Origin of the sequence: Actinomadura sp. B10D3, from assembly GCF_039871695.1 — a bacterium.
Classification (GTDB): domain Bacteria; phylum Actinomycetota; class Actinomycetes; order Streptosporangiales; family Streptosporangiaceae; genus Spirillospora; species Spirillospora madurae.
Genome location: NZ_JBDPLY010000017.1, coordinates 1 through 54,743 on the forward strand (window position 1 = coordinate 1; position 54,743 = coordinate 54,743).

Annotated in this window: 58 protein-coding genes and 1 pseudogene (1 of these 59 running past the window's edge); 32 read left to right on the forward strand and 27 right to left on the reverse strand. The window is 71.0% G+C overall.

The window, feature by feature from the left end; translation table 11 throughout:
* Positions 1-134: 134 nt before the first annotated feature.
* A complete protein-coding gene (locus tag ABGB11_RS24240; RefSeq protein WP_347636241.1) occupies positions 135-1,325 on the reverse strand; it encodes an MFS transporter in 1,191 nt (396 codons plus the stop codon).
* Positions 1,326-1,380: 55 nt separating this feature from the next.
* Between ABGB11_RS24240 and ABGB11_RS24245 the strand changes: the two genes are divergently transcribed.
* The gene (locus tag ABGB11_RS24245) at positions 1,381-2,142 is read left to right on the forward strand and encodes an AraC family transcriptional regulator (protein ID WP_347636242.1); all 762 of its coding nucleotides are present in this window, start codon (positions 1,381-1,383) and stop codon (positions 2,140-2,142) included.
* Positions 2,143-2,182: 40 nt separating this feature from the next.
* On the opposite strand, the gene ABGB11_RS24250 is transcribed toward ABGB11_RS24245, so the two are convergent.
* The 3 genes from ABGB11_RS24250 to ABGB11_RS24260 all read right to left on the reverse strand — a co-directional run bounded on the left by ABGB11_RS24250 (position 2,183) and on the right by ABGB11_RS24260 (position 5,153).
* On the reverse strand, positions 2,183-3,199 hold the full coding sequence (locus ABGB11_RS24250; protein WP_347636244.1) for a TerC family protein: 1,017 nt from the start codon (positions 3,197-3,199) through the stop codon (positions 2,183-2,185).
* 786 nt (positions 3,200-3,985) lie between these two features.
* Entirely contained in the window at positions 3,986-4,348 is a 363-nt protein-coding gene (locus ABGB11_RS24255; protein ID WP_347636245.1) for a DsrE family protein, read from the reverse strand.
* 145 nt (positions 4,349-4,493) lie between these two features.
* On the reverse strand, positions 4,494-5,153 hold the full coding sequence (locus ABGB11_RS24260; protein WP_347636246.1) for a GIDE domain-containing protein: 660 nt from the start codon (positions 5,151-5,153) through the stop codon (positions 4,494-4,496).
* 111 nt (positions 5,154-5,264) lie between these two features.
* Between ABGB11_RS24260 and ABGB11_RS24265 the strand changes: the two genes are divergently transcribed.
* The 4 genes from ABGB11_RS24265 (at position 5,265) to ABGB11_RS24280 (ending at position 8,067) form a co-directional block, all read left to right on the forward strand.
* Positions 5,265-5,750 carry an FABP family protein gene (locus ABGB11_RS24265; protein ID WP_347636248.1) on the forward strand — a complete coding sequence of 162 codons (486 nt, stop codon included), beginning with the start codon at positions 5,265-5,267 and terminating at the stop codon, positions 5,748-5,750.
* 329 nt (positions 5,751-6,079) lie between these two features.
* Positions 6,080-6,496: a transcriptional repressor gene (locus ABGB11_RS24270; RefSeq protein ID WP_347636249.1), complete on the forward strand. Its 417-nt coding sequence runs from the start codon at positions 6,080-6,082 to the stop codon at positions 6,494-6,496.
* 9 nt (positions 6,497-6,505) lie between these two features.
* Entirely contained in the window at positions 6,506-7,489 is a 984-nt protein-coding gene (locus ABGB11_RS24275; RefSeq protein WP_347636251.1) for a folate-binding protein, read from the forward strand.
* Positions 7,490-7,569: 80 nt separating this feature from the next.
* Positions 7,570-8,067, forward strand: a complete 498-nt coding sequence (locus ABGB11_RS24280) for a hypothetical protein (RefSeq protein ID WP_347636252.1) — start codon at positions 7,570-7,572, stop codon at positions 8,065-8,067.
* 37 nt (positions 8,068-8,104) lie between these two features.
* Here ABGB11_RS24280 and dtd read toward each other — a convergent pair whose 3' ends face one another.
* The gene (dtd, locus tag ABGB11_RS24285) at positions 8,105-8,530 is read right to left on the reverse strand and encodes a D-aminoacyl-tRNA deacylase (protein ID WP_347636253.1); all 426 of its coding nucleotides are present in this window, start codon (positions 8,528-8,530) and stop codon (positions 8,105-8,107) included.
* Positions 8,531-8,550: 20 nt separating this feature from the next.
* On the opposite strand from dtd, the gene ABGB11_RS24290 reads away from it, so the two are divergent.
* Both ABGB11_RS24290 and ABGB11_RS24295 read left to right on the forward strand, forming a co-directional pair.
* Entirely contained in the window at positions 8,551-9,378 is an 828-nt protein-coding gene (locus ABGB11_RS24290; RefSeq protein WP_347636255.1) for a 3-keto-5-aminohexanoate cleavage protein, read from the forward strand.
* 154 nt (positions 9,379-9,532) lie between these two features.
* Positions 9,533-10,510, forward strand: a complete 978-nt coding sequence (locus tag ABGB11_RS24295; RefSeq protein WP_347636256.1) for an asparaginase — start codon at positions 9,533-9,535, stop codon at positions 10,508-10,510.
* 170 nt (positions 10,511-10,680) lie between these two features.
* On the opposite strand, the gene ABGB11_RS24300 is transcribed toward ABGB11_RS24295, so the two are convergent.
* The 5 genes from ABGB11_RS24300 to ABGB11_RS24320 form a co-directional block, all read right to left on the reverse strand.
* Positions 10,681-11,070, reverse strand: a complete 390-nt coding sequence (locus tag ABGB11_RS24300) for a hypothetical protein (RefSeq protein WP_347636257.1) — start codon at positions 11,068-11,070, stop codon at positions 10,681-10,683.
* 39 nt (positions 11,071-11,109) lie between these two features.
* Positions 11,110-12,354 carry an MFS transporter gene (locus ABGB11_RS24305; RefSeq protein ID WP_347636259.1) on the reverse strand — a complete coding sequence of 415 codons (1,245 nt, stop codon included), beginning with the start codon at positions 12,352-12,354 and terminating at the stop codon, positions 11,110-11,112.
* On the reverse strand, positions 12,351-13,043 hold the full coding sequence (locus ABGB11_RS24310; protein WP_347636260.1) for an FCD domain-containing protein: 693 nt from the start codon (positions 13,041-13,043) through the stop codon (positions 12,351-12,353). Before ABGB11_RS24310 ends, ABGB11_RS24305 begins: the two co-directional genes overlap by 4 nt.
* 150 nt (positions 13,044-13,193) lie before the next feature.
* Positions 13,194-13,349 (reverse strand): hypothetical protein, encoded by a 156-nt coding sequence (locus ABGB11_RS24315; protein WP_347636261.1) that lies wholly within the window; start codon positions 13,347-13,349, stop codon positions 13,194-13,196.
* 72 nt (positions 13,350-13,421) lie between these two features.
* Positions 13,422-15,170, reverse strand: a complete 1,749-nt coding sequence (locus ABGB11_RS24320; RefSeq protein WP_347636263.1) for a DUF2207 domain-containing protein — start codon at positions 15,168-15,170, stop codon at positions 13,422-13,424.
* A gap of 234 nt (positions 15,171-15,404) precedes the next feature.
* On the opposite strand from ABGB11_RS24320, the gene ABGB11_RS24325 reads away from it, so the two are divergent.
* From ABGB11_RS24325 to ABGB11_RS24350, 6 genes are all read left to right on the forward strand, one after another.
* Positions 15,405-16,286, forward strand: coding sequence for a neutral zinc metallopeptidase (locus ABGB11_RS24325; protein ID WP_347636264.1), 882 nt, complete (start codon positions 15,405-15,407; stop codon positions 16,284-16,286).
* Between the two features lie 70 nt (positions 16,287-16,356).
* Positions 16,357-16,653: a YiaA/YiaB family inner membrane protein gene (locus ABGB11_RS24330; protein ID WP_347636265.1), complete on the forward strand. Its 297-nt coding sequence runs from the start codon at positions 16,357-16,359 to the stop codon at positions 16,651-16,653.
* A 147-nt stretch (positions 16,654-16,800) separates the two neighbouring features.
* Positions 16,801-17,292 (forward strand): helix-turn-helix transcriptional regulator, encoded by a 492-nt coding sequence (locus ABGB11_RS24335; protein WP_347636267.1) that lies wholly within the window; start codon positions 16,801-16,803, stop codon positions 17,290-17,292.
* A complete protein-coding gene (locus ABGB11_RS24340; protein WP_347636268.1) occupies positions 17,289-17,804 on the forward strand; it encodes a hypothetical protein in 516 nt (171 codons plus the stop codon). Before ABGB11_RS24335 ends, ABGB11_RS24340 begins: the two co-directional genes overlap by 4 nt.
* A gap of 194 nt (positions 17,805-17,998) precedes the next feature.
* Complete coding sequence (locus ABGB11_RS24345; protein WP_021594570.1) at positions 17,999-18,364, forward strand: DUF2516 family protein; 366 nt, start codon at positions 17,999-18,001, stop codon at positions 18,362-18,364.
* Between the two features lie 16 nt (positions 18,365-18,380).
* Positions 18,381-19,100, forward strand: a complete 720-nt coding sequence (locus ABGB11_RS24350; RefSeq protein ID WP_347636270.1) for an alanyl-tRNA editing protein — start codon at positions 18,381-18,383, stop codon at positions 19,098-19,100.
* A gap of 78 nt (positions 19,101-19,178) precedes the next feature.
* Here the strand turns inward: ABGB11_RS24350 and ABGB11_RS24355 are convergent, their stop codons facing one another.
* The gene (locus ABGB11_RS24355) at positions 19,179-19,820 is read right to left on the reverse strand and encodes a TetR family transcriptional regulator (RefSeq protein WP_347636272.1); all 642 of its coding nucleotides are present in this window, start codon (positions 19,818-19,820) and stop codon (positions 19,179-19,181) included.
* Positions 19,821-19,891: 71 nt separating this feature from the next.
* Here ABGB11_RS24355 and ABGB11_RS24360 point away from each other — a divergent pair, with 71 nt between their 5' ends.
* From ABGB11_RS24360 to ABGB11_RS24375, 4 genes are all read left to right on the forward strand, one after another.
* Positions 19,892-22,213: an MMPL family transporter gene (locus ABGB11_RS24360; protein WP_347636273.1), complete on the forward strand. Its 2,322-nt coding sequence runs from the start codon at positions 19,892-19,894 to the stop codon at positions 22,211-22,213.
* Between the two features lie 270 nt (positions 22,214-22,483).
* Positions 22,484-23,476, forward strand: coding sequence for a glycoside hydrolase family 11 protein (locus tag ABGB11_RS24365; RefSeq protein ID WP_347636274.1), 993 nt, complete (start codon positions 22,484-22,486; stop codon positions 23,474-23,476).
* 180 nt (positions 23,477-23,656) lie between these two features.
* On the forward strand, positions 23,657-24,703 hold the full coding sequence (locus ABGB11_RS24370) for a hypothetical protein (RefSeq protein ID WP_347636276.1): 1,047 nt from the start codon (positions 23,657-23,659) through the stop codon (positions 24,701-24,703).
* Positions 24,704-24,858: 155 nt separating this feature from the next.
* Entirely contained in the window at positions 24,859-25,764 is a 906-nt protein-coding gene (locus ABGB11_RS24375; protein WP_347636277.1) for a hypothetical protein, read from the forward strand.
* A gap of 42 nt (positions 25,765-25,806) precedes the next feature.
* Here ABGB11_RS24375 and ABGB11_RS24380 read toward each other — a convergent pair whose 3' ends face one another.
* Both ABGB11_RS24380 and ABGB11_RS24385 read right to left on the reverse strand, forming a co-directional pair.
* Positions 25,807-26,130 carry a hypothetical protein gene (locus ABGB11_RS24380; protein ID WP_347636278.1) on the reverse strand — a complete coding sequence of 108 codons (324 nt, stop codon included), beginning with the start codon at positions 26,128-26,130 and terminating at the stop codon, positions 25,807-25,809.
* Between the two features lie 22 nt (positions 26,131-26,152).
* Positions 26,153-26,734, reverse strand: coding sequence for a hypothetical protein (locus ABGB11_RS24385; RefSeq protein WP_347636280.1), 582 nt, complete (start codon positions 26,732-26,734; stop codon positions 26,153-26,155).
* Positions 26,735-26,962: 228 nt separating this feature from the next.
* Here ABGB11_RS24385 and ABGB11_RS24390 point away from each other — a divergent pair, with 228 nt between their 5' ends.
* Together ABGB11_RS24390 and ABGB11_RS24395 are read left to right on the forward strand one after the other, a co-directional pair.
* The gene (locus tag ABGB11_RS24390) at positions 26,963-27,307 is read left to right on the forward strand and encodes a hypothetical protein (protein ID WP_347636281.1); all 345 of its coding nucleotides are present in this window, start codon (positions 26,963-26,965) and stop codon (positions 27,305-27,307) included.
* A gap of 115 nt (positions 27,308-27,422) precedes the next feature.
* Positions 27,423-27,701 carry an ElyC/SanA/YdcF family protein gene (locus tag ABGB11_RS24395; protein WP_347636282.1) on the forward strand — a complete coding sequence of 93 codons (279 nt, stop codon included), beginning with the start codon at positions 27,423-27,425 and terminating at the stop codon, positions 27,699-27,701.
* A gap of 97 nt (positions 27,702-27,798) precedes the next feature.
* On the opposite strand, the gene ABGB11_RS24400 is transcribed toward ABGB11_RS24395, so the two are convergent.
* Both ABGB11_RS24400 and ABGB11_RS24405 read right to left on the reverse strand, forming a co-directional pair.
* On the reverse strand, positions 27,799-29,283 hold the full coding sequence (locus tag ABGB11_RS24400; protein WP_347636284.1) for an alpha/beta fold hydrolase: 1,485 nt from the start codon (positions 29,281-29,283) through the stop codon (positions 27,799-27,801).
* A gap of 171 nt (positions 29,284-29,454) precedes the next feature.
* Positions 29,455-30,084 (reverse strand): LUD domain-containing protein, encoded by a 630-nt coding sequence (locus ABGB11_RS24405; protein ID WP_347636285.1) that lies wholly within the window; start codon positions 30,082-30,084, stop codon positions 29,455-29,457.
* 158 nt (positions 30,085-30,242) lie between these two features.
* On the opposite strand from ABGB11_RS24405, the gene sigJ reads away from it, so the two are divergent.
* Positions 30,243-31,184, forward strand: coding sequence for an RNA polymerase sigma factor SigJ (sigJ, locus tag ABGB11_RS24410; protein ID WP_347636286.1), 942 nt, complete (start codon positions 30,243-30,245; stop codon positions 31,182-31,184).
* Between the two features lie 25 nt (positions 31,185-31,209).
* Here the strand turns inward: sigJ and ABGB11_RS24415 are convergent, their stop codons facing one another.
* Positions 31,210-31,515, reverse strand: coding sequence for a hypothetical protein (locus tag ABGB11_RS24415; protein ID WP_347636288.1), 306 nt, complete (start codon positions 31,513-31,515; stop codon positions 31,210-31,212).
* 71 nt (positions 31,516-31,586) lie between these two features.
* On the opposite strand from ABGB11_RS24415, the gene ABGB11_RS24420 reads away from it, so the two are divergent.
* Positions 31,587-32,084, forward strand: a complete 498-nt coding sequence (locus ABGB11_RS24420; RefSeq protein ID WP_347636289.1) for a GNAT family N-acetyltransferase — start codon at positions 31,587-31,589, stop codon at positions 32,082-32,084.
* 171 nt (positions 32,085-32,255) lie between these two features.
* Here ABGB11_RS24420 and ABGB11_RS24425 read toward each other — a convergent pair whose 3' ends face one another.
* On the reverse strand, positions 32,256-32,915 hold the full coding sequence (locus ABGB11_RS24425; protein ID WP_347636290.1) for a TIGR00730 family Rossman fold protein: 660 nt from the start codon (positions 32,913-32,915) through the stop codon (positions 32,256-32,258).
* Positions 32,916-33,351: 436 nt separating this feature from the next.
* On the opposite strand from ABGB11_RS24425, the gene ABGB11_RS24430 reads away from it, so the two are divergent.
* A complete protein-coding gene (locus ABGB11_RS24430) occupies positions 33,352-33,903 on the forward strand; it encodes an NUDIX domain-containing protein (RefSeq protein WP_347636292.1) in 552 nt (183 codons plus the stop codon).
* Positions 33,904-34,017: 114 nt separating this feature from the next.
* On the opposite strand, the pseudogene ABGB11_RS24435 reads toward ABGB11_RS24430, so the two are convergent.
* A pseudogene (locus ABGB11_RS24435) lies at positions 34,018-34,146 on the reverse strand (IS5/IS1182 family transposase); the annotation flags it as partial.
* A 49-nt stretch (positions 34,147-34,195) separates the two neighbouring features.
* Between ABGB11_RS24435 and ABGB11_RS24440 the strand changes: the two are divergent.
* A complete protein-coding gene (locus ABGB11_RS24440) occupies positions 34,196-34,852 on the forward strand; it encodes an SDR family oxidoreductase (protein WP_347636293.1) in 657 nt (218 codons plus the stop codon).
* A gap of 125 nt (positions 34,853-34,977) precedes the next feature.
* Positions 34,978-35,259, forward strand: coding sequence for a hypothetical protein (locus ABGB11_RS24445; protein WP_347636294.1), 282 nt, complete (start codon positions 34,978-34,980; stop codon positions 35,257-35,259).
* Between the two features lies 1 nt (position 35,260).
* Here the strand turns inward: ABGB11_RS24445 and ABGB11_RS24450 are convergent, their stop codons facing one another.
* On the reverse strand, positions 35,261-36,001 hold the full coding sequence (locus ABGB11_RS24450; protein WP_347636296.1) for an aminotransferase class IV family protein: 741 nt from the start codon (positions 35,999-36,001) through the stop codon (positions 35,261-35,263).
* A gap of 200 nt (positions 36,002-36,201) precedes the next feature.
* On the opposite strand from ABGB11_RS24450, the gene ABGB11_RS24455 reads away from it, so the two are divergent.
* Genes ABGB11_RS24455 through ABGB11_RS24465 form a run of 3 tightly spaced genes read left to right on the forward strand, consistent with a single transcriptional unit; the run spans position 36,202 to position 39,088 of the window.
* Complete coding sequence (locus ABGB11_RS24455) at positions 36,202-37,614, forward strand: hypothetical protein (RefSeq protein ID WP_347636297.1); 1,413 nt, start codon at positions 36,202-36,204, stop codon at positions 37,612-37,614.
* On the forward strand, positions 37,611-38,207 hold the full coding sequence (locus tag ABGB11_RS24460) for a hypothetical protein (protein WP_347636298.1): 597 nt from the start codon (positions 37,611-37,613) through the stop codon (positions 38,205-38,207). The genes ABGB11_RS24455 and ABGB11_RS24460 overlap by 4 nt, the downstream gene beginning before the upstream one ends.
* A complete protein-coding gene (locus ABGB11_RS24465) occupies positions 38,204-39,088 on the forward strand; it encodes a hypothetical protein (RefSeq protein ID WP_347636300.1) in 885 nt (294 codons plus the stop codon). Before ABGB11_RS24460 ends, ABGB11_RS24465 begins: the two co-directional genes overlap by 4 nt.
* Here ABGB11_RS24465 and ABGB11_RS24470 read toward each other — a convergent pair.
* Genes ABGB11_RS24470 through ABGB11_RS24480 form a run of 3 tightly spaced genes read right to left on the reverse strand, consistent with a single transcriptional unit; the run spans position 39,082 to position 42,529 of the window.
* Positions 39,082-40,512 (reverse strand): metallophosphoesterase family protein, encoded by a 1,431-nt coding sequence (locus tag ABGB11_RS24470; RefSeq protein WP_347636301.1) that lies wholly within the window; start codon positions 40,510-40,512, stop codon positions 39,082-39,084. The two genes, ABGB11_RS24465 and ABGB11_RS24470, sit on opposite strands and share 7 nt — an antisense overlap.
* Positions 40,513-40,569: 57 nt before the next feature.
* Positions 40,570-41,289, reverse strand: coding sequence for a glutamine amidotransferase (locus ABGB11_RS24475; protein ID WP_347636302.1), 720 nt, complete (start codon positions 41,287-41,289; stop codon positions 40,570-40,572).
* Entirely contained in the window at positions 41,279-42,529 is a 1,251-nt protein-coding gene (locus ABGB11_RS24480; protein ID WP_347636304.1) for a MurT ligase domain-containing protein, read from the reverse strand. The genes ABGB11_RS24475 and ABGB11_RS24480 overlap by 11 nt, the downstream gene beginning before the upstream one ends.
* A gap of 458 nt (positions 42,530-42,987) precedes the next feature.
* On the opposite strand from ABGB11_RS24480, the gene ABGB11_RS24485 reads away from it, so the two are divergent.
* Both ABGB11_RS24485 and ABGB11_RS24490 read left to right on the forward strand, forming a co-directional pair.
* Positions 42,988-44,415, forward strand: a complete 1,428-nt coding sequence (locus ABGB11_RS24485) for a hypothetical protein (RefSeq protein ID WP_347636305.1) — start codon at positions 42,988-42,990, stop codon at positions 44,413-44,415.
* A 154-nt stretch (positions 44,416-44,569) separates the two neighbouring features.
* A complete protein-coding gene (locus ABGB11_RS24490; RefSeq protein ID WP_347636306.1) occupies positions 44,570-45,313 on the forward strand; it encodes a hypothetical protein in 744 nt (247 codons plus the stop codon).
* Between the two features lies 1 nt (position 45,314).
* Here ABGB11_RS24490 and ABGB11_RS24495 read toward each other — a convergent pair whose 3' ends face one another.
* Complete coding sequence (locus tag ABGB11_RS24495; protein ID WP_347636307.1) at positions 45,315-48,155, reverse strand: ATP-binding protein; 2,841 nt, start codon at positions 48,153-48,155, stop codon at positions 45,315-45,317.
* Between the two features lie 305 nt (positions 48,156-48,460).
* Entirely contained in the window at positions 48,461-49,063 is a 603-nt protein-coding gene (locus tag ABGB11_RS24500) for a hypothetical protein (RefSeq protein WP_347636309.1), read from the reverse strand.
* A 650-nt stretch (positions 49,064-49,713) separates the two neighbouring features.
* On the opposite strand from ABGB11_RS24500, the gene ABGB11_RS24505 reads away from it, so the two are divergent.
* The 3 genes from ABGB11_RS24505 to ABGB11_RS24515 are packed head-to-tail and all read left to right on the forward strand — an operon-like array spanning position 49,714 to position 51,092.
* On the forward strand, positions 49,714-50,196 hold the full coding sequence (locus tag ABGB11_RS24505) for a MarR family transcriptional regulator (protein WP_347636310.1): 483 nt from the start codon (positions 49,714-49,716) through the stop codon (positions 50,194-50,196).
* Positions 50,197-50,238: 42 nt separating this feature from the next.
* A complete protein-coding gene (locus ABGB11_RS24510) occupies positions 50,239-50,601 on the forward strand; it encodes a metalloregulator ArsR/SmtB family transcription factor (RefSeq protein ID WP_347636311.1) in 363 nt (120 codons plus the stop codon).
* Positions 50,598-51,092: an SRPBCC family protein gene (locus ABGB11_RS24515; protein WP_347636313.1), complete on the forward strand. Its 495-nt coding sequence runs from the start codon at positions 50,598-50,600 to the stop codon at positions 51,090-51,092. The genes ABGB11_RS24510 and ABGB11_RS24515 overlap by 4 nt, the downstream gene beginning before the upstream one ends.
* Before the next feature lie 12 nt (positions 51,093-51,104).
* On the opposite strand, the gene ABGB11_RS24520 is transcribed toward ABGB11_RS24515, so the two are convergent.
* From ABGB11_RS24520 to ABGB11_RS24530, 3 genes are all read right to left on the reverse strand, one after another.
* Entirely contained in the window at positions 51,105-53,138 is a 2,034-nt protein-coding gene (locus tag ABGB11_RS24520) for a hypothetical protein (protein WP_347636314.1), read from the reverse strand.
* A gap of 245 nt (positions 53,139-53,383) precedes the next feature.
* Positions 53,384-54,274, reverse strand: a complete 891-nt coding sequence (locus tag ABGB11_RS24525; RefSeq protein ID WP_347636315.1) for a class I SAM-dependent methyltransferase — start codon at positions 54,272-54,274, stop codon at positions 53,384-53,386.
* 59 nt (positions 54,275-54,333) lie between these two features.
* Positions 54,334-54,743, reverse strand: partial view of a class I SAM-dependent methyltransferase gene (locus tag ABGB11_RS24530; RefSeq protein WP_347636317.1) — the final stretch only. It continues 682 nt past the right edge of the window; the window shows 410 of its 1,092 coding nt (coding positions 683-1,092); the start codon falls outside the window, past its right edge; the stop codon is at positions 54,334-54,336.

The following is a 54,743-nucleotide window of genomic DNA, read 5'->3' on the forward strand; positions in this document are numbered from 1 at the left end:
ACCAGGTCATTGACCAGGGCCTGCACTGGTCGATCATCCGCCGCGAGCATCAGGCCCGAGCACGCCGAAGCCACTTCCGGCGACGCCTACACCTCCAAGTCCTACAGATCTAGTGATGTAGTACTAGCCGCTGATCAGCGGCCCGGCGCCACGTCCTCCGCGGCCCGGGGCACGGGCGCGGCGGGCACCGGGACGGCGGGCTCGGGCAGGGTGCGGATCAGCAGCCAGGCCAGGGCGGGCATCGCGATGAGCGGTGCCAGCGCCGTCCGCAGCGACGTCGCGTCCGCGACGCTCCCGAGGATCGGGCTGGCAAGGCCGCCGATGCTGACGGTCAGCCCGAGCGTGACGCCGCTCGCGGTGCCGACCCGGGTGGGCAGGTAGTCCTGGCCGAGGGTGACCTGGAGGGAGAACGGGATGTAGAGCCCGGCCGAGGTCAGGGCGATGAACAGGTAGATCGCCGGGCCGGGGACGAACACGATGCCCGCGACGGCGGCGGCCGTCAGGAGGTACGACCGGCGCACGGCGGTGACCCGGTCCCAGCGGGCGGCCAGGGAGCCGCCGAGGACGGTGCCCACCGCGCCGCCGAGGTACAGCACGAACAGGGCGGCGGTGCCCGCGGCCACGCCTCCTCCCGTGCGCTGCCGCGCGTAGAACGAGATGAACGTGGCCATCCCCATGAACACGACGGATCGGCAGACCACGGCCAGCGACAGCTTGACGAAAGAGCGCCGGTCGTCCACGCCTCGCTTGGCAGAGGAGCCGGAGCCACCGGGCGACGTCCTCTCCAGCGCGCGCAGAACGGGCAGGCACAGGACGCTGCCCGCGAGGGCCGGGACGGCGAGGAACGGCGTGAACCGCAGGTCGTGCGGGGCGATCACGGCGGCGACCAGGAGGGGCGCCAGCGCGAATCCGACGTTGCCGCCGACGGAGAACCAGCTCATCGCGGTGTGGCTCCCCCCGCTGGCCCTGCGGGCGACCCGGGCCGACTCGGGGTGGTACGCGGCGACCCCGACCCCGGAGACCGCCACGAACGCCAGCGTGAGCGCGTAGTCGCCGCTGAGCCCGCTCAGCGCGATCCCGGCCCCGCCGAGGAACGTGCTCAGGGGCAGCAGCCAGGGCATCGGCCACCGGTCGGTGAGCGCGCCGAACAGGGGCTGCGCCACGGACGAGAGCAGCGACGCGGCGAGGACGATCCCGGAGGCGGCGGCGTAGGTGTAGTGGCGCTCGGCGACGAAGAACGGGACGAGCGCCGTCACGGACCCCTGGTAGACGTCCACGCAGGCGTGCCCGGCCGAAAGGAAGAGGACCTGCTTTCGCGATGACACGGCGTTCATGCTTCCGCCGGGGCGGCATGTCGGGCTTCCGATAATCTGCCAATCGATGCAGGAAATCCGCCATCAACCGGCCGCCCCCACCCGCACGCGCTGGCTGGCTCCAGGCGCCGCCATCGACGCCCACCGGCACGACGACCACCACATCGCCTATGCCGGGCGGGGCGTCGTGTCCGTCACCACCGACGCCGGGACGTGGGTGGCGCCCGCCAACCGCGCCATCTGGATCCCCGCCGGCGCCGCCCACGCCCACCAGGCCCACGGCGAGGTCGAACTGCACCTGGTCGGCCTCCCCGCCACCGACAACCCGCTCGGCCTGGACGAGCCGTCCGTGCTCATCGTGAGCCCGCTGCTGCGGGAGCTGATCCTCGCCTACACCCGCGAGCCCGGCCGCCCCGGCGATCCCGCGCGCGCACGGCTTCGCGCGGTGCTGCTCGACCGGTTGCGCACGTCGGCGCAGCAGCCCCTGCATCTGCCCGCTCCGACCGTCCCGCAGCTCACGGCGCTGTGCGGCATCCTGCACGCCGACCCCGCCGACAGGCGCACCCTGGCGGAGCTGGGCCGGGAGGTCGGCGCGAGCGACCGGACGCTGTCCCGGCTCTTCAGAGCCGACCTCGGCATGACGTTCCCGCAGTGGCGCACCCAGCTGCGCCTCCACCACGCGCTGGTCCTGCTCGCCGAGAACACGCCTGTGACCGCCGTGGCCCACCAGTGCGGCTGGTCGTCGGCCAGCGCGTTCATCGACGTCTTCCGGCGGGCCTTCGGGCACACGCCGGGTGCGCACGGGGCCGGTGACGGCACCGGCCCGTGACGGCACCGGCCCGTGACCGTCCGCCCCTGAGCACCGCCCCTCAGCGCTCGGCGGGCTGCTCCTCGCGGGCATCCCTCCGGCGCTTGCGGAGGGCGCCCGGCTTGGCCTTCTCCTCCGGGTGGTGCCGGACGCGGACCAGGCTGGCCCCGGTGGTGACCAGCAGGATCACCAGGATGACGCCGAGCGAGAGCGGCGTCGGGATCTCGGGGACCGACGTCGTGACGTCCTCGTGCAGGAACTGGACGATCAGCTTGACGCCGATGAACGCGAGGATGACCGACAGGCCGATCGACAGGTAGACCAGGCGTTCCAGCAGGCCCTCGATGAGGAAGTAGAGGGCGCGCAGGCCGAGCAGGGCGAACGCGTTCGCGGTGAAGACGAGGAACGGGTCCTTCGTCACGCCGAAGACGGCCGGGATGGAGTCCAGCGCGAAGAGGACGTCGGTGCTGCCGATGGCGATGAACACCAGGAGCAGCGGTGTCATGACGCGCTGCCCGTCCTCGTGGGCGAGCATCCGCCCGCCGTGGAAGTCCTGGCTGACCGGGAGGATCGTGCGCGCCCGGCGGACGAGGAAGGTGTCCTCCACATCGGGCTCCTCGTTGCGGTGCCGGATCAGCTGGATCGCCGTCCAGATGAGGATCAGCCCGAAGAGCAGGAACGTGAAGGAGAACAGGCTGATCGCGGCGGCGCCGACCGCGATGAGGACGGCCCGCAGGGCGAGCGCGGCGGCGATCCCGAACAGCAGCGCCTTCTGCTGGAACTCCTGGGGCACCGCGAACCGCGCCATGATGATCACGAAGACGAAGAGGTTGTCGACCGACAGGCTCTTCTCGACGATCCAGCCGGAGAAGTACTCGGTGCCCGCCGTCGCCCCGCCGAGGACCCACACCGCGAGACCGAACAGCAGCGCGGCGGCGATGTAGAACACCGACCAGAAGGTGGCCTCGCGGATCCCGACCGCGTGCGGCCGCCGGACCGCGACCAGCAGGTCGAAGACGAACAGCATGGTGATCAGCGCGATCGTCGCGACCCAGGCCCATGCGGGTATGTCGACCATCCGGGGGCTCCCACGTCGGAAGGGATGTCGGCTGGTCTATATCCGTTATGGACGCCGTCATCCACACTCAGGCGGATCTGAGTACTCGCGCCGATGCCGCGGCGCCCCGCGGGCGGCGAGGCTGCGGGCATGGAGACCACCCGCCGGCGCCCGCCCGGCCTCACCGCACCGGCGGCCCTCGCCGCCAAGGCGGCGCTCGCCGCCCTCCTCGCCCTCGCCGTCGCCTTCCCCGAATGGGACCGGTTCGCGGACAAGGCCATGGGCGTCCGCGTCGCCGCCTACCCCGCGGCCGTCATGCTCGTCACGCTCGTCTGGGCGCTGCGCGGGCGGGGCCGGCCGTTCCCGTGGGACGTCGACCTCCTCGTCACGCTGCCCTTCCTCGTGGACGTCGCCGGGAACGCCGCCGACCTCTACGACACGGTCGGCTGGTTCGACGACGCCTGCCACTTCGGGAACTGGGCCCTGCTGAGCGCCGCCGCCGGCCTCGTCCTGCGCCGCAAGGGCGGCCTGCCCGCCTGGACGCTGGCCCTGACCTGCGCCGGCCTCGGCGCCGCCGCGGCCATCGTCTGGGAGTTCTTCGAGTTCGGCGTCTTCATCCTCGACACCCCCGAGGCCGTCACGATCTACCGCGACACCATCGGGGACCTCATGCTCGGCCTGGCCGGCTCCGTGGTCGGCGGCCTCGTCGTCGCCGCCCGCACCAGGCCTCTGGCACGTCCGCTCCCCGCGGTGGCGCGGCCGGGCCTCAGCCTGGACACCACGGTCCACCTGTGGCTGCTGCCCGGTTCAGTACACCAGGGCCTGGACGTCGTCGGAGGTGATCTCCTCGACGAAGGTCGGGGCGCCGGCGATGCGGACGCCCGGCAGGACGTCGTCCGGGCCGATCTCGCGGCGGGCCGCGCACTGGGTGCAGAGGGTGACGCGCCCCGCGGAGAGGACGACGGTGAGAAGGTCGTCCAGCGGGGTGGCGTGCGGCAGTGAGAACTCCGCCGCCCGCCCCGGCAGCGCGAACCAGGCCGACTCGCCGGTCAGCCACAGCGAGACCGGCACACCGCTCGCGGCGGCGGCGGCCGCCACCGTGAACGCCTGGTTGCAGCGCTCCGGGGCGTCGGCGCCCGCCGTCACCTTGATCACCAGTGGTCGGGCCATAGTCGCACTCTAGTCCCGGGATACCGCGTAGCATCCTGCGCTGTGGGCGGAATGGTGAACGCGGCGATCCTCGTCGCCGTGCTCGGACTCATGGCGGTGGCCGCCGTGCTCCTCGTGATCCGCCTGAGCCGCCTGAAATAGGCGCTCAGTCGAAATGGTCGAGGGCGACGATCACCGCGGAGGCGAGGACGAGGCACGCGCCGCCGCCGTACCCGATCCCCATGAACACCGCGGCCCGCCGCCCGAACTCGCGGCGCGTCCGCGTGGTGATGCTGTACTGGCCGGTCTTCTCGTCCCTGCCGATCGACCCGCCCGTCGCGGTGCCGAGGATGTACAGCGGACGCCCGGCCGGCAGGATCCACTCCTCGTAGCGGTATTCGGACACCTCCTCGGTCGTCAGGCCCGGCAGGGACCCGCGCTCGGGACGGCGCTCGTCCATCGTCCGGACGGCCCCGTCGACGGCCGCGGTCCCCGGGTCGACGGTGAAGCGCCCCGACTCGTCCTGGAGAGGGAACGGCACCGCCGACTTCTCGTCCATGAAGACCCGCCTGCCGCTCCGGGTCTTCGCCGTGGCGCGGACGCGGTACCAGGCGCACGGCGTCCCGGAGAACGGCGCCGGCTGGACGGCCTGCGCCGTCCCGCTCACCTGGCAGGGCACACCGCCGGGCAGCCCCGCCACCCCCGCGCAGCTCGTCGCGACGGCGCGGCGCAGGCTGCGGAACCGCAGCCGCCACACCCAGCCGGCGGCGAGCAGCACCGCGGCCAGGATCAGCAGGAAGACGATCGCCGGGGAGAGATCGGACACGGTCCAATGATCGGGACCGGGGACGGCGCCCCGACAGGGACGGCGGTCCCCCTCCGGCCGGGCCGGCGGCCGGGACGCGCCGGGCCGCGGGCGCCGCTACGCTCGGTGCCCATGGATCCTGAGCTGCACCCGGACCTTGAGCCCCTGGCGTTCCTCCTCGGCACCTGGGAGGGCGCCGGGGTGGGCGGCTACCCGACGATCGAGTCGTTCAACTTCGGCCAGGAGATCTCCTTCACCCACGTCGGCAAGCCCTTCCTCGTCTACGCGAGCCGGACCTGGATGATCGAGGAGGACGGCACCCTCGGCCGTCCGCTCGCCGTGGAGACGGGGTACTGGCGGCCACAACCCGGCCACCAGGTCGAGGTGACGCTGGCCCACCCGACCGGCATCGTGGAGATCTACGTCGGGAACGTGGCGTTCAACCGGGTGGAGCTGAAGACCGACGTCGTCGCGCGCACGGAGTCGGCCAAGGAGGTCACCGCGGGCCACCGCCTGTACGGGCTGATCGGGGAGGACCTCGGCTGGGCCTACGACATGGCGGCGATGGGCCAGAAGCTCCAGTCGCACGTGTCGGCGCAGCTCAAGAAGGTCTCCTGAACTCCCCGGAAAATGAACGGTCCCCGGACCTTCCCGCCGGGAGGCGGGGCGATGGACAGGACGGGTCCATCGGTCCGGGGACCGGGTAACTGCCTGGGATTCGCCGGTCACCGTCGCGACCGGTTGCCGCCGCCGGGGGCGGCGGCGCCGAGGCGGAACGGCGACTAGCGGACAGCCACCTCGCGAGTCCTAGAATCAACCATTTCTTGGACCACCTCCTTTCGCGCGTACCCCGAACGTATGTGAGCGCCGTGCGGCAGGGCAAGCGAGTTTTCCGACGGCTGAAACGCCCGGCCGGACCAGCGCCGCAGGGTTCTAGACTCGGGTGCATGGTCGAGTCGTGGCAGGACGAGCTGCGGGCGAAGGGGTACCGGGTGACGCCCCAGCGCCAGCTGGTCCTTGAGGCGGTCACCAACCTGGAGCACGGGACTCCCGAGGAGATCTGCACCGAGGTGCAGCGCACGGCCCGCGGCGTCAACATCTCCACCGTGTACCGGACGCTCGAACTCCTGGAGGAGCTCGGCCTCGTCAAGCACGCCCACCTCGGGCACGGCCCGCCGAACTACCACCTCGCCGCGGAGGCCGAGCACATCCACCTCGTCTGCCGCGGCTGCCACACCGTGGAGGACGTCGACCCGCGCGCCGCGTCCGGCCTGGCCGACGTCCTGCGGCGCGACTTCGGCTTCGAGACCGACGTGCACCACCTCACCGTCTACGGGCGGTGCAAGGAGTGCCGCGCCACATAGTCTGGACGCATGGGAAGCCCTCTGCTGCAGTCGCCCGGAGCCGTCGCCGCCGACGCGCCCGACCAGGAGGTCGCCGCGCACTACGGGGACCCCGCGCACGAGCAACGCGCCCTCGAAGAGGGGACGGCGTTCACCGACCGGAGCAACCGCGGCGTCGTCCGCGTTTCCGGGCCGGACCGGCTGAGCTGGCTGCACAGCCTCCTGAGCCAGCACCTGGACGGCCTGAAGCCGTTCGAGCCGACCGAGGCGCTGCTGCTCAGCCCGAACGGGCACATCGAGCACCACCTCTTCCTCGTCGACGACGGCGAGGCCGTGTGGGCGCACGTCGAGCCGGGGACGGCGCCCTCGCTGGTGGAGTTCCTCGACCGGATGCGGTTCATGCTGCGCGTCGAGGTCGCCGACGTGTCGGACGCGTACATGGTGATCACCGGGCCGCCGTCGGCCGAAGCCGGCCCGGCCTGGCCGGACGTGGCGGGCACGACGACGCGGATCGTCCCGCGCGGCTCCTTCCCCGAGGGCCTGCGGCCCGCGGGGATCTGGGCGTACGAGGCGCTGCGCATCGCCGAGCACCGTCCCCGCTTCGGGCTCGACACCGACCACCGGACGATCCCGCACGAGGCGGGGTACGTGGAGACCGCCGTCCATCTGGAGAAGGGCTGCTACCGGGGGCAGGAGACCGTCGCCCGCGTCCACAACCTGGGGCGTCCCCCGCGCCGCCTGGTGTTCCTGCACCTGGACGGCAGCGTCGACCGGCTCCCCGCCCACGGCGACCCGGTCGAGATCCCGGGCGGGCGCGCGGTGGGCTCCGTCGGCTCGGCGGCCCGCCACCACGAGCTCGGCCCGATCGCGCTCGCGCTGGTCAAGCGCAACGTCCCGGTGGACGCCGAGCTGCTCGCGGGCGGCGTCGCGGCGGCCCAGGAGGTCGTCGTCTCCCCGGAGACCGGGGCGAACGCGCAGATCGCCCTCCGCCGCCGGGCGGCGAAACACGGGTAGCAGGCGGCCTCCCGGGCGAATATCGTCTGACATAGACGAATTCTGACCGGCCGGCGCCCAGGGAAGGTGGATTCCTACCGATGGTCCCGAACCTGGGGAAAGAGGAGCCGCAGGCATCCAGGAGAGGGACCCGGCGCCGCCCGGGCCGGGAGTCCGCGCTGGTCTGGTGGGCCCTGTTCGCGGCCGTCTTCGGGGCGGCGTGGTGGTTCCAGTCGTGGCGCGTCGCGCTGCTCGGGCTGCTGGGCTGGTGCCTGTACGAGTTCATGCTGGTCCCGACGATGTGCCGCATCCTGACCCAGCAGGGCGCCGCCTGCACGGAGCGGACGCGGGGGCGGCTGTTCGCCTGCGCCCGTCCCGGCCACCAGCGGCTCCGCAACGACGCGCTGTGGCGCCTCGTGGGCCTCCGCAACCCGTTCCAGAAGCCGCTGCCGGCCGAAGACCCCGAGCGCGACACCGGCGTCGTGGTCGTCTCCCCGGACGTGCGCGGGCGCCTCGTCCCGCAGGACCGGGCCCTCATCCTGCTCGCCGCCGCGGGGACGATCGGGGCACTCGTCGGCATGGTCTACGGGTTCCGGTGACCCGGCCGCTTCGGCCCGGCTCGCGGGCCTGCGGTGGTCAGACGTCCAGGACGAGGGTGATCGGGCCGTCGTTGACGAGCGCGACCTTCATGTCGGCGCCGAACTCGCCCGTCTCGACCTTCGCCCCCAGGTTTCGAAGCTCGTGGACGACCGCGTCCACCAGGGGCTCGGCGACGGGACCGGGTGCGGCGGCCGTCCAGGACGGGCGGCGGCCCTTCCGCGCGTCGCCGTAGAGGGTGAATTGGCTCACGACGAGGAGCGGCGCGTTCACGTCCGAGCACGACTTCTCATCCTGCAGGATGCGCAGCCCCCACAGCTTCGCGGCCAGCCTGCGGGCCTTTTCCGGGCCGTCGTCGTGGGTCACGCCGACCAGGACGAGCAGTCCCGGCCCCTCGATCGCACCGGTGACGCGCCCGTCCACGGACACGCTGGCCTGGCTCACCCTCTGGACTACCGCACGCATGACCATGCATTCTGCCGCCTATGGGAGCAACGACGCTCATCACGGTGGCGCCCACGGGCGCGGAGTCCGCCAAGGCGGACGTTCCGGCCCTGCCCGTCACCCTGGAGGAACTCGTCCAGACGGCCAAGGAGTGCGAGGCCGCCGGGGCGGCCGTGATCCACGTGCACATCCGCGACGACGACGCGCGGCCCACGCTCGACCCGTCCCGGCTGCGGGACACGGTGAGGGCGCTGCGGGAGAGCACGGGGCTGATCGTCCAGCTGTCCACGGGGGGCGCGGTCACCGACCCGTACGAGGACAGGCTTCGCGTGCTGGACGCTGAGCCCGACATGTGCTCGCTCACCTGCGGGACGGTCAACTTCGGCGACGACGTGTTCATGAACCCGTGGCCGTTCATGGTGGAGCTGTACCAGCGCACGCAGGAGCTGGAGGTCGTCCCGGAGTTCGAGCTGTTCGACCTGGGGCACGTGGCGGCGCTGCGGCGGCTGCTGGACAAGTACGGGTCTCCGTACGGCGGGCACGTCCACTGCGACCTGGTGATGGGCGTCCCGGGCGGTATGGCGGGCGACGCGCGGTCGCTGGTGGCGGCCGTCGAGGCGCTGCCGGAGGGGGCGACGTGGTCGGCCACCGGCATCGGGCGGACGTCCCTCCCCGTGCTGTTCGCGGCGTTGTCGGCGGGCGGGCATCTGCGGGTGGGGATGGAGGACACGCTCACGCTGGCGAAGGGGCGTCCGGTGACGGCGAACGTCCAGCTGGTGGAGCGGGCCGCCCAGGCCGCGCACCTGGCGCAGCGGCCGCCGATGCCCGCCGCGGACGCCCGCGCCCTTCTCGGCGTCAAGCGGCACTGATCTTGGGGTTTTCCACAGGTCGTGATTTCTCTCCCGTGGGGTGAGCGGGGTACTTGACGATGGAGGTAGCGGGTCCGCCCCCGGGTGGGTGGGGCCTGCTTTTCGACAGCTCGGTGTTCCGCTGTTCCGGTGCCGGTGTGACGAGGTGGGCCTGATGACGATCAATCCCGTGCTGGTCGAGGTCGAGCGGTCCGGGTTCGTGGAGTCGCGGCACCGCGGGGCCGCGATCGGGATCGACGCCGGCGGGGCGGTCGCCGTCCGCGCCGGCGACCCGGCGGCGCCGGTGTTCCCGCGGTCGGCGAACAAGCCGATGCAGGCGGTCGCGATGCTGCGCTCCGGCCTCGACCTCGACGACGAGCTGCTGGCGCTCGCCGCGGGCAGCCACTCCGGCGAGGACTTCCACATGGAGGGGGTCGAGAAGATCCTCTCCGGCGCCGGGCTCGTCGCCGCCGACCTGCGCTGCCCGGAGAGCTGGCCGCTCGACCCCGCCACCCAGCACGACATCGCCCGCACCGGCCGCGGCCCCTCCCGGCCGCGGATGAACTGCTCGGGCAAGCACGCCGCGATGCTCGCCACGTGCGTCACCGCCGGCTGGCCCACCGATGGCTACCTCGACCCCGGCCACCCGCTGCAGCGCGCCGTCCGCGACGTCGTCGAGGAGATGGCGGGCGAGCCCGTCGCGGCGGTCGGCGTCGACGGCTGCGGCGCGCCCCTGTTCGCCGTGTCGATCGCCGGGGTGGCGCGGGCGTTCCGCGCGCTCGTCCTCGCCGGGCCCGGCACCCCCGAGCGCCGCGTCGCGGACGCGATGCGGACCCATCCGCAGTGGACGTCCGGCACCCGGCGCGAGGAACTGTGGCTCATGGAAGCGGTGCCGGGCCTGCTGGTCAAGTGCGGCGCGGAGGGGGTCGACGCGTTCGCGTTCGGCGACGGCCGGGCCGGCGCCGTCAAGATCGACGACGGGGCGATGCGGGCCCGGACGCCCGTCACGGTGGCGCTGCTGCGGGCGCTCGGCGTCCACGACGGCGCGGACAAGGCCGCCCTGGACGAGCTGTCGATCGTCCAGGTGCGGGGCGGTGACGGCGTCGTCGGCGCGATCCGCCCGGCCCCCGGCGTCTTCGGCCAGCCGTCCTAGAACCGGCAACTCACGGCAGGGGAGCGGAATCGCCTTCCCCGACGGATCGCATCCGGCGGGCACTTCCGGCACGACGCTCTTCTTCGAGCCCGTCGCCGTCACCTTCGACTTCAGCGGGTATGACCATCTTCATCGCACGCCGATGAGGCGCCCGCGGCGCCGAGGACGGTTCAGCGGCCTTCGGGGTTCGAGGTCTTCTTGAGCTCTTCGAACTCCTGTTTGAAGACCGTCTGCTCGTACAGGACGCCGTCCGGCCACGGCTTCTTCGGCTCCCGGCCCGGCTGCGGGTTGTCGCGCCGGAACTCCTCCGGCTGCGTCTCCTTGCTGGGCGGGTAGCTGTGGGAGAACATCCCGGGCGTGTAGGTGTACACGCCGCCCTGCTCCATGCCGCGGTGGTTGTCCTGGTCGTTCCTGCGGTCGGGATGGATCTTCCTGGACGAGGCGGCCCTCAGCATGTACAGCCGGGCGATCGTCAGCACGGCGGCCACCACAACGATGATCCACACCCACCTGAGCGCGACGGTGGGGGATGTGTCGGCCAAGATCCTCTGGGCGAGCACGGCGGTCACCTCCGATGACGCGAACGACCCCTGACGGGGTCAGTTAGGGATGTGTCCGCTAATGTCCAGATTAATCTCCTCGCGGGCCGTGCCCGCGGGCGCGCCGACCGTGCGGAGCCGGCCCGCCGCCATGCCGGGCGCGGCCATGACGGCGCACACCGCGAGCACGGTGACCGTCGGAACGGTCCATCCACCGGTGGCGTCGTGCAGCGCCCCGATGGCGAGCGGGCCGAGCGCCGCGATCACGTACCCGACGCCCTGCGCCATCCCGGAGAGCTGCGCCGCGACCTGGGCGTCGTGCGCGCGGAGCCCGATGAACGACAGCGCGGTCGCGAACCCGAAGCCCCCGCCGATGCCGAGGATCACCGTCCAGCCCCACACCGTCGCGATCGGTGCCCAGGCGATGCCGGCGAAGCCGATCGCCGACAGCACCGCCGTGGCGATCACCAGCGGGCGCTGGTCGCTGGTCCGGCGGGCGATCAGCGGGACACCCAGCGACCCGGCCGCCTGCATCGCCGACGCGAGCGCGAGCACGTACCCGGCGGCCGCCTCGCCCATCCCGCGGTCCTGGCAGATCGTGGGCACCCAGGCCAGCAGGACGTACGCGAGCAGCGACTGCAGCCCCATGAACACCGTGACGTTCCAGGCCAGCCCGGACCGCCACACCAGCGCCGCGACCCCCTGCCGGTGCACCGCGGGCGGCGCCGAGCGGGCCGCGTGCGCCGCCCGCCGCGCCCGCGGCGTCCACAGCAGCCCGGCGAGCGCCGCCGGGATCGCGAGCAGGCCGAGCGGCAGCTTCCAGGTGGCGTCGAAGAGGTCCTCCACGGGGACGGCGAGGCCGGACGCCAGGCACGCGCCGGCCGTGATCGCGACCGTGTAGACCGACGTCACCGTCGTGATCCGGTCCGGATGGTCCCGCTTGATGATCCCCGGCATCGCGATGTTGCCGACGCTGATCGCGATACCGGCGGCGAGGGATCCGGCGAACAGCGCGAACGCGCCGTCCAGCAGCCGCACCACCAGCGCGGTGACGAGCAGCGCCATCGCGGTGACCAGCAGCGTTTCGCCGCGCGGTGCGCGCCGCAGGAACGCCGCGGCCAGCCCGTAGGAGCCGAAGAACGCCAGCGGGAGGGTGGTCAGCGCGCCGGCCGCCGTCCCGGACAGGTGGAACGCGTCGCTGATCTCGGTGAGCAGCGGGCCGACCGCCGCGACCGCCGGCCGCAGGTTGACCGCCACCACGACGATCATGAGGAGGGACCCGGCGAGGGCGCGCCGTCCCGTCACCGTCCGGCCTCCTCGTCGAGCAGGGCCTCCAGGACGGCCAGGGTCGGCTCGACGACGGCCGCGGCGGCCGCCGCGGCCGCCTCCGGGTCGCCCGCGGCGATCGCGTCCAGCACCGCGCGGTGCCGGGCGGGGCCGGCCTCCGGCACCTCGCGGTCCAGCCTGATCATGCGCATCGACTCGTGCAGCCGGTCGATGAAGAACCGCATCGCCTCGATCAGCACCGGGTTCCGGGTCGCCTCCGCCACGCCCAGGTGGAAGCGCGCGTCGGCGGCGCCGAACGCGTCCGGCTCGGTGGCCTCGTCGCGGGCGCGGAGCAGGTCCTCCAGCCGCGCGAGGTCGGCCTCGGTGCGGCGGCGTGCGGCGAGACGGGCGGCCTGGACGTCGTAGGCGAGCTGCACCTCGAAGACGTCCCGCGCGGAGGCGCGCGAGACCCGGCGCAGGAGCGGGCGGGGGTCGGCGCTGCTGCGCACGTACGTCCCGTCGCCGCGGCGCACCTCCAGCACGCCGACGTGCGACAGCGCCCTGATCGCCTCCCGGACGGCCGGGCGGCTCACGCCGAGCTGCGCGGCGAGGTCCGTCTCCGCCGGGATGCGCGCGCCGACCGCCCAGGCGCCGCCGCTGACCTGCTCCTGGAGCTGGTCGAGGACGGCGTCCACCGTCGACCCGCCCGGCACCGGCCTCAAACCCACACAAATCACCCCTGTCAGACGTCAGACATCTTACCGGGCAGGGATGGAACGGTCCGATGAGACCCGTGATGACCGCCGGGAGGGGTCTCGGCGGCCACCACGGGCGTCGGGGCGCCCGCCGGCCCCGCCGGCCCCGCCGGCCTCGGCGGCTCAGCGGGGCCGGCGCCGGCGCGCTTCCCGGGACGTCATCAGCACCACGAGGATCCACGCGATGAGCGTCACGAAGATGACGGCCGGGCCGATGGCCAGGAACAGGGCGTCCCCGAGCCTGGCGGGGTCGTCGGCGAGCACGGCGGCGGTCGGCATGGGGCGCACACCTCCTCGCCCCTGGCGATACCCGCCGTCAGGCGCTCAACCGTCCGATGGCCGCCCGCCGCCTCAGAGCCCGCGCGACTGCGAGATCGATCCCGACGTGGCCAGCAGGAACGTGCGCATCGACTCGGCGAACTTCGACAGGTCCCATTCGGCCGGGCCCTCGTACCAGTAGAGGTTGTCGGCGCCCTCGGCCCGCTCCCCCGCGTCCTTCACCGTCTCCGCCCACTTCGGGACGGCGTCGAAGACGACCGCGTACGGCAGGAGGCGGGAGAACAGCGCGATCCGCTGCCGCGACGCCGTCCCCTCGCCCTCGGGGATGACGCCGCGCTCCAGGAACGCGCGGAACCCGATCGTGTGCGCGAGCACCGTCGCGCCGCGTGCGGTCTTCGCCGGCATGTACTGCCCGCCGTACGCCAGCGCCGCGCCCGCGATGATCAGCGCGAGCCCGGCCAGCGCCCACTCGGTGGTGAACGCGAGCGCGACCGTCCCGGCGATGCCGAGCAGCGTCACCAGGATGCCGGCGACCGTCCACCGGGACCGGACGGTGTCAGGGCGCCGCGCGAACCAGCCCTGCTTCACCACGTCGTCGTACATGGCCGACCTGACCTGAGCGAGCTTGGTCGCGAACGTCCCGCCGAGCTCCGACAGCTTCACGGCGTCGCGGCCGGACCCGTCCGGCGCGGTCAGCAGGGCGTCCAGCAGGATCCGCTCGTAGGGCAGCAGGTCGGCCTGCGGGCGGTCGAGGCGGCGCAGCGTCCAGTCGAGGCGGCCGGTCCGGGCCCGGTCGTCCTCCTCGATCAGCAGGTAGCCGCGGACGGCGAGGTCGACGATCGTCGCGGTCACGTCGATCACGTCCGCCTGCTCGTCGATCAGCGTGCCGATCTGGCCGGGGCGCACCCCGTCCGGCGGCTCGAACTCGGCCCCGGCGAGCGGCGCGTGGTCGCCCTCGGCCGCCCGCTTCCCGACGACCCGCGCGTCCCGCCCGCGCAGCAGGTAGAGGACGGCGACCCCGCCGACGAGCAGCACGAGCAGGCCCGCCAGCGCGGCACCGGTCACCGCGTTGACCGAGAACGCCGTCGCGACCGTGTGCCGCCGCTCGTAGAGGGCCTTCCCGCCCGTCGTGCCCGCGGGCAGCCCGGCGACGACGGTCAGGTACTCGCCCGGCAGCATCCCCTGCTGCGCGTAGACGCCCTGCGTCTTGGTGTGGTTCGTGTAGTACTGCGTGCAGCCGATCGTGCTGCCGATCGGTCCGGTGAAGCAGTTGACGTTGCGGATCACCGCGCCGCCGTCGACGGTCACCTTCGCCTCGTCCAGCGGCACCTTCCAGCCGCCGACCACGGGCCAGCGCAGCTCCTCCGCCGCGCCCATCGGGGTGATCGCGCCGCGCAGGTCGTACTCCAGGACGACCGTGCGGTCGCCCGTCAGCTTCTGCCCGCCGCTCACCTTGATCGTCGTGGTGGTGTCCCCGCTGGTCGCGGTGACCTTGGCGGGCCCGCCGTCCGGGCTGCTGGCGCGCAGGTCGTCCAGCTTGTAGACGCGGTCCTCGGTCAGGCTCTCGTGCGTCCGGGTCGGGTACGTCCGCTGGAAGCCGTCGCGCCCGTCGAACCGGTAGACGATCGTCTCCTTCACCTTCGCGGTGCCGCCCTTGACGGCGGTGATGACGACCTCGTCCTTCAGCACCCGCTCGGACGCGCGGAACCCCGCGGCCGAGGCGGGCGAAGCGGGCGAGGCGGTCGCGAGGGGCAGGGAGAGCGCCGCCGACACCGCCAGAAGGACCGGACGCGTCCGGAACAACCGCGCAAGAGCAGACATGGCCGCAAATGGTATCGGGAACGCGTGCGATGATTCTGCGCTATGGCAGGTCATCACCCCCCGCCGCCACCACCGCCGCGGCCACCGGCTCCGCCGTACGGCCGGCCTCCCCATGGCGGCCCCCCGTACGGCGGTCCTCCGGGCGGTCCTCCGGGTCCTCCCGGGCCTCCGCACGGCCGGCCCGGCTACGGTCCTCCCCCTGCCTACGGACCGCGGCAGTACCGGTACGTCCCGATGCGCCCGCCGCCGCGCCGCAGCGCCGGCGGGACGATCGCGGGCATCTTCGGGGGGCTCACGTCGCTGGTCGTCATCGCGATCCTGGCGCTGTCGGCGGTCGGCGCCGGGCAGGACGGGACGGGCGGCATCCGGCCGTCGACGTCGCCCGGCGGCGCGTCCTCCCCGCGTGAGAAGGCGACGAACAGCAAGCTGTACAAGACGGGCGTGCTGACGCCGGTGAACTGCCGCCTGCCGCGGATCCTGCCGTCCGCCGAGTCGATGCGGCACTTCATGGACACCCTGAGCGACTGCCTGGACGGCGCGTGGTCCCGGCAGTTCGCGAAGGCCGGCCTCCCGTTCGACAAGCCGAACCGCGTGTTCTGGCTGGAGCCGGGGCGCAGCCCGTGCGGCACGTACCCGGCGCCCGGCGCGTCCGCGTTCTACTGCCCGGCGAACAACACGATGTACGTCGGGCTCCAGAACGTCGTGGAGACGTCGGGCGGCGAGCCGCTGTCCCACTACGCCGTCTACGCGCGGGTGATCGCGCACGAGTACGGCCACCACGTCCAGGACCGGGCCGGGATCCTGCTCTACGGGGACCGGCAGATGGAGTCGGGCGACGTCGCCACCCGGACGGAGTCGAGCCGCCGCATCGAGCTGCAGGCCCAGTGCTTCGCCGGCGCGTTCCTCGGCAGCGAGCGCGGAACGCTGCCGATGACGCGCGAGCAGTACGTCGCCATGGTCGTGGACGTGCGGGGGCGCGGCGACGAGGACCAGCCGCCGGAGAAGCGCGACCACGGCTCGGGCCGCCACTACGCGGGCTGGGTGATCACCGGCTACAACGGGCGCGACCTGACCGCCTGCAACACCTGGACCGTGCCGCCCTCCAAGGTGAGCTGAGTTCTTCACGCACGGGCGGCTGAGCAGGCGTACTCATGACCGGGACGTGGGCGGGCCGCAGACTCGTGCCATGACGACCTCGACCCCGCCGGCGCCCGCCGGCAGCACCGCGTTCTTCGTCCAGGCCGCGATCTCGTTCGCCGTCTCCAGCGTCGCCGTGGGCATCGGCGTCGCCTACCTGCCGATCAGCGGCTGGGTCCGCGCCTTCCTCGGGCTCGGCCTGCTGTACGTGATCACGTCCACGTTCACGCTGGCCAAGTGCGTGCGCGACCGGCAGGAGACGCAGGCCATCACCAGCCGCGTCGACCAGGCGCGCCTGGACAAGCTGCTCGCCGAGCACGACCCGTACGCCACCCCGTCCCCGTGATCCGTGCCCCCGCCGGCGCCGCCGTCCCCCGCCGAGGGGCGGCGGCGCCGGCTCTGTTTTCCGGCCTTTCCGGCATGTGAGGCGTTTCACCGCCAAGTGCTAGCTAGACTGCTTGCAATTGCAAGCACCATGACGCAAGGTGGAGACATGGCAGGTTCGAAGGTCGGCTCGATCGGGGAGTACATCCGCGAGCAGCGCACGCGGGCGAAGATCTCGCTGCGACAGCTCGCGGACGTCTCGGGCATCTCCAACCCGTATCTGAGCCAGATCGAGCGCGGCCTGCGCAAGCCGAGCGCCGAGATCCTGCAGCAGATCGCCAAGGGGCTGCGGATCTCCGCCGAGGCGCTGTACGTCCAGGCCGGGATCCTCGAGGAGCGCGAGTCCGACACGGACGTGCAGGCCGCGGTCCGGGCCGACGGCCTCCTTACGGAGCGGCAGAAGCAGGTCCTTCTGGACATCTACGCGTCGTTCCTCAAGGAGAACGAAGCCACCGGCGTCCTCGGCGCGGACATCGCCGAGAGCGCAGAGAGCGCAGAGAGCGCAGAGCCGCGGCAGGACGCGCCGGAGCAGGACGTGCCAGAGCAAGACATGCCAGAGCAAACCAGAGCAGAGCAGAACGGAAAGGAAGAGGTCGGATGACGCTGGCCAGCAACTTCCGCGAGAACAGGGCCGTCTACACGATGGCCGGCGCCGGCGACTTCGCGGTGGAGAAGATCCGCGAGGTCCCCGAGCAGGTGACCCGGTACCAGGGCCGCGCCCGCGAGACCGTCGGCAAGTACCAGGGCGAGGTCCGCGAGACCGTCGACCGCTACCGCTACCAGGTCCGGGAGACCGTGGACCGCTACCGCGGCGAGTTCTCCAAGTACCAGGGGCGGGTCGACGCCAAGGACCTGCCGGGTGCGGCCGTCGCGTACGCCACGCACTTCGGCACCCGCGCCGTCGAGTTCATCGACGAGCTCGCCGAGCGCGGCAAGAAGGTCGTGCACCGCGAGGCCGTCGAGGTCGCCGAGATCACCGAGGCCGACGCCAAGCCGGCCCCGAAGCCCCGCACCGCGCAGGCCCGCACCACGCAGGCCCGCACCACGCAGGCCCGCACCACGCAGCCGCGCGCCAAGGCCGCCGGGCAGAGCCGGACCACCACCAGGAAGTGACACCTTCCGCAGGTGACGGCGCGTGCGCGCGCCGGAGGCGAGGGCCCGGCCGGGAACACCCGGCCGGGCTTCTTCGTCTTCACCAGCAGGCGGGCTGCCGACGCCCGCTGGACGGTGCGCATAAGGTTGAGCGGGAAGAGCCGTGTGCGCGACGAGGAGTCGCCGTCCGAGACGAGCAGGAGCGCTGATCGCCGATGTCGGGCTTCAACGTGCTGGACTACTTCTTCTGGCTGCTGCTGATCATCGCGTTCGCGATGGAGGCATGGGCGCTGATCGACTCGCTGACCGTGCCCACCGGCGCGTTCTCGGCGGCGAGCAAGCAGAGCAAGAAGCTCTGGATGATCATCTTGATCGTCGCGACGGTGGTGGGCGCCGCCTACGCGGTCGCGCCCGCGGCGCTCGGAGCCAGCCCGATCGCCCTGCTGCTCGGCATCCTCCCGGTCGCCGCGTTCATCGGCGCGGCCATCTACCTGGCCGACGTCCGGCCGGCCGTCGGGCCGTACAAGAAGAAGAACGGCGGGCGCGGCGGCTCCCGATCGGGCCCCTACGGCCCCTGGTGACCCGTACGGTGAGGGCATGACGCGCACCACACGGCTCGAACTGGACGACCAGGAACTCCGCGAGTGGGAGGCCGTCGTCCTCGACGCGGGCCCGGACGGGATCGTCCTGGACCGGTCCGCGTTCTACCCGGGCGGCGGCGGCCAGCCGCCGGACCACGGGGTCCTGCTCTGGCAGGGCGTCCAGACCCGGATCGGGGGCGTCCGCAAGGGCGACGACCTGGTACTGATCCCGGTCGAGGGCGACCCGCTGCCGCCCGCCGGCACCGTGGTCCAGGGCGCCGTCGAGGACGAGCGCCGCACCGCCCTGATGCGCACGCACTCCGGCCTGCACCTGCTGTGCGGGGTGGTGTTCCGCGACTACGGCTGCCTCGTGACCGGCGGGAACATGGAGCCGCTGAGCGCGAGGATGGACTTCGACCTGCGCGAGGTCCCGCCCGGGTTCAAGCAGGCCGTCGAGGACGCGTGCAACGCCGAGGTCGAGGCCGACCGGCGCATCGACGTCCGGACGCTGCCGCGCACCGAGGCGTTCGAGATCCCCGACATCATCCGGACCGCGACGAACCTGGTGCCACCCGAGGTGCAGGACGTCCGGATCGTCGACATCGTCGGCCTCGACACGCAGGCGGACGGCGGCACCCACGTCGCGTCCACCAAGCAGATCGGCCGCATCAGGGTCGCCAAGGTCGAGAACAAGGGCCGCGGCTTCCGGCGCCTGCGCATCGCGATCGCCGACTGAGCCGGCCCCGCCGGGCGGGGTGGCGCCAGGCCGGGCACCGGCGGTCCGGGCGCCTCCGTCCCGCCGGTGCCCGGTGCTCTAGGGAGACGGGCGCGACAGCGCGTCCACCGAGACCAGCCCGTTCTCGACCATGTCGACGGCGCGGTCGAGGGCGGTGCGCATCGACACCGAGTCGTAGCCCTCGCGGCGGCAGTGCGCGACGACCGCCTGCATGCCGCCGATCGCGATGCCGGACGCGGCGACCGCGTCGATCTCCGGGATGCCGGGGCACAGCTCGCGCAGCAGCGCCTCGATCGCCTCCTGGGCGTCCAGCAGCCGCTGGAGCGCGCGGGCCCGGAGGGCGGGGCGCTCCAGGACCAGGGCGACCTGGACGGCCCCGTAGTCGCGGTGCTCGGCGACCACGGCCTCCAGGACGTCCACGATGCTGCGCCGGATCGTCTCCATGGGCGCCTCGCCCGGGGTCCGGCGCAGCCGCTCGGACACCTCGGCGAGCCGGTCGTCGATCTCGGCGAAGACCACGTCCTCCTTGGACGGGAAGTAGCTGAAGAACGTCCGGGGCGACACGTCCGCGGCGGCGGCGATGTCGGCGATCGTCGTCTCCTCGTAGCCGCGCTCGGCGAACAGGCGCAGCGCGGCGGTCGCGAGGGCCTGCCTGGTGCGCTGCTTCTTGCGCTCCCGCAGTCCCGCCCGCTCGGCGGGCCGTCCCGGCGCGTCGTCCATGTGACGGACGTTACCATGACTGCAAAGTTGCATCTATTGCAAAACTGCAGGCGTGGGTGTTTTCTGCCTGCATGGCGCGATTCCTGGGGGCACTGGGCCGGTTCTGCGTGCGGAGGCGGCGCACGGTCTTCGAGCTCTGGGTCGTGGTCATGCTCGGCGCCGGGGTCCTCGGGATCACGCACGGCGGCATGTTCGTCCAGCAGAGCACGCTGCCCGGCACCGAGACCCAGCGGGCCATCGACACCCTCGGCCAGGACTTCCCCTCCATGACCGGGCCGACCGCGACCATCGTGTTCCACGAGACGGCGCAGGCCGACCCCGCCGACTGGCGGGTCGCGCTCACGATCGGCCGCGCGATCGACAACGTCGGCAGGATGGACCGGGTCGCGTTCGTCGAGAACCCCTACGTGCGCGGCATGGGCGGCCTGAAGGACGACAACGCCGTCGTCGTCCGGCTGAACTTCACCGGCACCATGAGCGACGTCGGGCACGCCGACCTCGACGCGCTGAACCGGGCCGTCGAGCCCGCGCGGATGGCCGGCCTGGAGGTGAAGTTCGGCGGCATCGTCGCGATGATCCTCAACCAGCCGAAGGGCGGGCCGCAGGAGGGCGTCGGGATCCTGCTGGCCCTGGTCGTCCTGCTGCTGGCGTTCGGGTCGTTCCTCGCCGCGGGGATCCCGATCGTGGTGTCGCTGTGCGGGATGGTCGTCGCGTACTCGCTCATCCACGTCGGGGCGTCGATGTTCCAGATCGCGCCGACCGCGCCGATGGTCGCGGCGATGCTCGGGATCGGCGCCGGGATCGACTACGCGCTGTTCATCGTCACGCGCTACCGGCAGCAGCTCGCCGAGGGCGACGACGTCGAGACCGCGGTCGGGCGCGCCATGGAGCATTCGGGCCACGCGGTCGTGTTCGCCGGCGGGACCGTCGTGTTCGCGATCTGCGGGCTCTTCCTCTCCGGGATCGCCTTCATCGGGCGGATCGGGATCGCCGCCGCGCTCGCCGTGGCCATCATGGTCGTGGCCGCCCTGACGCTGCTCCCCGCCGTGCTGGGCTCACTCGGGCAGGGCATCGACCGGTACAACCTGCCCCGGGTGCGGCCCGACCGGAGTTCCCGGCGCTGGATCGCCTGGGGACGCCACGTCGACCGGCACGCCTGGCCCTACGCCATCGTCGCGACCCTCGTCCTGCTGGCACTGTCCATCCCGACCCTCAGCCTGCGTTTCGGCGTGATGGCGGACAGCATGTCGTCCCCGCGGATGGAGGCCCGGCAGGCCTACGACATCGTCGCCAAGGAGTTCGGCGCCGGGCACTACAGCCCGTTCGTGGTGGTCGCTAAGGTGCCCGGCGAGGAGAAGCGCACCAAGCCGAAGCGCGTGGTGCCCACGGTCGGCGGCCGCGAGGGGCTGGGCGGACTGACCGGCCCCGCGGCGGCCCCCGCGTCCCCGTCCCCATCCCCGGCGCCGGCCCGTCCCAAGGGCGCGCCGGACCCGAGCAAGAAGCCCGACAAGCGCGCGGTGCTCGTCGGCCAGGAGCTCCAGCAGCGGATCTCCGAGGTCCCCGGCGTCGAGTTCGTGGACGAGCCCGTCGTCACCGGGACCACCGCGATCGTCCAGGTCGTCCCGCGGGACGCCCCGCACGCCGAGTCGACCACCGACCTCGTCCACCGGCTGCGGACCGTGGAGATCAGCGCAGTGCGGGCCGCCCATCCCGGCACCGAGATCTACCTGGGCGGCGAGAACCCCGCGATCATCGACGTCGCGTCGACGGTCGGGGACCGCATGCTCACCGTCGTGGTGGCCGTGGTGGTCGTCGCCCTGCTGCTGCTGGTCATCGCGTTCCGGTCGATCATCGTCCCGATCAAGGCCGCGCTGATGAACCTGCTGTCGATCGGCGCGTCGTTCGGCGTGGTCACCGCCGTCTTCCAGTGGGGCTGGGGCGTCCGGCTGCTGGGCGTCGACCAGGCCATCCCGATCATGTCGTTCATCCCGCTGTTCATGTTCGCCCTGATCTTCGGGCTGTCCATGGACTACGAGGTCTTCCTGCTCTCCCGGATCAAGGAGGAGTACGACAGGACGGGCGACCCGCACGAGTCCGTCGTGACCGGCATCGGGGTCACCGCCCGCCTCATCACCTCGGCCGCGCTCATCATGATCTTCGTATTCGCCAGCTTCGTCCCGCAGCCGGACCCGACGATCAAGATGATGGCCCTCGGCCTGGCGGTGGCGGTCGCCATGGACGCCACGATCGTCCGCCTCGTCCTGGTCCCGGCGTTGATGAGCCTCCTCGGCCATGCCAACTGGTGGTGGCCGGGCCGCGGGCGCCCCACCCCGCCGCCTCCCCCGCCGCCGGAACCGGTCAGCGAGCAACTGGAACTCGAACTGACCCACTGATCGCCCCGAAACTTTCGAGAAGGCGAAGGATGCTCCGCTCGAAAGATCGCGTGTGAGCGATGAGTTTCGAAATCGATTGATCTCCCACTTCACCAGCCAGGCGAAACGCATCTAAACGCGGCTCATATTCTCGAAATTTTTCGAAAACTGTTGACTTCCCTTGAGGGTGAATCAACACTGACGGCATCACGGCTCCCCCGCCGACCCGGGTCACCCGTCCGAGGACGACCGTCCACCCCCCTGCCGGCGTCCACCAGGAGGAACACGCCCATGAGAACCGTCCCGGCCCACTCGAAGAGGCGCAGACGCGCGAGACCGCTGATCGGCGCCGCCGGCGCCCTCGTCCTGACCGCGGCCATGGCGCTGATGCCCGCCACCGCGCACGCGGCCATCACCAGCAACCAGACCGGCACCCACGACGGCTACTTCTACTCGTTCTGGACCGACAGTTCCGGGACGGTCTCCATGGACCTCGGGTCCGGCGGCAACTACAGCACGTCGTGGAGGAACACCGGGAACTTCGTCGCCGGAAAGGGCTGGAGCACCGGCGGACGCAGAAACGTCAGCTATTCGGGCAGCTTCAACCCGTCCGGAAACGCGTACCTGACCCTCTACGGGTGGACGCGGAACCCGCTCATCGAGTACTACATCGTCGACAACTGGGGCACCTACCGGCCCACGGGAACGTACAAGGGCACAGTCACCAGCGACGGCGGCACGTACGACATCTACGAGACGACCCGGTACAACGCGCCTTCCATCGAGGGCACCAGGACGTTCCAGCAGTACTGGAGCGTCCGGCAGTCGAAGCGGACGGGCGGAACCATCAGCGCCGGCAACCATTTCGACGCGTGGGCCAGTCACGGAATGAACCTGGGAAGTCACGATTACCAGATCCTCGCGACCGAGGGTTACCAGAGCAGCGGCAATTCCAACATCACCATCGGCGGCTCCGGTGGAGGCGGCGGTGGTGGCGGAGGCGGTGGCGGTGGTGGCGGTGGCTGCACCGCGACCCTTTCCGCCGGCCAGAAATGGGACGACCGGTACAACCTCAACGTCTCGGTGTCCGGCTCCAGCAACTGGACGGTGACGATGAACGTCCCGTCCCCGGCCAGGATCAGCGCGACCTGGAACGTCACCGCCACCTACCCCAGTGCGCAGGTGCTGACGGCCAGACCCAACGGCAACGGCAACAACTGGGGCGTCACCATCGCCCATAACGGGAACTGGACCTGGCCCACGGTCTCCTGCAGCGCAGGCTGACCTGCCTTCCGGCGCGGCGGCCGGCAGCCGGCCGCCGCGCCCCCGAAAAAGAAAACTCCCCTCCCCGAATCGAAGTTGATAATCTCGTTCCGCTGCTTCGATTCCCCCGGGGAGTTGGCGATGGACAATGCGTTGCGGCTCGCGACAACAGTGGCCATCGCACGACGATGCGTAGCGGCCTTGGGACGCGACGCGAGCCCGGGCGACGGCACGGCGGACGGCACCGTTCTCGCCGATGTGACGGCATTCGCCGAAATCGACGCCTCACTTCTCGACAAGACCCGCGAACGCCTCAGCACACAGGAGCTTTCTCCCTCACGTCGCGTCGACATCCTGACGGATTGGGCCTGGCCGATTCAGCGCGCGATGCTGTCCACCCTTCCGCTGCCCGACACGCTCGCCGAGATACGCGACGAGGTCGAGAGCGAACTCCAAGCCCGGGGCGGCGTAGCCGAGTGGCTCGACGCCGTGAACGGAGAGGTCTATGTGTGGGCCGCGTCCCGCACGGCGCTCGAATTCCAAAGGCAGGGCAGGTGGGACGAGGCGGGCACATGGCTCAGGCTCGCCCGCGAGTCAGGACACCTCCCCAGCAAGCCCGTCAACCGCCAGAGGCGCCTCACCATCATCGGCGCCTCCCTGGCGATACCGGTGGCCCTCGTCGCCTGGCTGATCGCCCGCTCCGGGGGCGGCGACCCGGAACCCCCTCCCCTGCCGATCTCCACTTCCGACTACGCTCCCGCCTGCGACGGCAAGGCCTTCCCCGGGGCCCCCGCGTACGCCGGCGCGGCACCGCACAACACGGTCGTGCTGACGGCCGCGGACGACGACAAGCTGCCCACCTCGCAGAAATGGGCGCCGCTCGACACCGTCCGGTCCGGCCTGGACGTCACGGAGTTCTCCCGAGCGTGGCGGCCCGACGACGCCCGCGCCGTCCAGGCCGTGGCCTGCGTCGACCTGGTCCGCCAATCCGAGCTGGCCAAGGTGTGCAATTACCGCCCCTTGCAAGACCTGATCCGGACCGGCCTGCCGACGCGGATCTCCATGTTCCGCGGCTACTTCACCATCACGGTCATCGAGGTCCGCACCGCCCGCCGCCTGCACCACGTCGAGGTCGCGGGCGAGAAGGCCGTCTGCCCGCAGACGGTCGCCATGAACACCAGCTCCGTTCACACCGAACTGACAGCCGACCAGCTCAAGTCCGCCATAGGCCACCTCATCGACGGCTGAACACCAGAACATCGCCTCTGGCACAGCCTTGCCCGGCGTGAAAGGCGTCCGCGCCTCCCAATGCCCACGAGTCCGGCCGAGGCATTCCCGTGGCCATACTTGAGCTTTGGTGTGGTGTCCGGGGAGGACGAGCCTGGATGAGACGGATGTTGTCTGTGGGATTCGCGCCGCACGCGGTCTTCGTCACCTGCGTGTGGACGCTGATCCGGGCGGGCAGCTTCTCCGGCCACGGCCACTGGCAGGACGCCGTCCCGCACACGCCATTCGAAGCAGGCGGCATCATCCTCGGCACAGGCGCCTGCGCCGCCGTCCTCGGCCTCCTCCTCTATCCCTTCCAGATCCGCGCGGTGCGGGTACTGGAGGGCTATTGGGACCGGTGGTCGCTCACCGCCCGACTCGCCGACATCCTCTTGACCTACCAGCGCCGCAGAGTACAGGCGATGCACAGGGCGACCGCCGCCCGTGAGAACGACGACGAACGGGCTCCCGTACCCACTGCGTCCGAGCGAAGACGCGCCGATGTGGCACGCCGGCTGGCCGGACTGCCACCCCGCGAGGCCCTACTCCCCACGGCACTCGGAAACGCCCTACGCGCAGGGGAACTCCGCGCCGGCGAACGCTACGGATTGGCGACACTTCAATCCTGGCCACGCATCTACCCGCAGATCTCCCGGCCCCTCCTGGACGCGCTGAACTCCGCGCGGGACATGCTCGATACCTCGGTGAACCTCTGCTACAGCTTTCTGGGCTGCGCCGTCACCCTGACCGTCGCCATGGTCGACGAGCCGACCAACTGGTGGCTTCCCGCAGTGGCCGTGGCCGCCGCTGCACTCGCCTACAAGGGGGCGGTGACGGCGGCCCAGACCTACGCACAACTCATGTTCGTCGTCTACGACCTACACCGCTTCGACTTGGTCAGGGCCCTGCACTACCGCCTCCCGGACCACGAAGAAGAATGGGCCCTCTTCCAACGCATCTCCGACGCCCTGAAACACGCCAAGGCCACTCTCCCCTACGACCACACCTCACCGCCCGCGCCACGCCGCGCCGCTGACTCCTAGCGGTCGAGGTGTTAGCCCGGTGTCGACGGCACTGGTCACTCTTTACGGCGCCTGATAAAGCGACGCCTTCAGCATCTCCAGGTGTTCCGCAAGGGCGTCGTACTGTTCGTCGACCTTGTAGCACAGATGGTGCACAGACGGTGGCAGGTCTCGGAACTCACAGCTCTCATTGTGCGTGACTCCGCTGTTGTGCTCGTGCAGATACCGGATGATCGCACTCTCACCGTGCTTGAGAACCGCATGCCACGTTTCGACCTTGTCGCCCCGCCCTGGCTTCGGAATGGGTACCGAGCAATGCTCTCCACGGCATAAGACGTCCCGTCCGACCAGGGGCATGCCGGGGAGAGTCGTCGCATGAGCCGTCATGATCCTCCTCCAAGCGTCGTGTTTAGGGCTTCCAGGGAATCTTGGCGAGTTCGGTCCTGCGGGCTCGCTGAAGCTTCCCGCTTCCGCGGTACTGCACGAGGACCCACACCAAGTCGGCCACTGCGCACACCAGCACCAGGATGGCTGCCGCCCACCGCCAGGATTCCTGGCGTCCCCCGTCAGGAGGTATCAGCGCGAGAGCAACTCCGAAGCCGAGCAGGACGGTGCCGAGGTTGAAGAAGTGAATGCCGCTGTTGTTGAACTTCGCCCACTTCTTGTAGTCATTGCCCTGCCAGATGCAAAGTTTCTTGTAGATCTCCGTCTGCTTGGAGACCCCGTGGGGGAACCAGGCGTCGATGTCAGCGCGAGAGTACAGATACTGGCGGGCGTAATAGTGGAGTTGGAGGCTTGCCACCAGCATGAGGGACGTCGCCACGAGCAGTAGCAAGGTAGCGCCGGGCCAGCGGAACGTATCCTTGCTCGCCGCGGCCACGACCCCCGCAAGAGAAAGAGCCGCGGCGGTGTAAAGCGGCGCCGCGATCGTCCGGACTTCCGTGGCGGCATACGAGTATCCAAGCGGTATGGGCTGCTGTGGGTCGGACATTGTTCCACCTTCTGCCTCCGAAGCCCTGCACGGAGCATCGCAGATCATCCGAGAACGAGCCATGGACAATTGCGGCCATGATCGCAAGTAATGGCGGTCTCCGGGCCAACGGGTGATCCAATTCCCGGAAGTTCGAGGGTCTGACACCGGAAGCGGGGAGGAGGTGACCGAAAGCGGCCGAGCGCAAGGGTAATGAAAGCCTGTCCGACAAGGAAGAATTCACGGACCATGACCGGCGATCCGCACATCCACGTCGACTCGAAGATGGGCCGCGGCGAGGCCGCCACTCGCGGCATCTTGGCCTCCACCTTCGGTCTGGCGGGCGACCTGCCGTCCACAGTGACCACAGGGTGCGGTTTGCGCGTGCCGTACGTGATGACCTCTCCACACCCGGAAAGCGTCACCTGCCTCCCTTGCCGCGAATACGCGAGCAACGAGCATCGACGCCTGGCCGAGATGGTCGAGAAGCTAGGCACGATGCCCGGCTCGCCCATCTCCCCCGCCGACGCCGCACAAGCAGCGACCGCCCACCGCACTCTCGCAAGGAACTTCTCGGACGGTGAGGGCGTCTAGAGTCGCCGCATGCGACGACGGACGGGATTGGCGATCGCCGCGGCAGCGACCCTGGCCTGGGGCGAGTGGATGATGATGGCCGACTACGCGCACAATCCGTGCTCGCGTTCGACGCGTGCTGCTCGAAGACAAGAGCGCGACGACGTGGGAGAACGTCACGAACGTGATCCCGCTGCTCGAGGACGTCGACCGCATCAAGATCGCCTCTCAGCCGGCGCACGCGCTCAAGGCCCGCGCGTACCTGCGGCGGCAGCGCCCTGATCTTGCCAGGAGGCTCGTGCGGGCGGACGACTACCGCCCAGGCGAGTGGACAGCCGTCAAACCGCTGCTGGCCCTGTACGGCCTCTGGACACTCCGCGGTCTCAAGCCCGAAGAACGAAAGGCCGCGCTGTAGCGGTCGCGGCCGGGTTCTCTCATCCGAGCCTGTGGCGCTTCTGTGGACAGGACGTCGGTGGCCGTGGGGTCGACGTCCTGTCCACCAACTCAGCGGGTCAGGAGGGGGTCGGGACGCCGGGGCAGGTGGTGGCGCGGCGGCCGGTCTCGAAGTAGGCGACGATCTTGGCGGCGCAGCCGGGGACCCGGAGGGCGGAGCCGTGCACGTCGTCGTCGATGGTCGCCAGGGTGCCGCCGACGGCCTCCTGCATGCGCGGCGCCCACGCATACGGGGTGGCGCTTTCATGGCGGTGGCCCGAGAGCATCAGCGAGCCGCCGCTGTGCCGCAGGCGCGGCACCTCCGTGCGGAACGGCCAGCCCGCGCACTTCGGCAGGAAGGGCGTGGCCTGGGCGGTCACCGGGTAGCGCGTCAGGCGCTCCTGGTAGGCGTTCCAGCCTGCCTCGAAGGAGGTGGCCGACGGGTCCTCGTTGCAGTGGATCGCAAGGCCCGCGGTCTGCTCCTTGCCTCCGCCGCCCGGCGGACGGCCTCCGAACATCTCCTTGACCGCAGGCGGCGCGGTCGGGCCTTCGGCGTCCGCCAGTTCCGCGAAGACCTGGGCGACCATGGGCCACATGGGGCTCGCGGACCCCGCCACCTGGGAGATCAGGTGACCGTCGACGGTCAGACCGATGTCGGTGAAGGTCAGCGGGTCGGCGTCGTAGGACCTGCGCATCTTCTCCAGCGTCGCCGCCACCTGGCGCCGGGACGTCCCGAGCCCGTAGGCGGCGTTGCGTTCGGCGATCCAGGCGGCCATCCGCTGGAAGTCGCGGGCGGCGGCTTCGGGACGGTCCTCGGAGATGGCGTCCGACCAGAAGTCGGGGTGCATCACGCTGTCCAGCCACATCCGGCCGACCTTGCCGGGGAAGAGGCTCCGCAGGACGGCGCCCAGCCCGGTCCCCCAGGAGACCCCGTAGAAGCTGATCTTCGGTTCGCCCAGCGCGGCGCGGATCCTGTCGACGTCGCGCGCCACGTTCGCGGTCGTGAGCCGGCTGAGGAAAGCCGGGTCCTTCCGGGCGCATTCCCGGTTCCGCTCGACCTGCTCGGCGTAGAGCTTCCGGGCCTCCTTCTCGGTGACCGGTCCCGGTTGCGGGCGGCCCTCCCCCACCGGGCAGTCGACCTTCGTGCTGTGGCCCACGCCTCGCGGATCGAATCCGATCAGGTCGTACCGCCGGTCCAGCTCCGCGCCTCTCCTGACGACCTCGATCGGCATCAGGTAACCGCTGCCGCCGGGGCCCCCTGGGTTGAGCGCCAGGCTGCCCAGGCGGTGCGCCCGATCCGTGGCCTTCAGCCTGGTCACGCCGATGCTGATCTGCTTTCCGCGCGGGTCGGCATAGTTCTGCGGGACGCTGAGAGTGCCGCATTCCAGCCGTCCCAGAAGTCGCCTGTATTCCGCCAGTTCGTTGTCTCGGACGCCCTGCGCTCGCAGCTCATCGTCGGTGTATTCCGGGCACGTCTGCCATTCGATGGCCTGCGGCTTGGTCTGGGCGGCCTCGGCTCGCGGCACGACGGCCGGTGCCCCGATGGCGAAAAGGCCCGCCAGCAACGTCCCAAGGATCGCAAAGGGCCCGCTCTTCGCAGGACTCACTACCCGATTCCCTCCCTCACGGTCGCCCGGGACCCCCTTCCGGCAGCGCCCAGGCGTGGCATTTCACCTCACGCCCTGTTATGCACCCACGGTGGTTTCTCCACCGTTTCCCCCGGACGGATGCGGGCGTCAGAAGCCGATGGCTTCGCGGAGCAGGAGGACGGTGCCGCGCCCCGGGAACGGTTCCGCGTTGAGGACGAGGAGACGGCTGACGACGCTGGGCCAGCCGTGGACCGCCTGGGTGCGGGCGCTCTCCAGCGGGAGGCAGTGTTCTTCGACGCGCCGCAGTGCGGCGCTCAGGTCGGGCACCACCTTCTGCGCCCCGACGATCCAGATCGCGCGGGCGGCGCCGCCGGCGTAGCCGGGCAGCTGGCTTCCGCTGCCGGAGGCGATCACGAGGGAGCCGGTTTCGGTGACGGCGGCGACGCTGCCCACGGCGACGTCGGGGACGGCGAGCATGCGCCGGATCTCGTCCGTCTGGGTCGCGCGGTCCATGGCCAGAACGCGCGGCTTGACGGCCTGGTATCGGCCGCCGGCGTTGATGTCCTCATCGATGCCGGACAGGCGGAGGGTCTCGCTGGCCCCGGTGAACACGCTGGCGCCGTCCGGTATCAGCTCCTGGACGCGGGTCCGCGCGGCGGCGGCGTCGTTCAGGATCTCGACGGTGAAATTGTGTTCGGTGAGCGCGGCCGCCACCTGAGCGAGGCGCGGCGCGGACGCCGGTTCGGTGAACGACATTTCCGGGATGCGGGTGGTCATGATGTCTCTGAGCCTCCTGCTCGCTGGACGATGGGTTCGTCTCAGCGGTTCGACAAGGCAGCCGTCCGGGATGTCAGGCGACGCACCGGCCTCACATTCCGGCGGGCCCGCTTGTCGAACCTGTGAGGGCAGGAGCGACCGAGGGAGCCGTCTGCACCATGACCACCCGATCCGGGCCGGGACGGGACCGGCACGATCCGGGCCTGGACGCGATCATGAGCGAGCGACGCCGGCTGGTCGGCCTCGCCTACCGCCTGCTCGGGTCGCTGTCCGAGGCCGAGGACGCCGTCCAGGAGACGTTCGCCCGCTGGTACGGCATGTCCCGGCGGCAGCAGGACGCCATCGAGTCGCCCGGCGCCTGGCTGACGACGGTCACCAGCCGCATCTGCCTCAACCTGCTCGGCTCGGCGCGGGCCCGGCGCGTGACCTACGTGGGCGAATGGCTCCCCGAGCCGCTCCCCGGGCGGACGGAGTGGGTCGACGGGCGGCCAGGGGGCGCGACCTCCGACCCGGCCGACCGGGTCACCCTGGACGAGTCGGTCGGCATGGCCTTCCTGGTCGTCCTTGATTCGATGACCCCGGCCGAGCGCGTCGCGTTCATCCTGCACGACGTCTTCTGCCACCCGTTCGCGGAAGTCGCCGAGATCGTCGGGCGCACCCCGGCCGCCTGTCGCCAGCTGGCCTCCTCGGCCCGCCGCCGTATCCGGGCCGCACGGCCCTCAGCCACTCCGGCGCCCCCGCGCGCCGGGATCGTCCGGGACTTCAAACGGGCATGGGAAGCGCAGGACATCGACGCCCTCATCGGCCTGCTCGACCCCGACGCCACGGCGACCGCCGACGGAGGCGGACTCGCCACCGCTTTCCTGCGTCCCATCGAAGGCCGGGAGGAGGTCGCGCACGCCTGGGCCGATCTCGCCCACCGGAGGCAGGGCGACATGACCTTCCTGGAACGCACGGTCAACGGCCAGCCCGGACTGGAGGCCCAGCAAGACGGCGTCACCGTCACGGTGTTCGCATTCGAGGTCGCGGGCGATCGGATCAAGCACATCTGGGTGATACGCAACCCCGAGAAGCTCCGCCATTGGACGGCCAGCGCGTGAAACCGCTGGGCCTCCCCGGCTCTGGTCAGAGCAGCGTGGCGACGTCGTTGCCGACGTACTGGAGTTTTCGTTCGTGCCGCGCGTTGTAGGCGCACTCCCGGGAGTTATGCGTCGCCTCGTCCAGCCCCACGTTGATGACGCCGACCACACCGCCCTCCGCGTCCGCCGACGCGGGCCCTGCCAATGCCGGCAGCGTCGCGGCGCACAGCGACGACATGGAAGCCGGCTTGAGGAATTCACGCCGGGCGAGCATGACAGCATCCCTCTCCGTAACCGTTCCGGGTTGATCAGCATTGGCCGGAACGATGTTCGGCGGCACGCCGGGCAGCACCAGGATCGGCCGTAGGGAAGCCCGAGACGGTTCCCGGCACCCGTGCCGAGCCCGGCGGGTACGGTGATCAGATGATCGAGATTCGTGCCGCCCGCCCGGAGGACGGTGACGCGCTCGGCGAGATCCACGCCACCTCGTGGGAGGCGTCCCACGCCCCGTTCTTCCAACCGGAGTTCGCCGCGCAAGCCGTCGAGAGCAGGCGCACGAAATGGCATGACCGGATCGCGGAGGGCGCCGGGACGATCCTGCTCGCCGAACTGGACGGCCGTCCCCTGGCATTGTCGTTCTCGCGCCTGTCCCCGACCCGGCCCGGCCTCCCAGAGATCTTCGGCTTCTACTGCCACCCCGACGGCTGGGGCAAGGGCATCGCCGCGGCGCTGATGACGGAGACGCTGCGCCGCCTCCGCGATGACGGCTTCACCCACGTCCACCTGTGGACGCTGCGCGACACCGCCCAATCCCGCCGCTTCTACACCAAATGCGGCTTCACCGAGTCAGGCGCCACGCGCGGCTTCGACTACGGCGACGGCAACCCCATCCAGCAGGTCGAATACGAACGCCCCTGCTGAAGTGATCAGGCGGAAGGGAGAAGGGTGACGCCGTAGCGGGCTCGCCGAGGCTCTTCGAAACCTTCGGTAGACGAGAACTCCCGGTCGGACAGCGGAACGCCGCTGTCCGGCCGGGAGTCAACTACTGCTCAGGTTCCGCACCCCGGGCGAAACCTTGCATCATGTGGCCGCCTAGGAGGCGGCGCCTCTCAGGACCTCCAGAACCTCACGCGCGGTGTCGACGACATGCACCAGGTCGAGGTCCTCCTCTGAGATCGTGCCGTAGGACAGCGGCTTGTCCTCGAGCCAGGAGATCAGGCCTTTCCAGTACTTGGTGTCGACCAGAATGACCGGACTTCTGCGGAGCTTCGCCGTCTGGATGAGGGTCAGTACCTCGAACAGTTCGTCGAAGGTCCCGAACCCGCCGGGCATGACCACGAACGCGTCCGCTTCCTCCATCACGAGCTTGCGGAGGCAGAAGTGCCGGAACTCGACTCCCCTGTTGATGAAGCGGTTGAGCCCCTGCTCTCGCGGCAGTTCGATGCCCAGTCCGAGCGACTGACCACCCTCGTCCCGGGCTCCCTTGTTGGCGGCCTCCATGGCGCCGGGCCCGCCGCCCGTGATCACAGTGAAGCCGGCCCGGGCCAGCGCCCCGCCGACGTCGACACCGCGCTCGTACAGCTCGATGCCGGGAGCGGTGCGGGCGCTGCCGAACACGGTGACCGCCCGCTTGACCCCGGCCAGGAGGCTGAGGCCCTCTACGAGCTCTTTCGTGAACCTGTCGCAGAAGTCCGCGTCCAGTTGGGCCAGCTGGAACTCTCTCGAATTACCGAGGGAGATCGTTTCATTCATTGTTGAACCTCACATTTACTCGCTTGCGCATCCGAGACGTCGCAAGGGCACCCGTCTGTCGGGCGCCACTCGTGACCGTCCGCTGAATGCGACCACCGGCCACCGCTCATGAGCCCGCGGCTCCGGCGGTCTCGCGTCGTCGCGCGCGACGTCTGAGGGCGAGGGCGGTGAGGCTACGGCTGGTGAATTCGCGCCAGGCCAGCCCGCTTGAGCCGGTGGCCCAACAGCAGGTGCCGCACATCACGTGGACGTATGCGACCCGCGCCGGGTGAGTCATGAGCTGCGAGCCTTCCCTCCCGGCAGATCTTGATCAGCAGCCGATCACGCGCGCTCCGCAATGTCGTTGCCGATGATCATCTGCGCTGCACTGTCCTAACTGCGGCCATCGGTGCCGCAAAAAAGACCGAAAAAGAAGAACATAGGAGGTGATGCAGTGATGGCCACTGCATCGAAGAGAGAGAAGTCGTGCGACGGTTTCTCCGTCGGCGTGGTCGTTGTGTCCGGGGCCCGTGTGCTGATCGGGTTGGACCCGAGAGGGGGCTGGTCCGGTGGTGCCGGACACATCTACGACGAGTTCAACGAGCCGCGTGAGGCTGCCGAGATGGAAACCTGGGAAGAATTCGGCGTCAGCCCCGACCAGTTTTTCCATATGGAGGAACGGCGGCTCCCCAACCACTGCCTGCGCGGGAGCGGTCCGGAGGGGCCGGGCCACCAGTGGCATGTCTACCTGGCGGTCGTCGAAACGCAGGACCTCGACATCGATGAGAGGTCCTTCGCAAAAGCCCAGTGGGTCACCCGCCAGGTGATTCAGTATCTGGCCGAGTACACCGTAAACTATGCCCGGCGAGAGGTATCCACCGCGTCCTGGGACGAAAAGCCCGGCCTGTTGCCGGTCTGGGTTCTGGTGTTCGCGATGGCGCAGATCATCGAACTCTCCGAGGATGACCTGCTTGCAGTCGAAAGGTTCCTTGACGACGGCGAGCGGTAACACTCACACGAGGGTCGGCCGGGACGCCGACCGACCCTCGTGGCGTCCTTGAGCGGCTCGGGCTTGTTCTTGCCCTTGTAGGGCATCTTGACCTGGGGGTCGGCTCGTGGTCCCGCGGTCGATCGGGATCAGCGTGCCGTCCATGACCAGGTAGAGCAGACCGTCCTTCTTGGCTTTGGCCAGTGCCCGGCTGAGTTTGGGTGATCGAACCGACAGCAGCGTCACCGTCTCGTTGACGTAGCGCCCTACCGTGGGCAGGCTGCCGGTTGCCAGCCGTAGGAGAATCGTCGGCATGACCAAACCCGTTTTTGTCGTTCTCGGTGCCGGTCCCGGCCTGGGGCTGTCCGTCGCCCGCCGTTTCGCCCGCGAGGGGCATGCCGCGGTGCTGACCACCCACGCGGCCGACCACGCCGACTCCCTGGCCTCCACCCTCCGGGACGAGGGGCACGAGGCCGAGGGCGCCGGGGTCGAGCTGACCGATCCCGTCGACATCAGCAATGTGATCGGCGGGGCGGGCGAGCGCCACGGGCGGATCGACGTCCTGCACTTCAACCCCAGCGCGTGGCGGGAGAAGGATCCGCTGCACCTCAGCGTCCCCGAGCTCCTGGAGGACGTGGCGTTCGGGGCCGGTGCGCTGCTTCCCGCCGTCCAGGCCGCGAGGCCGTTCATGAGGGCGGGTGCCCGCGTGCTGGTCACCGGGTCGGCGGCGGCGGACCACCCGTCCCGCATCGCCGCGTCGCTCGGCGTCCAGAAGGCCGCGGTGCGCAACCTCGTCACCAGCCTCGACGCCACCCTCGCGCCCGACGGCATCCGCGCGGTCGCGGTGCAGGTCAACGGCGTGCTCGCCAAGGAGGGACCGTTCTCCCCGCCGCCGATCGCCGACGCCATGTGGCGGGCCGTCAGCCGCCCCGACACCGACTGGACACCCCACGTCCCCTACGACGGCTGACACCGGCGGCCCGGAGGTTTGCCCGGGGCGCGGCGGGAGATTGACCAGGACAGCACCGGGTCGCAGGGAGCGTGGACGGGGGTCGCGCCGGCTCCGGTGCGGCAGGGGGCACCGCTATGCGAGTCATGCTGCGAGCGCAGATGGACACCCAGGTCTCGAACGAGACGCTCAGGAAGGGCCGGCTTCCCGAGATCTTGAAGGCGATGGTGGAGCAGCTCCAGCCCGAGGCTGCCTACTTCGGTCCCAGCGAGGGCGGGCGGGCCTGCACCTTCGTCTTCGACATGCAGGACAGCTCGACGCTGCCGGTCATCGCCGAGCCGCTCTTCCAGGAGCTGGGCGCGAAGATCGAGATCCAGCCGGTGATGACGCGGGACGACCTGGAGAAGGGCCTCGCCGCCCTGCAGTGAGTCAGATGCGGTCCCAGGGGACGGACGCGTAGGCCTTGTCCACCGAGGCCATCTGGTCGCTCACCGGGTAGGACACGTCGCCGATGCGGGTGACCGGGGCGATTCCCAGCGAGTTGGTGACGAAGGCGCCGTCGAAGGACGGGAGGTCGTCCAGGCGGATCTCCTCCCGGCCCGGGCGGAGCCGCTCGTCGATCAGGTGCATCGTGATGCCGCGCAGCATCGGGGCGTCCGGCCAGACGACGCCGCCGTCCCGGAAGAAGCCGATGTTGGTGATGCCGCCTTCGGCGACGCGCCCGTCCCGCAGGACGAGAAGCGCGTCGTCGAAGCCGGCGCGCCGGGCCTGGAGCCCGAAGTGGATCTGGCCGAAGCCGCCGACGTGCTTGATGTGCGGGACGGGCCGCTCGTACACGACCGGCAGCAGGCCCTGCGGGCTCGACGGCGCCTCCACCGGAGGACGCACCGCCACCAGGACCACCGGCTCCGCCTCCGGCCGGTAGACGCTCACCCGGACGGAGGCGTCCTCGTCGCCGGCGGCGTGGCGGATGAGATCGCGGACGCGGTCGGCGTCCAGGCCCGTCCCGAAGAGCTCCCGGGTGGCCGCGTCGAGGCGGCGCAGGTGCGCGTCCAGGCCGCGGACCCGTCCGCCCCGCACCTGCATGGCGGTGAAGTGGCCGTAGTTGACCAGGGCCGGGTGGGCGAGGGCGTCGGCGGTCGCCGGCCGCCCGTTGACCTCAATGCGCATAGGTGACTTTCGCCGGGGTGTGCTGCCGGGGGGCGGGCCCGAGTCTAGGACGCCCGGAAGACCGGCGGGCCGGCGGGTCTGGGTCCTCGGGGCATGTCCGCGGGCCCAGACGGACCGGGCCGGACGGCCGTCCCACTGGGCCCGTGGTACCAGGTCCCGGGGCTCTACACGCGCGTCGGCCGAAGATTCATGCTGCGTGAATGTCGGTTTCGCGCAAACGTTCCCGGGACGTCGGTGAAGGCGCGGTCGGGTACATCGCGATGATCGCGATCCTGGCGAGCATCCTCGCGATGTCGTTCACGGGCGTGTCGACGGCCATCACGGACGGTCTGGGCTCGGCCCTCTGCCGGCTGATCACCGTGTCCCCCTGCCCGTGGGGGCACGGGCCGGAGCCCTCGGACGAGGAGAAGATCCCGTGCAACGCCGACACGGTGACGATCGAGCACAACGAGAACTTCCAGATCGTCTTCTACAGCCACAAGGACACGAGGCGCTCGGTCGTCGCGGTGCGGTCCAACGGTGAGATCTGGGAGACCACGGGATCGGACTCCAAGAACGGTTTCGACATCGAGGTCGGCGTCGGCTTCTCGCTCAAGGGGAAGGGCGCGAGCATCTCGGCCGGCGGCGGCATGGACTGGGGCGCGCACTCCTCCACGACGTGGCGGTTCAAGAACGAGAAGCAGCGCACCGAGTTCCACGACGCGGTCGAGCGCGAGACCATGCGGATCTGGAACTCCGAGGGGTGGGACGGGATCGAAAAGCTGAAGGAGGTCCCGTACGACATCGCCGACCGCATGGGGATCAACTACGGGACCTACTACGGCGAGAGCACCACGGGCTTCGGGAACGTCAGCGGCTCGTTCTCGATCGTCTCCGGCGGCGGCGGGATCGAGAACGCCGAGGAGGTCGGCACCATGCAGAACTCCGACGGCACGACGATCAAGACGTACAAGACCAACGAGACGTACGGCATCAACGGCGGCGTGGGCATCCTCATCGCCGAGGCCGGTGCGCAGAAGGACTGGGCGAACGGCTCGGTCATCTCAGTCTTCTACGACAAGAACGGCAAGCCCACGAAGGCGATCATCACCACCGACACCGGGAGCAGCTGGGACGCCAGCGCGTCCCTCGGGGCGACCTGGTCGCCGAGCCGCAAGAAGAACGGCCCGCCGGACCAGGACGGCAACCCCACCGACGACGGCGGCCCGCAGGGCAACAAGGGCGGCGGCCCCAAGTGGACGCCGTGGCAGGAGGGCGGCGGCGACCAGTCGACGACCCAGATCCACATCCCGCTGACGGACGACCCCCACGCCCAGCAGGTCATCGACGGGCTGCTCAACCCCTCGAAGGCGCTGTTCGACAACACCTATCCCGGCGGGATGCAGGGACTCACCGACGACTTCGACGAACTGGTGACGGACAAGGGCACCATCTACAACATGTCCTACGACAGGGAAGCGTCCAAGGACGGATTCGACGTGTCCGGCTCCTTCGGCGTCAAGCTCGGCGGATACGAGAACTCCACGGAACAGACCCATCTGAAGCTCACCGACGCCGCCATCGTGGACCCGGTGACCGGGGAGCGGAAGCCGTGGGCGGGGTGCCGGCCATGACCGCGCCGCGCATGCTCGCCGCCGGCATCGCGCTGCTGGCCGCCCTCACCGTCGCCGGATGCGGCGGGGACGACGGAGGCGACGGAGGGAAGGGCGCCGGGAAGGCGTCCACCCCGTCCCCGAGCGCGGCGGCGGTGAAGCTCGCCACCTACAAGGGCGCCGGGTTCACCGTCGGCTATCCGGCGGAGTGGGGGAAGGTGTCCGGCCACACCGTGGTTCCCAAGGCGGCGTTCGAGGTCGGGGTGAAGAGCCGGGACGGGCGCTCCATGGAAGCGTCCTTCGACGTCCTGGTGAACGAGGACCTGCCGTTCCCGCTCGCGCGGATCAGCAGCGACTTCGTGGCCTTCAGCCGTCCCGCGAAGAACTTCCGGCTGATCGGCAGGACGAAGGTGGAGCTGGACGGCGCCGAAGGGTGGGAGGTCCGCAAGAGCTACCGGTCCCCCGAGGGAAAGGAGCTCAAGCAGTACGACCTGTTCACCAAGACGCCCCAAGGCAAGGTCATCGACGTGCGGATCATCATGCTGCCGAAGCTCTACGACTCCAACCAGGCAATGCTGGACTCCGTCCGTTCGTCCTTCCGGTTCGCGCCATGAGCGGCTACGAGATCCGGGGCATCGCCGGGCACCGGGGCATCCGTCCGAGCGGTCCGCCGGCGGCCTGCCTGGCGGCGGTCGGGGTGCTGCTGGTGCAGCAGTCCGCGATCCGCTGGTGGCTGGACATACCCGGCCTCGGGCTGTTCGAGGACACCAACGACGGCGTGATCGCCACCACGCTGCCGGTGGTCCTCGGGGCGCTGCTGGTGGCCACCGCAGTGGCGGGCCACCTCGCGGTGAGCGCCGAGGACCGCGACACCGGGACGCTCGGCGACGCGAGCCAGCAGGCGCTGCTGGTCATCGCCCTGGTCTGCGTCACCGTCCTCCCCCTCCTCGCCGGACGGCCCCTCTTCGGCGCCCCGCATTCCGCCAGCCTGCCGCTGCTCGTCCTCGCCGCGGAGATCGCCGTCGGCACCGGATTCGGCGTGGCCTACGCGACGCTGCGCGTTCCCGCGTTCAAGGCGATCCTGGCGGCCTGCCTGATCGCGTCGCTCGTCTCGCTGCTGGGCCGGGGAATCCTCACCCAACTGCTGTTCTCGGACGCTCCGGTCATGGCGGTGCCCGCGGAATTCGACGGTGTCGAGCTCAAGGTCGAGGAACTGCGCGCCTGGACCCCGCGCGTGCACGCACTGGCGATCGCACTCGCCGTCGTGATGTCGGTGCCGTTCCTCTCCCGGGTGCGCGATCGGACGAAGGCACTGGTCGCCGTCGCCGCGGCACCCCTGGTCTTCACCGCGCTCACGCTGCTGCTGGGTGTGGTCGGAAGCGGAACGGCCGCTGCCAATGCGTACGGGACGAGCTGGTGGCTCTATTGCCCGGCGGGGGCGGCCGTCGGATACGTGGTCGCGCTGCCGTTGACCCGGCTGTTGAAGCGTCACTGACCTCGACGCCCGGAGACGCCGGAAAGGTCTCGGGCGACGACCGTGTTGCGGTCGGTCGAACGGTTTCCCAAGGACAGCTGCGGCCATTGCCCCGACAACTCCTGCCGGCTGCGCTCGCTCCATGCCCGCGCCTCGTCGCCGCGCGTCTTGTAGAAGTTGAGCGCGTAACCGCCTGAGTGGACGCGGAGCAGCGTGAAACCGCCCGGGTATTCCTTCACGGCCCCCACCTCCTGCTGGACGACCCTCGGCGCGAGCGGGAAGACCGAACGCTGGTTGCGGTGCGTGTGGCCCGCATGGTGGAGGAAGACGCCGGGAGCCCGGTTGTAGGCGGTGAGGATTCTCAGGGACTGGCCCGCGTCCAAGGAATGGGTTCCGGTTATGGCGAGCGGGTCGTTCTCGGTGAACAGCGGGTGGTGGCCGAAAACGATGGTGGGACGGTCCGGGTCCTTCTTCAACTCGGCCTCGAACCACGCCTGCTGCTCTGCGGAAAGACCGCCCGAGTCCCCACCGTCACCGGGCTTGTCGTAAGTATCCAGCCCGATGACGCGCAGGCCTTGAAGGTCGTGGGAGAAATAGGTGCGGCCGGACGGGAAGAACGCGTCCTTGAAGCAGTCGTTCCCCTGATGCTCGCCGGGCCTGCACGCACCGTAGGGCGCACCCGCGTGAGCCCGGTCGTGGTTGCCACGGGCGATCAGGTAGTCGCCGCCCAGCGCCCCGAACGTGTCGAGGATGCTCTTGGCGCTCGCGAGGTCGGCCGGGGCCGCCTCGCTCGACACGTCCCCGGCGGCGAGAAGGTAGCCGGCGCCGCGGCTGCGGGCGTCCGCCACCAGGGCCCTGGCCATCACCTCCGGATACGGCGGATGGCCGGGGACCTGCTCGATGCCTTTGATCCACGGCAGCTGCCCGACCAGCCCGGCGACCGTCTCGCCCAGGTGGAGGTCGTTGCAGAGGGCGACGGAGAACAGGTGGCGGCCCGGGGGCGGCTGCGGGGTCGTGAAGGAGAACACGTCTCCGAGCGGCGTACCGGCCGCCTGGCCCGCCGCCAGCCAGGTCGGCGTCGCCGCACGCCCCTCGGAACGGGCCTTGTAGTAATACGTCCGGCCCGGCTCCAGGCCGGTCAGCTCGACGTAGTGGTACGGGGTGCCCGGCACGCCGTGAGCCACCCGGGTCAGGCGCGACGGGTGCGTCCCGTACAGCACCTCCGCGTCCGACGGGGCGGGCTGCATGCGGCCCAGCCCGTCGTCCGTCCCCGGAACGCCCGTGTACCAGGTGAGGACGGCCGTCGTCTCGGTGACGGTGACCAGCTCCAGGTTCACCGGCCGGACGGCGCCCGCCGCCCAGGCCGGGTCGGGCAGCAGGGAGGCGCCCGCGACGACGGCGCTCCAGCGCAGCAGGGCCCGGCGGGTCGGACGGCAGCAGATCATGATCGCTACCGTCGCACCGGCCCGGCCACCGCGCCAGACCCAAAGGGGCGGCCCCGGTCAGACCGTGACGGCGTTGAGGCGCTCCTCGCGGAGCCGCTCGGCCCAGGAGGCGTCCAGCGGCGGGAGGTCGCGGCCGACGGCCCAGCGGAGCAGCAGGTCGGCCAGGCCCGGGTTCCGGACGAGCGCCGGCCCGTGCATGTACGTCCCGAGCACGCGCCCGCTGTAGGCGCCCTCGAACCCGTCGCCGTTGCCGACGCCGTGCAGCACCTTCGCGAACGGCCGGGCGTTCGGCCCGAGCTGCGTGACGCCCTGGTGGTTCTCGAACCCGGTGATCCGGGGCACGTTCAGCTCGCCCGCGACGTCACCGACGATCTCGCCGACGGCGCGCTGCTCGCCGCGCCCCGAGCGGATGTCGAGGAGGCCGAGGCCCTGCACGGGCTGCCCCTCCTCGCCGCCGAACTCGTGTCCGAGGAGCTGGTAGCCGGCGCACACGGCGAACACCGTCGCCCCGGACTGGACGGCCCGCGCCAGCCCGCCGTCACCGCGCAGGCGCTGCGCCGCGAGGATCTGCGGCCGGTCCTCGCCGCCGCCGAGCAGGTAGATGTCGCCGTCGGCGGGGACGGGCTCGTCCGACCGCAGGCTCACGGTCTCGGTCGGGATGCCGCGCAGCGCCGCCCGGCGTTCCAGGACGATCGTGTTGCCCTGGTCGCCGTAGGTGCTGAGCAGGTCCGGGTAGATCCAGACGATCTTGACCCGGTCGGAAGCGTTAGACGACACGGCCGTACCTCGTTCGGATGCTCTGGAAGGCGGTGTAGTTGGCGATCACGTCCAGGTGGCCCGGCGGGACGGCCATGACCGCCTGGTCGATGTCGTCCACGAGCGTGAACGACACGTCCGCGGCCTCCAGCCGGGCCGCGAGGTCGACGCGGCGCTCGCCGGCCACCCACACGGGACGGCCGCGCAGGATGCGGTAGTCGACGTCCCACAGCCAGGACGTGTCGCGCCCGTCGGGCCCCTGCGCGTTGATCGACAGCGCGACCGGGCCGGGCGCGGGCTGCAGGACGTCGAACGCCTCCAGCCACCCGGCCGGGTTCTTCGACAGCAGCAGCCGGATCGAGCGGCCCTCGTGCTCGACCGTCGTGTAGCGTCCGGCGACCGACGTGACCTGCGACAGCAGCGGCAGCGCCTGGTCGGGCGCGACGCCGAACTGCGCGACGACGGCCAGCGCGATCAGGGCGTTCGACCGGTTCGCGCGGCCCGGCAGGGACAGCCCGGTGAGCGAGTACGTCCGGCCGTCCGGCCCGGTGACCAGGTCGCCCTTCAGCGCCCAGTCGGGGCGGGGACGGGCGAAGTGGCACTGCCGGCAGCGCCAGTCGCTGTCCTCGTCGGTGTCCTGCCGGTCGAGGGGGCCGCCGCACTCGGGGCAGCACCACGAGTCCTCGCGCCAGTGCTGGCCCGCCGCGACCCACGTGACGCTCTTGGCGGTGGACGCGCCCCAGGTGACCAGCGGGTCGTCGCAGTTGGCGATGACGTGGCTGGCCGGGGACGCCTCCAGCGCGCGCCGCCACTTTCCGGCCAGCAGCCAGATCTCGGCGGCACGGTCCATCTGGTCGCGGCTGAGGTTCATCAGCGCGACGACGTTCGCCCCGGTCTCCTTCAGGACCATCGGGACGTATTTCTCGTCACACTCCAGCACGCCGTAGCGGGCGGACGGCGCGGACGCGAGCGCGGACACGTGCCCGGTCGGCATGTTCGCGCCGAACGCGTTGGTGGCGACCTCCCCCAGCGGCGTCATCGCCGAGGTGATCAGCCGGGTCGTCGTCGTCTTGCCGTTGGTGGCGCTGACGAGGACGAGCTTGCGGTCCTTGGCGAGCCTGGTCAGCAGTTCGGGGTCGAGCCGGAGACCGACCTTTCCGCCGATCACCGAGCCGTCCCCGCGGCCCGCCATACGGGACATCTTGGCGGCCGTACGACCGAGCGCGACGGCCAGCTGCGAACGCAGCGGAAGATCGCTCATGAACTCCGTACTCTCTGGGTGCGCCGGGAAACCGCTCCGAGCCTAGCCGCTGAGCGCGCCGCTCGCGGCGTGGCGGCGGGGTTCGCGGACGTCCGCGGGGACGTCGGGACGCAATGTGAGGAGCATCACAGCTTTTCAGGTAAACCAGCGACGGGTTTCTTGACCAATACCGACATGTCGTGATTCGGTGCGACCTCCGACTGCGGTGTGCCAGATTCCCAACCACGCGTCCGAGAACGGCGTCACCCACTACTTTTGTCGGGAGCCCTGCTGGTACGCGGGGAGGCGGTGCCCGCCCCGGCCGGCGGGCCTGGAGCGCAAGCGTGGGCAAGCGGCTAAAAGGCGAGGTCTGAGCGATGCAGTGTCCGACGTGCGGGAATGACACGCCTGGGACGCTCGGGAAGTGTTCGCACTGCGCGGCGCCGATCGACGTGTACTCGGTCGGGCCCGCCGTTCCGATGGGCGCACCGGTCGCGGACGCCCCGCCGGCCGGCGGGGGCGACGCGATCGGCGACCGGACGATGATGGTGCCGCCGCCCACGCCGTCGTGGGCCTCGCCGCCGGCGCCCGACGCGGCCGTGCCGCCGGGGGGCGCCTCGCCGCAGCAGACGTCGCCGGAGCCTCCCGCCCAGCCGCCGCTCCAGTTGTCGGTGGAGCCGACGGGGCCGACGCCGGCCGCCGCGTCCCCGCTGCCGCCCGCCGACCCCGAGGACACCGCGGCCTGGACGTTCGACCCGAACGACTACGACGAGTCCGGCGGGTTCAGCACCCCGCCGCCTCCGCCCGCGTGGGCGAACGAGCAGCCCGCGAGCGAGCCGCCGGCCGGGAACGCGCCGTCCACCGGCTTCGGCGCCGACGAGCAGCCGAGCGGCGCCCAGTCGATCGTCCCGGAATCGTGGTTCGCGCAGCCCCGCAAGCCGGAGGCGCCCGAGGCCGAGGCGACGCAGGTGTGGGGACAGCAGCAGCCCGCGGGCCCGCCGCAGACGATGCTGGACGCCGACGCGACGCAGCTCGCCCCGCCGCCCGCGAACCTCGCCCCGCCGCCCGCGAACCTCGGCATGCCGGGCCCGGGCCAGGGCTTCGGCGGCCCCATGGACCAGACGCGGATGGACCAGACGCGGATGGACCCGGGCTCCCCGATGGCAGCTCCCATGCCCATGGGGCCGATGGGTCCGGGGATGCAGCCGATGGGGCCGGGCGGTCCCGGTTTCGGCGGCTTCCCGCCGGGACAGATGCAGCCCGGTCCCCTCCAGCCGGGCCAGAGCAGCGGCGGGACGAGCAAGCCGCTCATCGCCGCCGTCGCCGCGCTGGTCACGGTCGCGGTCGGCGCGGTGGCGTTCGTCGCGTGGCCGTCCGGTGACGAATCCTCGGCCGGCACGAACCCGTCTCCGGCCGCGTCCCAGACGCAGGTCGCGCAGAAGAACGCGATCCCGCCGGAGACCAAACAGCAGGCCGCGGTGCTGAACAAGATCCTCAACGACAGCGTCGACACGCGGCGGGTCCTCGCCGGGGCGCTCGGACGGGCCGGGAAGTGCAAGACGCTGCCGCAGGCGATCCAGGGGTTCCAGACGGTCGCGCAGCGCCGGACGAACCAGCTGAACCGCACGAAGGCCCTGAAGGTCGACAAGCTGGCCAACGGCGAGCGGCTGCGCGCCTCCCTGTCTCAGGCGCTCACGGCGTCGCTCCAGGTCGACCAGGTGCTGCTGCGGTGGGCGCAGACGAACCAGCCGCGCTGCAAGGGCAAGCCGCGTCCGAGCGCGGCGCGGGTTCCCGGACGTGCGGCCATCGAGCAGCGCGCGACGACGGCGAAGAAGCAGTTCGTCGTCCTGTGGAATCCGGTCGCGAAGAAGACGGGCCAGCCGCAGCGGAGCTGGAAGCGCGTATAACGGGCCGTAACGCAGTATTGTCGGACCGTTCGTACTCACGGGGCAGGGGGCCGACATGCGGTGTCCAAACTGCGGGACCGACACCTCGTCAGCGTCGTCCACGTGCATGCGCTGCAACGCGCCGCTTCCTCCGTCCGATGGCGGGGACGCGACGGTGCGCGACCCGCAGGGCGGGCCGGTTCCGCGAGAGCCCGTGCCGCCGCCCTGGACGCAGCAGTGGGGCGCGCAGGGCGACCGCACCACCCCGATGCCGCCGTCCGGGGAGCACACGACCCATCTCTCGCCCGAGCCGTGGGCCGAGCCCGCGATCTGGCAGCCGCCGGCGCCGCCGAAGCGCAGCAGGCTTCCGTACTTCCTGGGCGCGGCGGGCGTCGTCCTGCTGATCGGGGTGGCGCTGGCCATCGTGTTCTGGCCGAGCGGGTCCGAGACGGCGCCTCCGGCCGCCTCCGAGCCGTCCGCCCAGCAGAGCCAGAGCATCCCGTCCGAGACCGAGGGCTCCAAGGGCGACTTCGACGAGCAGGCCAAGGCCGTGGACAAGCTTCTGGACGAGATGGGCGCCACCCGCGCCGACCTCGGCAGGGTGGTGGTCGGCGGCTGCTCGGCGGACGGCCTTCAGCGCATCCTCAACGCGCGCCAGGGGCAGCTGGACAGGGCGCGCAACCTGCAGATGAGCGCGCTCGACAGCGGCGAGCAGATGCAGGACGCGCTCGTCCGGGCCCTGGAGGCGTCGACCGAGTCGAACCAGCGCTACCTGGACGGCGCCCCCGGCTGCCCGTCCGAGGGCGAGGTGTCGGACATCAACCAGCGCGCCAGCGACGCCAAGACCGAGTTCATCGGCTACTGGGCACCGGTCGCCGAGAAGGCCGGCCTTCCCGCCCGCACCGAGTCCGACATCTGAGTCAGCCGCCCTCGCGGGGCGGGTCGAGGAACGGCAGCCCCTTCGAGGGGTCCTCGAACGGCGTGACGAAACGGTCGAACCAGCTCAGCACCGGCTCCAGCCATCCGGCGACGCGCATCGTCTCGGCCACATGGTCGATCTGCTCGTCCTCGTCGAACCCGATCGCGACGACGGCGAGGTCCTGGAAGAAGCCCGACTGGTCGTCGTCGCCGTAGAGGGCCGTCACGGCGATCGGACGGTTGCGCTCCAGCTCCATCGACAGCGGATGGCGGCGCAGAGCGCGCAGGCGGTGGCCGAGTTTCGCGTCCGGCGGCTGCCTGAGGCCGGGAAGCGGGTAGTCGAGGGGCGGCGCGAGGGCGTGCTTGTCGGGGGCGGCGCCGCCGTAGGGGAACAGGCGGTCCAGCTCGTGCAGCCATTTGACCTGCGGGATCAGCCATTGCGGGCCGGGCGCGGCCCCGGAGGCGCCGCCGCCCAGCAGGTGCTGCGCGACCTCGGCGGCGGCGGCCGTCAGGTCGGACGGCGGGTAGGCGGTCCGCAGCGACCGGGACCGGCGCGTCACGGCCCGTTCCAGGACGGTCGCGAGCGCGCACTCGCGGAGCCTCGGCGCGAGGCGCGACCAGGCGCGCCCGAGTTCGGGCGGGACGGCCGGCATCGGACGGTTCACGACATGCGCCAGGACGAGCGTGTCGGCCCACAGCCGCAGCCACGCCCAGTCGGCGTGGCCCGCGATGAGGTCGGCCTCGCGGAGCTCCCACAGCGTGCAGGCGCGGCCCGACCGGCATTCGCAGCCGCAGGCCGCCGAGCGCCGCCCGTCGACCGGCGGGGGCGGGCCGGGCAGTTCGGCCTCGCGCCCCTCGCCGAGCGGGACGCGCACGCGCAGGGGGCGGTCCATGCCGTCCGCGAACACCGCCGCGACGCCCGGCCGGAGCGACACGACCTCGCGGGACTGGTCGCCGTCCAGGTTCATCGCCGCGCCGACCTGGTGCCGGTCGTCGTAGGCGGGCAGCCGGTGGACGACCTTCAGCGCCGTGTTCTTGATCACGTCCGGGACGAGCTTGGTCGGGATCTGCTCCGCCACGATGATGCCCTCGCCGTACGCGCGGATCTCCGCGAGCATCCCGGCGAACAGCTCGACCGCGTGCGAGCTGCCGCGCTCGGGCCCGCGGTTGCGCAGCAGCCGGTGCGCCTCCTCGATGACGATCACGTGCCGCAGCGCCGGACCGGCCGCGCGGTCGCGCCTGCGCTCGCGCATCCGCAGGTGCTCGACGATGCGGATGATGAGCGTCCCCATGAGGAACGCCTTGTCCTCGTCGTTCGCGACGTCCTCGATGGCGAGGACGATGTTGTCGCGGAGCATGCCGCCGATGTCGGCCGGGTGACCGCCCTCGAAGAACCGTCCCGCCGACCCGATGCGCAGCGACCTCAACCGCACGTCGACGAACCCCTGCACGTCGGCCATCAGCTCGCGCCCGTAGCCGACGTCCTGGATGACCTGGAGTGCCGCGTTCTGCAGCTGCTCCAGCGTCGGGACCGCCGGCTCGATCAGCGACCCGGGCACGCCCGCGCCCGTCACCACGTCCCACCCGTTGTTCTCGTAGACGCGCTGGAGCGCCTGCGCCATGATCTGCGGGAACGGCTCCTCGGCGTCGAATGCGGCCTGGAACAGCGCCCGCACCATGTCGATGTGCGCCTGGACGGGATAGCCGGGCTCGGGCGCGAGCGGGTTCACCGACAGCGGCACGGCCCCCGGGTCGGACGGGTTGACCACGGTCACCGGCCCGCCGAGGTCCTGGATCCGGCCCGCCATCGCCGCGTACTCCGACTTCGCCGGCTCGATCGCCAGCCACGGGACGCCCGCCCTGGTCAGCTGCTCCAGCAGATGCCGGACGGTCTGCGACTTGCCCGCGCCCGTCGCGCCCGTCACGAACACATGCCGGTTGATGGTCGACCGGGGCACGGTGAACCGTCCGACCTCCCGGTCCTGCCCGTCCAGGATGGCGCCCAGCTCGATCTGCGCCTCGCCGGTGGTCGGCGCGGTCTCGGACGTGACGTCGAAGTACCCGGCGTCCAGCACCCGCAGCCCCGGCACCTCCCGCCGCGGCAGCCCGGCCAGCGCCGCCAGCGCCCCCGCCGTCGCGACGAACGGGAACCGCTGCTCCTCCGCCGCGGGACGGACCGGCGCGGGCGCCGCCCCAGGGCTCAGCATCTCCGCGAACGTCCCGCTCCCCTGCCCCGACCTGAGCCGGTACGGATGATGGCCGAGCTCCATCGACCCGACGAGCACGGGCGCGATCTGCCCCAGCTCGTCCTGCGACGCGGCCCCGGCGAGGACACGCACCTGCCAGAGCCCGGCCTCGCGGAACGCGTCCAGCTCCGCCAGCCGCTGATCGGCCCGCGCGACCGCCAGCCGCGCGTGCTCGTCCTCGCCCCGCCGCAGCATCCGCAGCTCGTGATGCAGCTCGCGCATCTCGGTGTCGATCAGCCGCTCGTCGCAGGGATCGGCCACCACGAACCACCCGAACGGCCGCTCCATCAACGTGACGAGCGTCGCCTCGAACAGGCCCGGCCCACCCTCGACGCCGCCTCCCGGCGGTGCCAGCCGCCCGGGACACCGCGTCCACGTCATCCGCTCGGCCTGCCGCAACCACCCGTCCCCGACGGGCACCCCGCGCGCCCCGCTCGGGAACAGCAACCCGTGCGTCTCGGCCCCGGCCTCCGGCGTCCCGATCGGCCCCGCGTTGGTGATCAGCTGGAGCGGCGCCCCGCTCCCCGCCGACAGCCACCCCACGACGAACGGCCGCCCCAACCGGGCCGCCGACAACGCCGCAGGCAGCACGCTCACGAAATCCCACTCGGCCGAGGCCCCCCGCTGCGGCGCGGGCACGGCCTGGGTCCGGTACCAGGGCCCCGGCAACACCACCGACCCGCCCCCTAGAGACCCCGGCGGCCCGCCCCCCGGCATCCCGCCACCCCACCCGGAAGGCGGCCGGCCAGCGCGAGAAGAACCAGGGGGCATAGTCACCCCAGCATCCTTCCCCGCTCCCACGCCCCACGCCAATGCCCCGCCTGGAAGAACGGAGAAAGGAGCCCGGCCTAGACCGGACTCCCTCTTTTCGCGATGTGATGGTGACGCAAGCGCCACCGGTGTCACTCCCGCTTCAGCTCCTTCTCGATGGGATCGGCGGCCCGCGCCGCCGAGTCCGCCTTGACCGCGCGGTAGGCGGCGTACGCCACGATCAGTAACGCCGTCCACTGAAGCCGACTCGGGACCGGCAGGGTGACCGGGGCGAATGCCGAGAACGCGAAGATCGCGACCAAGGCCACCACCGGCGTTACCGCCGGTGCTGTCGCCGCCCAGGCTCCCATGTCCGCCTCGGTGATGTACCGGGCGGCCCTGGTCTGCATGACGGCGGCGAGCGCCGTCGCGAGAAGCCCCGCCATGATCATCGCCACGAATTCGGTGAAGCCCCACTTCCACTCCCCGATCGGCGTTCGGAGAATGTGGGAAAGCGGGACGCACAACGGGATGACGAAGACGAGGCAGATGACGTTCGCCTGCGCGACGCACTGATCGCGCTTTTCTCCCATCAGCTTCGCCTGACTGGGCAGGCTGAACGGATGGGTTGCCGCGGCCACCGCCGCAACGATCCCCGGAACGCTCACGCTTTCGGCGCCCGTTATGACATTGGTCGCCTGGAGCACTCCGATGAAGACGATGACGCGCCACCAGCGCCCCATCGTCGTGGTCATGGCAGCCCCCGCGAGAAGGCTGCCGAGTGTGGTGATGGATGCGTAGGGGCCCGCGCCGATCTGGGCGAACGCGAGGGGCCCTCCCAATTTCATCAAGGATGATGTCACGGCATGTCGCCGCATGCCCTTCCGCTGGGCCGGGGTCAGTCTGCGTGGGTCAAGCCCTCCGAACCCTTCCCGCCACACCACGAAGATGATGAGAGATCCCCCTCCGAAGAGGGTCATCCCCATCGTCCCCTGGATAGGCGGCAGGGGCCGGGTGAACACAAAACCCAGCGCGACAATCACAAGGGAACCCAAGATCAGGATGCGCCCTTTTCCAGAGTCCCCCCGAGAAGATCCATGGCCCGTCAGGCCACGCTTTCGATGACATTCCTCAGAGCCCGGCGACCGGCAACCGCCGCCCGCCTTCAATGCACGCCCATGCCGACCCGCACCGAGGGCGCACGCCTCAACCGGCCGGGATCATCCGATTCGAGCGGCAGGCCGGGGCCCCTGAACCGCTCCAGGAGTGGGCATTGGCGTGGGTGGGTGGGCGTCAGGATGCCGGGGTTCCGCGAGCCCCTCTTGCCCGGTCAGGCCCACTTGACCTCAACAAAGATTGAGGTTCTAGCTTGATGTGGTTTCTACCGACAGAGGAGCCACAGCTGATGACCACGACCGAGATCCCGAGCATCGAGCAGATGAGCGACGAGGAGCTTGCCCGCCAGCCCGCCGGCTACTGGACCGGCGTCGCCTACGAGTCCGTGATCGGCTTCATCCGCACGGAGCAGGCGCGGCACGGCTCCACCCAGCCCCAGTTCTGGTTGCTGCGCAACCTCTCCCCCGACGACATCTCGCCCGACGGCCAGGGCATGACGATCCCTGAACTGGCCCACGCGATGCGCACCTATTTGCGGGACGAGGACGATCTGGAAGCCGAGGCCGAAGCACTCGTCGCCCGCGGCTGGCTACGGCGCGACGACCACGGCCGCCTGTGGATCACTCCCGAAGGCGAAGAGGGCCGACTCACCATCAAGCAGCTGGCCCCGGAGATCGCCGCGCGGATCCACGACGGCATCGACGACGCCGACTACGTCGCCGCGCTCAAGGTGCTGGGCCGGATGATCCGGAATACTTCCGCCTCGTCCTGAAGGACCTCGCCAGATGCGTAACCTATGCGTTACGCTTTCCGCGTGGATGATGTGGCCGGGGCGATCGCGGACCCGGTACGCCGGGAGATCCTGGTCATGCTGCGCCGCGACAGGCTCTCCGCGGGTCAGATCGCCGCGCACTTCCAGATCAGCAGGCCGGCCGTGAGCCGTCACCTGCGCGTGTTGCGGCAGAGCGGTCTGGTACGCGGCGAAGCGGTCGGCAGAAAGCGGCTCTACGAACTCGACGCCGGACGGTTCACTGAGCTGTCCACGTGGCTCGCCCAGTTCGCCGAGCCGTCCGGCTGGGAGCACCGCTTCGACGCACTGGAGACAGAGGTCTACCGAACCCGGCGCGAGAACCGGTCCGGCCGGGCTCCCGCCCAGCCGAAGGAGGACACGGCATGAAACCGACCGCTCGACTTCTGCGTACCGGCACCGGAAGCGATCTCGTCCTCACCCGGACGTTCCGCGCGCCCATCACGGACGTGTGGGCCAGCGTCACCGACCCCGAGCGGACGGCCCGCTGGTTCGGGCCTTGGAAAGGCGACGCCGCTCCCGGCAAGACCATCCGGGTGCAGATGGCCTTCGAAGAGCAGGAACCGTGGATGGACATGCACATCGACGCATGCGAGCCACCGGAGCGGCTGGCGTTGTCGGCGTCCGACGAGTACGGCGACTGGTTCCTCGAACTGCTGCTGGAGGAAGCGGACGGCGTGACGCGGCTGCGCTTCGTGCAACACCTCGATTCGACCGACGAGATCGGCGAGGTCGGCCCCGGCTGGGAGTACTACCTGGACATGCTCGTCGCTGCCCGCGACGGCTCTCCCGGACCAAACTTCGACGACTACTACCCCGCCATGAAGCCCCACTTCACCGAACTGGCCTCACAGCTCTGACGTCCCCGGGGGTCAGGACGGGGGGTTGGCTTTGTGGCGGCCGTTGGGTTTCAGGGTGGGGACGATGCGGGCCGGGCGGGGGCCCGCGCCACGGGGGAGGGCGTGGCGGGCTCGCGGGACGCGCGGTTCCGGAGACTCCGCCGGGGGCTCGATCGTCTCGGAAGGGGGCTCTTCCTCGGGAGGTTCGACGAGGGTCTGCTGCTGTTCGCGGAGGTACTCCTCGAACTCCATGGAGTGCGCGGTCGGCAGGGTGATGATGCCGGGGTTGGCGTCCACGAGGAGGGTGCGGCGGCCCGTCGCGCCGGAGTGGGTGAAGACCATCGCGGTCGGCGGCAGCTCCTGGAGCTGCGGGGGCTCGACCAGCAGTTCGCGGAAGCGCTGCTTGTCGGCGCGGCGGTCGGCGACCGTGCGGCCCCAGGCGGTGGCGGAGCTGATGCCCTCGACCAGGACGGAGTCGTCGGCGGCGGGGGCGGGCAGCGGCGACCAGACGGGGTCAGTGAGGCCGTCGCCGCGCGGGCGGGCGAAGGCGACCGTGCTGGCGTAGCTCTCCCCCGCGACGTCGAACAGCGTCTCGCCGGCGGCGTCGGTGATCTCGGCGACGAGGAGGGGCTGGCCGGCGCCGATGTGCTCGGCGGCGACCCGGGCGTCCTCGGGGTTGCCGAGCCTCATGAAGCCGACGGCCGCGTGGCCGCGGCGGCCGAGGCGCTCGCGGACGTGGCCCGGGATCGACCGGTACATCAGGACGAGGCCCGTGCCGGTCGCCTCGCAGGCGTCGATGAGGCGGTCGAGGACGTCCCCGCGCAGCTTCTCGGCGCCGCACAGGAACAGGGTGTGGTCCCATCGGCCGCCGGGCGGCGCCTCGCGGATCCGGTGCGTGAGCGCGGTCGTCACGTAGGTGCCGAGGATCCGGTTCGTGAGGACGCCGGCGCGCCGGTCCATCGACACGACGTGGAGCCGCGACGGCGGCAGCCGCACCGGCTCGGTGGCGAGCTTCTCCAGCTTGCGGAGCTGCGCCTCCAGGGCCCAGGCGCGGCGGACGACGATCCGGTCCGTGGCGTCGCGTCCGAAGAGCGTGGCGATGCGCTCGTGCTGCTCCTCAGTGAGCAGGCCCTTGCGGAGGTCGTCGCGGGGGTCGCCGACCTGGGCGAGGACGCGCAGGGCGGCGGTGATCCGCGGGATCGTGGTGTCGGGGCCGAGGACCTCGATGAGGCGTTCCAGGATCGAGTTGTCGAACGAGAGGTCGCGCGTGCCGCCTTCCTCCTCGCCGGCGCTGACGACCAGGGAGAGGACGTCGGCGAGCGCCTCGGGGTTGAGGCCGCGGGTGACGTCCAGGCGGGGCAGGTCGGCCGGGAGCACCCAGACGAGCGGGTCGTCGCCGCGGTCGGCTGCAAGGCGCAGCAGGTCGTGCGCGACCGCGCCCTCGGACAGGTCGATGACGGTGAGGCGGGCGCCCACGGCGAGCCGGGCCGCGCCCATCGTCGTGACGGCCGCGGACCATCCGGCGAGGGTGCCGCCCACGACGTCCACCCGGTCGACCCCGGGCGGGACGGCGACCGGGTACCACTCGCGCTGGCTCTCGTACGCAGAGTGGCGGCGTTCCCACTCGGCCCTGGCCTTGGCGTAGTCCCGCTCGGCCGTCTCCCGCTCCCGCTCCCGGGCGGCGCGGCGGCGCTCCTCTTCGCGCCGTTCCTGCGCGAGCCTTTCGCGGACGCTCCGCTCGTCGCGCCAGAGCCCGCCGCCGGTGATGGCGAGGACGACAGCGCAGGCGAGCAGCGCCACTGCGGCGAACGCCCACGGGATGACCCCGGCGATGCCGCACAGGAGGAACAGGGCGACGAACGCGAGCGTGCCGATGAACGCGATCCGCAGCGGGCGGCCGGCCATGTCCTCGCCGAGGCGCCGCGCGGGCGGGGGCAGCGGAGCCCGCTCGGGTTCCTCGGGCCGTCCGGGGGGCGGTCCGGGATCGGGGTGCACCTGCGCGTAACGCCAGCCCACATGGACGCGGTCGGCCTGTGTGAGCCGCGCCTTCGCGGACTCGCTCGCCATGTCCGTCACGTCGAGAGACCCCTGGGAGTCGCGGGAAGGTGTGGAACGCCTGGGGGTTGCCGGTTTTGCTTAGCTTACGGTCGGTTTCCTACACAGCCCAGGGTAAAGACCTTCCAGCGCGTTCGCGCCACGTTCCCCGGAAGAGTCCCGAACCAACCTCGCATGGGCCCACATTTCGGTCACCACACCCACCTGCGCCAAAGAACGGACACCCCTCCCGCACCCCTGGCCACACCCGGCCACGCTCAGCCGGCGGGCGGCGCCTTCACGGGCATGAACGACTCCAGCTCCATCGACGGGTGCGGGTACTTCCACTCGACCCCGTCGAAAGGCACGTACATCCCCTCGGAGGTGTCTGCCAGGAAATAGTTTCCGTTCCATTGGTTGGGATGGGTCACCGGCGAGTCCTGGGGGTACCGGGCGCCCAGCGGCTCGTATTTCACGCCGACGCCGAACATGGCGTAGACGGCGGCGTCCACGAAGTTGAAGTAGGAGATGTCGCCGCGCAGGTGGGTGTCCTGAAGAGCGACGCCATGGATGCGGTCGCGGGCGTAGTAGAGGGAGCTCAGGTCCTTGACGACCTGGTTGAAGTCGTGCGCACCGTCGTGGTGGATCAGGGCGCTCGTCCCGGATTCGGCGAGCAGCACGTTCGCTACGTAGGTCGGCAGGTCTCCGTGGAACATGCGGACCCGCGTCGTGGCGCGCGGGAACATCCGGCTCACCCGTTCCCGGGCGAATTGCAGGAACACCGAATTGACGTCGACGAGGTCGAGTTCGAGCCCCATCGGCTCCACGCATCCGGCGAGGACGGCGGCGGATCCGCCCATGAAGACGCCGACGTCGACGAGCCTCGTCAGCGCCCCGTGCTCACGCTCGACACAACCGAAGACGTCGTAATAGTGCTGTGCGCTGCACTGGTCCTCGTAGGCGAGATCCACCTCCTTCGACCGGGAGGCGATCCGGTCGAACACGCTGTTCCGTCCCTTGAAGACGGTGAGGTCGGCGTGGTGACCGCTGAGAATGGGGATGCCGAGGGTCTCGTGCAGGTTCTCGGCGCCCTCCACGGCCGGGTCGGGTTCCAGGAACGTCCCCCACGTGTCCTGATGCATCGCCACGGTCGCGACGTAATCCGTCATGTCAGATCCCTCTCCGGGGGTTGTGAACCGTGATCAGCAGACGACTGTCGCCCGGGTCTTCACTGACCGGGCGTTCTGCGGAGCCGGGCCGACAGGGCCCGCCCCAGGTGCGATACCGCCTCACCGATGTCGGGCTCGGGGGCCGGTTGCGCGGCGGAACGCCCCGCCTTCTCGCGTAACACCTGAAGTTCCTGGCGTTCGGTGGCGGTTTCGGCTCGGGCGCGGTCGAGGGCGGAGCGGAGGCGGGTGATCTCCTGCTGCTGGGCGGCGACGGTCTCGGTGAGGCGGGTCGCGTCGGCGGTGCGGGCCTCTGCCTCGTACTGGAGTTGGAGGATGCGGGTGTAGAGGGCGATGCGGTTGTTCTCCATCGCCGCGAGCAGGTGGGAGGACGTGTAGGGGCGCAGCGCGTCGAAGACGTCGTCCGCGCCGGGGGCGCCCGTCCTCATCAGGACGCCGAAGCCGAAGACGG

Coding starts and splice junctions, on each gene's coding strand:
- ABGB11_RS24520 (WP_347636314.1), bottom strand. CDS start 53,138: ATGGCGAGCGAGTCCGCGAAGGCGCGGCTCACACAGGCCGACCGCGTC.
- dtd (WP_347636253.1), bottom strand. CDS start 8,530: ATGCGTGCGGTAGTCCAGAGGGTGAGCCAGGCCAGCGTGTCCGTGGAC.
- ABGB11_RS24360 (WP_347636273.1), top strand. CDS start 19,892: ATGGCGCGATTCCTGGGGGCACTGGGCCGGTTCTGCGTGCGGAGGCGG.
- ABGB11_RS24365 (WP_347636274.1), top strand. CDS start 22,484: ATGAGAACCGTCCCGGCCCACTCGAAGAGGCGCAGACGCGCGAGACCG.
- ABGB11_RS24460 (WP_347636298.1), top strand. CDS start 37,611: ATGACCGCGCCGCGCATGCTCGCCGCCGGCATCGCGCTGCTGGCCGCC.
- ABGB11_RS24465 (WP_347636300.1), top strand. CDS start 38,204: ATGAGCGGCTACGAGATCCGGGGCATCGCCGGGCACCGGGGCATCCGT.
- ABGB11_RS24255 (WP_347636245.1), bottom strand. CDS start 4,348: ATGGCCCGACCACTGGTGATCAAGGTGACGGCGGGCGCCGACGCCCCG.
- ABGB11_RS24445 (WP_347636294.1), top strand. CDS start 34,978: ATGCTGCGAGCGCAGATGGACACCCAGGTCTCGAACGAGACGCTCAGG.
- ABGB11_RS24440 (WP_347636293.1), top strand. CDS start 34,196: ATGACCAAACCCGTTTTTGTCGTTCTCGGTGCCGGTCCCGGCCTGGGG.
- ABGB11_RS24355 (WP_347636272.1), bottom strand. CDS start 19,820: ATGGACGACGCGCCGGGACGGCCCGCCGAGCGGGCGGGACTGCGGGAG.
- ABGB11_RS24380 (WP_347636278.1), bottom strand. CDS start 26,130: ATGACGGCTCATGCGACGACTCTCCCCGGCATGCCCCTGGTCGGACGG.
- ABGB11_RS24280 (WP_347636252.1), top strand. CDS start 7,570: ATGGTCCCGAACCTGGGGAAAGAGGAGCCGCAGGCATCCAGGAGAGGG.
- ABGB11_RS24385 (WP_347636280.1), bottom strand. CDS start 26,734: ATGTCCGACCCACAGCAGCCCATACCGCTTGGATACTCGTATGCCGCC.
- ABGB11_RS24485 (WP_347636305.1), top strand. CDS start 42,988: ATGGGCGCACCGGTCGCGGACGCCCCGCCGGCCGGCGGGGGCGACGCG.
- ABGB11_RS24295 (WP_347636256.1), top strand. CDS start 9,533: ATGACGATCAATCCCGTGCTGGTCGAGGTCGAGCGGTCCGGGTTCGTG.
- ABGB11_RS24505 (WP_347636310.1), top strand. CDS start 49,714: ATGACCACGACCGAGATCCCGAGCATCGAGCAGATGAGCGACGAGGAG.
- ABGB11_RS24450 (WP_347636296.1), bottom strand. CDS start 36,001: ATGCGCATTGAGGTCAACGGGCGGCCGGCGACCGCCGACGCCCTCGCC.
- ABGB11_RS24480 (WP_347636304.1), bottom strand. CDS start 42,529: ATGAGCGATCTTCCGCTGCGTTCGCAGCTGGCCGTCGCGCTCGGTCGT.
- ABGB11_RS24325 (WP_347636264.1), top strand. CDS start 15,405: ATGCGCCCGCCGCCGCGCCGCAGCGCCGGCGGGACGATCGCGGGCATC.
- ABGB11_RS24270 (WP_347636249.1), top strand. CDS start 6,080: ATGGTCGAGTCGTGGCAGGACGAGCTGCGGGCGAAGGGGTACCGGGTG.
- ABGB11_RS24275 (WP_347636251.1), top strand. CDS start 6,506: ATGGGAAGCCCTCTGCTGCAGTCGCCCGGAGCCGTCGCCGCCGACGCG.
- ABGB11_RS24405 (WP_347636285.1), bottom strand. CDS start 30,084: ATGACCACCCGCATCCCGGAAATGTCGTTCACCGAACCGGCGTCCGCG.
- ABGB11_RS24345 (WP_021594570.1), top strand. CDS start 17,999: ATGTCGGGCTTCAACGTGCTGGACTACTTCTTCTGGCTGCTGCTGATC.
- ABGB11_RS24425 (WP_347636290.1), bottom strand. CDS start 32,915: ATGAATGAAACGATCTCCCTCGGTAATTCGAGAGAGTTCCAGCTGGCC.
- ABGB11_RS24390 (WP_347636281.1), top strand. CDS start 26,963: ATGACCGGCGATCCGCACATCCACGTCGACTCGAAGATGGGCCGCGGC.
- sigJ (WP_347636286.1), top strand. CDS start 30,243: ATGACCACCCGATCCGGGCCGGGACGGGACCGGCACGATCCGGGCCTG.
- ABGB11_RS24315 (WP_347636261.1), bottom strand. CDS start 13,349: ATGCCGACCGCCGCCGTGCTCGCCGACGACCCCGCCAGGCTCGGGGAC.
- ABGB11_RS24515 (WP_347636313.1), top strand. CDS start 50,598: ATGAAACCGACCGCTCGACTTCTGCGTACCGGCACCGGAAGCGATCTC.
- ABGB11_RS24250 (WP_347636244.1), bottom strand. CDS start 3,199: ATGGTCGACATACCCGCATGGGCCTGGGTCGCGACGATCGCGCTGATC.
- ABGB11_RS24320 (WP_347636263.1), bottom strand. CDS start 15,170: ATGTCTGCTCTTGCGCGGTTGTTCCGGACGCGTCCGGTCCTTCTGGCG.
- ABGB11_RS24335 (WP_347636267.1), top strand. CDS start 16,801: ATGGCAGGTTCGAAGGTCGGCTCGATCGGGGAGTACATCCGCGAGCAG.
- ABGB11_RS24420 (WP_347636289.1), top strand. CDS start 31,587: ATGATCGAGATTCGTGCCGCCCGCCCGGAGGACGGTGACGCGCTCGGC.
- ABGB11_RS24470 (WP_347636301.1), bottom strand. CDS start 40,512: ATGATCTGCTGCCGTCCGACCCGCCGGGCCCTGCTGCGCTGGAGCGCC.
- ABGB11_RS24350 (WP_347636270.1), top strand. CDS start 18,381: ATGACGCGCACCACACGGCTCGAACTGGACGACCAGGAACTCCGCGAG.
- ABGB11_RS24290 (WP_347636255.1), top strand. CDS start 8,551: ATGGGAGCAACGACGCTCATCACGGTGGCGCCCACGGGCGCGGAGTCC.
- ABGB11_RS24430 (WP_347636292.1), top strand. CDS start 33,352: ATGGCCACTGCATCGAAGAGAGAGAAGTCGTGCGACGGTTTCTCCGTC.
- ABGB11_RS24265 (WP_347636248.1), top strand. CDS start 5,265: ATGGATCCTGAGCTGCACCCGGACCTTGAGCCCCTGGCGTTCCTCCTC.
- ABGB11_RS24455 (WP_347636297.1), top strand. CDS start 36,202: ATGTCGGTTTCGCGCAAACGTTCCCGGGACGTCGGTGAAGGCGCGGTC.
- ABGB11_RS24245 (WP_347636242.1), top strand. CDS start 1,381: ATGCAGGAAATCCGCCATCAACCGGCCGCCCCCACCCGCACGCGCTGG.
- ABGB11_RS24500 (WP_347636309.1), bottom strand. CDS start 49,063: ATGACCACGACGATGGGGCGCTGGTGGCGCGTCATCGTCTTCATCGGA.
- ABGB11_RS24525 (WP_347636315.1), bottom strand. CDS start 54,274: ATGACGGATTACGTCGCGACCGTGGCGATGCATCAGGACACGTGGGGG.
- ABGB11_RS24340 (WP_347636268.1), top strand. CDS start 17,289: ATGACGCTGGCCAGCAACTTCCGCGAGAACAGGGCCGTCTACACGATG.
- ABGB11_RS24330 (WP_347636265.1), top strand. CDS start 16,357: ATGACGACCTCGACCCCGCCGGCGCCCGCCGGCAGCACCGCGTTCTTC.